Here is a 57,671-nt window from a genome sequence, read left to right on the forward strand (position 1 = left end):
ACTAAATATATAATAAATGGTTAAAAGACATATTACCTATATCGTAATAGCAATTATTTATTGGAGTTTTATAATAGAATGGGTTGAATCTTCTGCTTAAGCATTTTTGTGAAAATGATTAAATTAAAAAAATTAAAGTTTAATGGGTACGATGGTTTTAAATGGTTTCTTAAAAAAACTTACTTATTTCATTTATAAAGAGGTGAGTTTATACAAATATAATTTGCAATTATGCTATATAGAATTTATTTCTTTATAGTAGGAAGGTTTATATAATTTTGAAATCGTTTAACAATTTTTAAATTTATCCAATATAATACTTTTTTTATTGTTTTTAATCGTATACAATAATAATGTTATAGTCATTAATTTTATTTTTTTAAGGGGTTACATAAGGGGGATCATAATGAAACGAAATCCATTAATTCCTTTTGCTCTAATTGCAGCACTAGGAATCGCAGTCATGCTAATTATTTCATTAAAAGGAGCAAAACAGGCTGATGAAATTGCTAACGGTGATAAAAAACCGGCGCAAACAGCATCAACTAAGCCAGATGAAATATATGCTCAAACATGTGTTAGCTGTCATGGTGATCAATTACAAGGGGTTGTAGGACCAAACTTAACTAAAGTAGGTTCAAGATACTCAGAAGATCAAATCAAAAACATTCTTAAAAACGGTAAAGAAGGCGGAATGCCAGCTGGTTTATTACAAGGACCACAATTGGATGCTGTTGCTAAATGGTTATCTGAGAAAAAATAAGCAAGCAGATAAAATGACCTCTTCATTAGAAGGGGTCATTTCACTATTTATTCGAAGTATAAAAATACCTCTTCGTTACGAAGAGGTTATTTTGGTTTCTTGACTACTATAGTGTAAAATGATGTTATGAAAATAAAATGAAATGGTGATTTTGTTATGAATGAAGTAAATTTATCGAAGCGTTTAAAAAGAGTATTTGATTACATACCAGAGGGCACGAAATTAGCTGATATTGGATCAGATCATGCTTATTTACCTTGTTATGCAGTTTTAAATAAAAGATGTACCTCAGCAATTGTAGGAGAAATTACTGAAGGTCCATATAATTCAGCACGATCTACGATTCGTCAAAGTGGGTTAGAAGGAATTGTAGAAGCGAGAATGGGAGATGGGCTAGAGGTTTTAGTACCAAATGAAGTAGATGTTATAACAATAGCTGGAATGGGTGGTTCTTTAATTTCTAGTATATTAGAAAAAGGTAAAGAAAAACTTCAAGGTGTTGAAACATTAGTGTTGCAACCAAATATTGGTGCAAATCATATTAGAAATTGGCTTGATCAAGAAGGATATTCCCTTGTGGAAGAAGATATATTAGAAGAGGATGGAAAAATTTATGAAATTCTAGTAGCTTCTCAATCAAATCCAAATAGTGCATATAGTGAAAAGAAAGAAATGGAGCTATTTATAGGTCCTTACTTATTAAAAAACAAAAATGATGCATTTAAGAAGAAATGGGAGCATGAAAAAAAGAATTATGAAAGAATTTTAACTCAACTTGAATCCGCAAAACAAACAGAGGAATCAGTTCAGAAAATTAAAGAAGTTGAACAGAAACTTGAGTGGATAAAAGAGGTGCTTTCATGAAATCGATAAATGGTTTTCAAGTAGTACAGCAATTTGAAGAACTATTCCCTAAGCATTTAGCTGAGGAAGGTGACCCAAATGGTCTTCAAATAGGTACATTATCAAAACAAGTGACAAAGGTATTAATTGCATTAGATGTCACAAAAGAGGTAGTAGAAGAGGCTATTTCAATTGGTGCTAATCTTATTATTGCTCACCATCCTATTATTTATCGTCCTTTAAAAAAGATTGATACAGACAGTGAACCGGGTAAAATTGTCGAACTTTGTATTAAACATGATCTAGCTGTTTTTGCAGCACATACAAATGTTGATATTGCAGAAAACGGTGTGAGTGATTTTTTAGCCGAAGCTTTACAATTAGAAAATACGAGTGTTCTTGCCCCAACTTATGTAGAAAAATTAATTAAGTTAGTTGTATATGTACCGAAAACACATGCTGAAATTGTATTAAATGCAATTTGTGATGCTGGAGCAGGTCATATTGGTCAGTACAGCCATTGTAGCTTTAGTTCGGATGGAACAGGGACATTTATGCCGTTAGAGGGGACAACACCGTTTATTGGGGAACAGGGTCAATTAGAAAAAGTTGATGAGGTGAAGCTTGAAACAGTTGTTCCACAATTAAAATTAAAACAAGTGCTTAAAGTGATGCAAAAAGCTCATCCGTATGAAGAAGTAGCATATGATACATACACACTAGAAAATGAAGGCAAAACATTCGGGATTGGGAGAATCGGAAGCCTCGAAGAAGAGATATCATTAGAAGAATTTGCGCATTATGTGAAAGAGAAATTAGATTTACAAGGTGTAAGAGTGGTAGGGAACTTAAAAGATCGAGTAAAAAAAGTTGCAATTGTAGGTGGAGATGGAAATAAGTTTGCTTATCATGCAAAAAGAAATGGCGCAGATGTTTATTTAAGTGGTGATATATATTACCACGTGGCACAGGATTGGAAAATGCTTAATTTAAATATAGTTGATGCCGGTCACAATATTGAAAAAGTAATGAAATTAGGTGTTAAACGTCTTTTAGATACTAAATTAAAAGAAAAAAACATAGCTTGTGAAATTATCGCTTCAACGATCCACACTGATCCATTTACATTTATTTAAAATTTTTTTTTTCGAATTAACAAATAGGACTTCTGGGTTAAAAATCCAGAAGTCCTATTTGTTTAGTCTTTAATTCTAACTTTAGGTAGTATTTTACCTAATTCTACTCCTGATTTTGTATCCCAAGTGCTTTCATCGTTTGGATCATATTTCTCCAAAAATGCGATAACCTCACGAGTTATCGGTGTTGGAGTAGAAGCTCCAGACGTAACTGCTACAGTCTCAACGCCCTCTAACCATTTTAATTGAAGTTCAGTTATATCTGAAATACGAAATGCCTTTGTTCCTGCAATTTCATGCGAAACTTGAGCAAGTCTATTTGAGTTATTACTCATCGGATCACCAACGACAATTGTTAAATCTGCTTGACTTGCTTGATCAGCAATCGCTTCTTGACGTACTTGAGTTGCCATACAAATTTCTTTATGAACATGAGCAGTCGGATACTTTTTTATTGCGTATTGAATTAAATCTACTACATCCCATTGACTCATAGTTGTTTGATTGGTAATGATAATTTTATCAGTAGGAATTTCTAACGCATCAATATCAGATTTATTTTGAATTAGGTGAACAATCGAAGGAGCGATTCCAACTGCGCCCTCTGGTTCCGGATGTCCTTTTTTACCAATATAAATAAAGTGATAGCCTTCAGCCATTCGTTCTTTAATTAAATCATGTGTTTTCGTTACATCTGGACAAGTCGCATCAATCGTCGTAAGTCCTTTTTTAATTGCTTTTGATTTTACTTCTGGAGAAACTCCGTGAGCTGTAAAAATAACAGTACCTTTTTCAATCTTATCTAGGATATCTAATCTGCTTGGACCATCTAAAGTAATGATACCTTCTTCTTCAAATGCGTCTGTAACATGTTTATTATGAACAATCATACCAAGTATATAAATTGGTCTTGGTAATGATGGATCTTTAGCAGCATTTCTAGCAATGACCATTGCATCTACAACTCCGTAGCAATAGCCTCGTGGGGTAACTTTAATAACTTTCATGGAGTAGCCCCTCCTTTATAATATTGTTGTCATTTTTTATTATAAAGGAGGGAGATACTACTATACAAAGAAAAAGAAAATTTACATAAACAATTTTGGTTTTGGATTTATGTTTGATGCAGTTTCTTTAATATTATGAGAAGGTTCTACTACTTCTGACTTAATTGGAGCTTTTTTTCTTTTTTTTGGTTTTGTTTCTTCTGACTGCACAACATCAACTATTCCATTTGAATCATCTTTTTTACTTTTTTTTGAGTCGACGGGGTCGTCGGTATTTACTGCTTTAAATATTTTATAGATTGAAGGGAAATTTTTAATAGCAGGAGCGTATTGTTGAATCATTGGCGTGACTTGTTGAGCTGCTTGAACAGCTTTTTGCATACCACCGATGACACCTGTAATAGAAGTGTCTCCACCCATTAAACGTGAGAAAAACCCTGGATTGCCATCATCTTCTTTTTCGGGTGGTTGCCCAGTCATTGGGTATAGATTTTGTGATCCTTGTTGCTGATAATTACTACCGCCCTGAGGCTGCATTACTGGCTGGTTTTGAAAAGGAACAGGTTGTAAGATTTTATTTTGACTTATATATTGTTGATGTGTGTTTAACTGCGGCTGATATGAAATTGGTTGTTGATAATGACCTTGTTGCCCAACAATTTGTTGGACAGGTGGATAAAACTGTTGTTGATGTTGCATATAAGGTTGCTGCGGTGATTGGGGATATGGATATCGTTGATCAAAATTTGGTCTTGCACCGTATGGATTTTGTAAACTTTGATAAGGCTGTTGATAACTATTATAAAAATTTGGACCGTTCATAGGAAAAGGCTGTTTATTTTTTTTCTTAAATTTATCAAGTAATCCCAATCTAATACCTCCTTTCCAAAATACTCTTTATTACTTAGGCTATGCACATAATTTGAAATGGTTAGTATAGGACAGAATAAAATTTAAAATGCTACTTAAGAAGAAAGAAAAATTAGAATTAGCAATATTAGGCTAATCTATTGTATAATAGATAATTGTAGCTATTTTGTACGAGGAGAAAGCTTCCTCATCACATAGAAAGTTTAAATTAAGAAGGTGAGTTATATGGCAATTTCATTTAAAAATTTTCAATTAAAACCATTTATTTTGGAAGCGATAGAGAAGAAACACTTTACAGAACCAACAGAAATTCAACAAAAGATTATTCCTCAAGTTAAAACTGGACGTAGTGTAATCGGTCAATCGCAAACAGGGTCAGGAAAGACTCATGCATACCTAATTCCGACAATTAATACATTAGATCCATCTGTAGATCAAGTGCAATTAGTAATAACTGCTCCAACTCGTGAATTAGCGACTCAAATTTATAATGATGTCCAAGCAATCATTGAATGTTGTCCAGAAGATGAGCAATTAACTGCAAAAAACTTCGTTGGAGGAACCGACTACAAACGTACTGTTGAAAAACTTAAAAAACAGCCACATATCGTAATCGGTACTACTGGCCGTATTAAAGATTTAGTAAATGATAATGTATTATTAGTTCATACTACGAAGTATTTAGTAGTGGATGAAGCGGACTTAATGTTAGATATGGGATTTATCCATGATGTTGACCAAGTTGCATCAAAAATGCCGAAGAAACTACAAATGCTTGTTTTTTCAGCGACAATTCCTGAAAAGCTTAAACCGTTTTTGAAAAAGTATATGGAAAATCCTGAACATATTCATATTAATCCGCAACAACTTTCTGCTCAGAAAATTGAACATATTATTGTTCCAAGTCGCCATAAAGACAAAGTTAAAATGGCTAAAGATATTTTATTAAGTTTTCAGCCATATTTAGCAATTGTTTTTACAAATACGAAGAAAAAGGCTGAAGAAGTTGCTACTCAATTATCATCATATGGCCTAAAAGTTGGTCAAATTCACGGTGATTTAAGTCCTCGTGAACGTAAAAAAATGATGAAGCAAATTCAAGATTTAGAGTTTCAATATATTGTTGCTACAGACCTAGCTTCCCGAGGAATCGATATTGAAGGGGTAAGTCATGTAATAAATATTGAACTACCAGCAGATTTAGACTTTTATGTCCACCGTGTAGGTCGTACAGGGCGTGCTAACTTCTCTGGAACTGCTATTACAATTTATGATCAAGAAGATGAACAAGCATTAGATAAACTTCAAGATCGTGGCATTACATTTGAGCATCGCGAACTTAAAAAAGGTGAATGGGTTGATTTAGGACCTCGCTCAAAACGTAAGCTCCGTAAAAAAACTGATCGAAGTTTAGATGCAGTTGCTGGTAAAGCAATCAAAAAGCCATCTAAAGTTAAACCTGGCTATAAACGTAAACTAAATGAACAAAGAGAATCATTTAAAAATAAAGTGAAAAGAAAAACAAGTAGATAGTCTGAAAAAAGAAAGGAAGAATATTCCTTTCTTTTTCTTTTATAAGCAGGCGAACAATTTAACCATCATTCATTTTCATGTTAAAATGGTACTATGATTAATTAAGGTAGGAGCTGAAAGAATGTTACGAATAGGATCTCATGTTTCAATGAGCGGTAAGAAGATGTTTTTGGCCGCTAGTGAAGAAGCTGCAAGCTATGGTGCTAATACATTTATGGTATATACAGGTGCGCCTCAAAATACACGTCGTAAAGCAATTGAAGATTTAAATATTGAAGCGGGTTTAAAACATATGGCTGAAAATGGAATTGCTGATATAGTAGTCCATGCACCATATATTATCAATATTGGAAATACTACAAATCCAGCTACCTATGAATTAGGTGTTGAATTTTTACAAAAAGAAATAGACCGTACTGCAGCATTAGGAGCAAAACAAATTGTATTACATCCAGGTGCTCACGTAGGCGCTGGTGAAGATGCTGGTATTGACAGAATTATTCAAGGTTTAAATGAAGTATTAACAGCTGAAACTCCAGTACAAATTGCGCTTGAAACGATGGCTGGAAAAGGTTCAGAATGTGGTAAATCATTCGAAGAAATAGCGAGAATTATGGAAGGTGTACACTACAACGATAAATTATCAGTTTGTTTTGATACATGCCATATTAATGACGCTGGTTATGATATCGTAAATGACTTTGATGGTGTCTTACAGCAATTCGATCAATTAATTGGGGTCGATAAAATAAAAGTACTTCATATTAACGATAGTAAAAATCCAAAGGGAAGTCGCAAAGACCGACACGAGAACATTGGCTTTGGGTCGATTGGATTTAAAGCATTAAACTACATTGTTCATCATCCGCAACTAATGGACATCCCTAAAATTTTAGAAACTCCATATGTTGGTGAAGATAAAAACAACAAAGTACCACCTTATAAATTAGAAATTGAAATGTTACGCAATCAAGAATTCAATGAAAACTTAATTCAAGAATTATTGAAAGCTTAATTGAAAGAAACCAGCTCAATTTAAATAATGGGCTGGTTTTCTTTATTTTCTCATTCGACTGCAAATAAAATCTGAAAATCACAATTAAAATCGCTAAAACTGCAATTAAAATTAGAGAATCGCAAATAAATATAAAATAATCAAATTGAAAGCAAAATAGAGAGATCCCCTATTAACACTAGTAATAAAAAAAGGGCACCCATATGTCAGTTAGTTAATCCAACTTATGAGACAGCCCCATTCGATTTAGTTTATAATTGTATTTCTACAACCTTTTTTAACTTACTATCCAAATATGAAGCAATTATTTTTCCATCTTTAATTCTTTTCACAGTGACAACATTACTAACTAATTCGTGATCATGTTCGTCTAAGTGCATTAATTTAATATAGACCACATGTGCCTTGTCACGTTCGATTAAACTACTTGCGATATTAAGAGCTAAGTTATGGCTTAAATCATCCATATGAAACAGGTGTTTGAATTTCACTTCGTCATCTGTTTCTTTGTCTAAATAAATTATTTCATAATGTAGCTCATGCAAATCCATATTAATCCCTCTCATTTCGTTTTAGAATAGTTAGGTGATTTCTTTGTATGAGCATTATATGACTTGTGAAATGAGTCGAGTTATAAATTAAAGTTTTTTAATGAACATTTTAACCAAGCTTAAGTTAGCTTTTGAAAAATAATATCAACTTGTTGTGCAGTGGCTTTAGAGGTAACATTTGCAATTTGGGAAAGAATTTGTTTTTTATGTTCAGCGTCGTAAATATTATAATTTTTCCCGTTTAATATTGCAGCCACTTTATTGGCTTGATCTGGCGTAATATACACTTGATATTGCTGGCTTAATTTTAATAAATCCTTTGGTGTTATACTATTTACCTTTTTATTTATGAGAGTTTGGATAATATTCATTCTGAACCTCCTCTTAGGTGGAATATTTCATCAATAAATTTTATGAAAGGTTATTATAAATAATGTGCATAGGACACTAATCTCGATTGATTTTTCAAAAAATATGTAAAATAGTGGGAGAGAGAGCGTTAGAAAACTATGAGGTTTCAGCGATTTCACATGGAGATTTGAAAGCGAATAAAAACGCTTCTTATTATTGGATAACTGAGGAGTAGAGATGCGGAAGTAACTGAACAACTCAATGAAACTATTAAAATAGAAAAGCTTGAATTCATGTTAGAATTCAAGCTTAATTGTTTACTATTAATGGATTGCTTTCTTCTTAAACTTTCCACCTTTAACATCAGCTATATTACCGATTGCTACAAAAGCATTTTCATCATAGTCTTCAACAATCGATTTTAATTTTGCTTCTTCAAGTCTTGAAATGACTGTAAAGATGATTTTTTTATCTTCACCCATATAGCCACCTTCACCATGAAAATATGTAACTCCTCGACCTAATCGGGCATTTAATGCATCACCTATTTCTTTATCATTATCACTAATGATCCAAACGGATTTAGTATCCTGGAACCCTTCAATTGTTAGATCAATCGTTTTAAATGCTACATAATAGGCAATTAATGAGTACATAGCATTATCCCATCCAAATACAAATCCTGCACTTCCGAGAATAAATACATTAAATGCCATAACAACCTCACCAATTGAAAAAGGTGATGATTTTGTTAAAAGTATACCTATAATTTCAGTCCCATCAAGTGAGCCACCATTACGAATTACTAAGCCTACGCCAATTCCTAAACCTAATCCACCAAATAATGCAGCTAGTAAAGGGTCATTAGTTAAATGAGGAATGTCCTTAAAAAGAGAGGTAAATACTGAAAGAACAGTGATACCAAATAAAGTTGATATAGCGAATGTTTTACCGATTTGCTTATAACCTACTATTACAAAAGGTAAGTTTAACAAGAATAGAAAAATACCGAGATTAATCGAAGTAATATGGGAGAGGATCAGAGAGATACCTACGATTCCACCATCAATGATATCAGTTGGAATAAAGAATGCTTTTAAGCAAGCTGCCATCAATGCAGCTCCTAATGTAATAAAAAACCCCCGTCTAATAATCTTAAAGTTTGAAAGCTTACGATGTGTAATTGCGTTCAAAAAACCACCTCTTTATCTAGAATTATATGTTAATTGTAACATATTGTATTTTTTGTCACAAAGTGATAAGACTTGTTTATTAAAAAAACATTAAAGACTTTGTTTGGAAAATTAAGGGATTTAAAATTTTGATAAAGATGAAATTAATTAAAAAACTAATAAATATTTTGCCGAGTTTTCTTTGTTTACAAATAAGAAGTATTCTCTTATACTAAGAACTTGAAGTAAAACGTAATTATTCCTAAATAGATGAAGGTGTTTTAATAAATGAGTCAAGATATCATTAAAATTGAAGATTTGTCTTATAGCTATGAACGTCAAAAGGTATTAACAGACATTAATCTTCTAGTAAAAAAAGGAGACTTTTTAGGTTTAGTTGGTCCAAACGGTAGTGGCAAATCAACTTTACTAAAATGTATATTAGGTATCCAACAACCAGATGAAGGAAAAATAGAGATATTTGGTACAGATATTCGAAAAATGAAAAGTTGGGATAAGATCGGTTATGTATCTCAAAAAGCGAATAGTTTTAACTCTGGATTTCCAGCATCGGTTTTTGAAGTAGTATCATTAGGTCTTGTTTCTAAAATTGGATTGTTTAACGGTTTTAAAAATTCGGATAAACAAAAAGTCGCTGAAGCGTTAAAATCAGTTGGAATGTATGAATTTGCAAATCGTAATATCGGCGAACTTTCAGGTGGACAACAACAGCGTGTCTTTATTGCGCGAGCACTTGTAAGTAATCCCGAACTATTAATACTCGATGAACCAACCGTTGGGGTAGATGCTGAAAATGTAGAAAGCTTTTATCAATTACTTAGCGATTTAAATACTAAGCTTGGTATTACTTTATTATTAGTTTCACATGACATAGGCATTATTACTGATAAAGTATCACATGTTGCATGTTTAAATAAACGACTACACTTCCATGGTAGTCGAGATAAGTTTAAAGACGCTACTGAGAAGGATTTGTCTCTTCTATATGGTCATTCTGTGCATGTACTATCTCACAATCACGAGAATGGAGGAGATCGAATATGATGGATTTCTTTCATTATGATTTTCTGAGAAATACATTAATCACTGGTATGATAATTGGAGTGATGGCTCCATTATTAGGTGTATTTGTTGTATTTAGGAGATTATCACTTATTTCTGATGCATTGAGTCACGTGACTTTATCAGGAGTTGCAGCAAGTCTTTTACTTGAAAAGTATTTCTTTACATCAGGCTTTATTAGCCCATTATTTATGGGGATGACATTTTCAGTTGCAGGAGCATTTTTAATTGAAAAACTAAGAAGTGTTTATAAACATTATCAAGAGTTAGCAATTCCAATCATTCTTTCAGGAGGAATGGGATTAGGTGTCATTTTAATTTCATTAGCTAATGGATTTAATACGGATCTATTTAGTTATTTATTCGGTAGCGTAAGTGCCGTGTCACAAGAAGATTTAATTACTGTCATAATTATAGCTGTTTTTGTAGTAATATCTATCATAGTACTTTATAAAGAATTGTTTCTACTATCATTTGATGAAGAATATGCAGTTGCGTCAGGTATTAATGCAAAATGGATTCATTATTTGTTTATCTTATTAGTTGCTTTAGTAGTGTCCATTTCTATGAGAGTCGTAGGTGTTTTATTAGTATCTTCTCTAATGACTTTACCAGTAGCAGCGAGCATACGAATTTCGAAGGGATTTAAGCAAACAATTATTTTTTCAATTATTTTCGGAGAGTTTTCAGTTGTTGCAGGTATTTTGCTTTCTTATAATTTAAATCTCGCGCCTGGTGGTACGATTGTGATCCTGCAAATCCTTATTCTTATTTTTACTTTAGGTTTGAAGAAATTAAGAACGAGTAAAAGGTAGTGATTAAATGAAATTAGCAGATGCATCAAAACTATTAAAAGAAAGAGGCTTCAAAAATACGCCTAAACGATATGATATGCTTGAATATATTTTTAGGCAAAATAAATATGTAACTGCAAGAGATATTCAACAAGCATTAAAAGATAAATACAAAGGACTTAGCTTCGATACGATCTATCGTAACTTATCAACATTTATTGAGGTTGATGTAGTGGAAGTTACAGAACTAGAAGGTGAAAAACGTTTTCGATCGAAGTGTTCTTCTTCAGAGCATCATCATCATTTTATTTGTTTAGATTGTGGTAATACAAAAAGTATTTATAGATGCCCTATGGACAATTTATCTGTTGATTTACCAGGTTATACAGTACAAAGTCATAAATTTGAAATATACGGTCTTTGTCCAGAATGTAGTTGAATTCTATCCACTTTAGAGAGTACAGTTGTACTCTCTATTTATTTTAGGCGTAAATCCATGTTAGATAACTTTTCCATTTCCATTTTCCACCTCATAATTTTTATTAAATTACATTCTAATTATATCTAAATAGTTAGTTTCTGTTATTTGGAGGAATTTCTCTTTTTTCCATAAGAAACCAATCTGACAAACTGCTTTAACAGATCCTATTGAAAAATTATTGTCTTTTTTTCTTTTATAAGGTATAGTAAGTTTCATCATATATGTTTAAATGTTTAAACGTATAATCTTAATTGTGATTAAATGATAAAGAATATAAATGTGAAGAGTAGGAGAAATAACGATGAAGTTAAATGAGACTGTATTAATAACAGGTGCATCCGGAGGAATTGGTAAAGAATTAGCTATTTTATTTGCAAGGGATGGGTTCGATTTAGTTTTAGTAGCAAGATCAATTGATAATTTAATGGAAGTAAAAAGTGAAATTGAATTAATGTCGAAAGGAAAGATTCATCTATATTCAAAGGATTTATCTAAGGAAGAGGAAATAGTTTCTTTACAAAGGGAATTAAAAGCTGAAAAGATTCAAGTTGATTATTTAGTGAATAATGCTGGTTTTGGATTATTTGGGGAGTTTGCAACTACAAATTTAGACGAAGAGTTAAACATGATTGATTTAAATATTCGTACGGTTACACATCTTACAAAACTGTTTTTAAAAGGGATGATTGATCGAAATAAAGGTGGGGTAATGAATATTGCATCTACTGCAGCATTTCAGCCTGGACCATTAATGGCTGTTTATTATGCTACAAAGTCTTATGTTCTTTCTTTTACGGAAGCACTTTCGAATGAAATGAAAGGAACAAATGTTAAAGTAACAGCTGTTTGTCCTGGTGCAACAGAAACGAATTTTGGAAAACGTGCCAACATGCATGAATCAAATTTATTCCAAAGTGGAGTAGGGAATGTAAAAGATGTTGCTAAAGTAGCATATAGGGGATTTAGAGATGGAAAGACAATTGTGATTCCTGGTATGACGAATAAAATACTAGCACATTCTGTTCGATTTATGCCAAGAAAATTAGTTACGAACGTTGTAAGGCATATACAAAGAAGAATATAAAATATTAAAACGACTCTGACATATTTGGCCGAGTCGTTTTTTGCTTTTAAATTATGTATGAAATAATAACTAAGAATTTTTTAGAACATGGAAGTTTAGAACTATGTAACAAGCAATGTGTTTAAGAATAGGAATTAATAAATGATATTATTGCTGCCCAGCAGGGTGTGTAAATACTTGGAATAATACGCCAAATTTGTCGACTACTTTACCATAACATGGGCTAAATCCAGTATCTTGTAATGGTAATTCTACTTCGCCACCTTCTGAAAGTCCTTCAAAAAATCGTTTTGAAATTTCAATTTCATTTGTAGAAATACAAATTGTTACTTGGTTTCCACTTTGGAACGGGTAACCAGGATAAGTATCTGAAAGCATTAATACTGATTCTCCGATTTGGATCGTTGCGTGCATGATTAAATTCTTAGCATCAGACGGGATCTTTCCTTCTGAATCGTCTCCAACATCTCCATAAGTTTGACTAAATAATACCTTTGCATCCAGTGCTTTTTCATAAAAATTGATTGCTTCTTGAGCATTTCCGTCCATGATTAAATAAGGGATTAATTCTAATGACATGTTCCACTTCACTCCTTGTTTAAAAATAAATTTTGTTAATGAGAAAGAAACTTAACTATTCTAAAACGCTTGTCTATCCATTACCATATTCTATTCTATCCATATCCAAATTATAAAGTATAGAACGTACGTTTGCAATATAGGGTGTTTTAAAGTTTTTCGACATAATACGAGAACTTTTGTTCTTTTTTTATTTGTTAATTTATCAGTTAAATAGAGGGGAATTGCCTCTATTGTTGAATAGTATGCATTAGGGCAAGATGTTTAATAAACTTATAGCCTAGGAGGCTGAGTGGTTTGCAGGAGCTCAAAAAATATAGAAGAAATGTCTTCATATTATTGTTTGTTATATTTATTTCGTTTATAGGACATTTTCCGAACTCATTGCCAATTGTTAGCAGAAAAATCTTAGAAGGGATTTTTTTGCTTTCATTAATTAGTTGTTTTGGCATTATTACAAATGGAGTAATTAAGTTTAGTCAAAAAATCGGTAAGTTAGCATACTTCTTTGTTTTAGGTAGTTTAATTAGTGCGATTTTTGCATTTTCAATCGAAACTTTACATACAATAAGGGTTATAGCATTTTATATTTATTATATTTGTCTTTTTGCGAGTTTAATTACTGGTGTAGTAGCAATTATAAAAGAAGAAAAAGGGTTAGCAAAATTATCGGGATTTATATTAATGTTCTTATTTGGACTAATTTTTGTGTGTACATTTATTGTGTGGAATATAAATGGTACTCAATATTAAGCGTTAGAATTCCTTGCCAAGCACTTGTATCATCTGACAATCAAGTTTATATACTGATATTAATTTTTCCATCTAGAAATAGATGGTTTTTTATTTTTTACCGTTTTTACTATTTAAAAAAGGTATTAAGTTACATTTATAGAATAGGTGAGATATTGATCGAATTACCCATTTCCAATTAGAGATATTGAAACTTAAATTACAGAATGATTTTGGGGGACAGATATGAAAAAGATGTTATGGAATTCACCTGAAAACTTGAAAACATTACTTACAGAACTAGTAAGTTGGAAAAGTATAACACTGACAGATGGGGAACGGCAATTTCCTATTAATTTATTTAACAAGCTATCAGCTTTACAATATTTTAAAGAATTACCAAATCAACTGAGGTTACATGATTCAGATAAAGGTCGTAAATTTTTAACTGCATTGTATAAAAAGCCAGATGTAAAAGATACGATTTGTCTTATAAGTCATTTTGATACTGTAAATACAGAAGAATATGGTGAGCTTGAATTTCTGTCTACAAAAACAGAGGATTTAACAAATGCATTTCATGAAAGGCTAAATGAATTATCTAAAGAAGTTCAAAGTGATTTGAGTTCTGGTGAATATTTATTTGGTCGTGGTTCGATGGATATGAAAATGGGACTTGCGATGCATATGAGTCTTATTGAGAAAGCTAGTATTGAGGAATGGCCAATTAATCTTTTATTAGTAACTGTTCCTGATGAAGAGGTAAATTCGGCTGGAATGCGTGACGCGGTCTCAACACTTGTAAATCTTCAGGAAGAATATGATTTGAATTTTAAATTATTTTTAAATGGTGAGCCCGTATTTTCACAAGAACCTGGAGATCCAAAGTATTATATTTACTCTGGTACAATTGGTAAAATAATGCCTGCAGCTTTATTTTATGGGAAAGAAACTCATGCCGGAGAACCATTAAGTGGCATAACATCACCATATATTGCATCTTTTTTAACTAGAAAAATGGAGTGGAATGACGAGTTTCAAGAGAGTGATTTTGGTGAGAAGACTCCGTTACCTGTTACATTACAGCAGAAGGACTTGAGGTTAGATTATTCGACTCAAACACCTTTTCGTTCATGTGCGCTATACAATGTGTTTTTAATGAAAAGAAATGCTTCTGAAGTTTTTAATTTATTCGAAAAAAAAGCACAAGAAGCTGCTGAAGAATGTAATTTTGAATATGAAAATATGTGTAAAAAACATAACGTAAAAGCAGTTGGGAAAGTAAAAGTAATCCAATATACAGACTTACAGCAATATGCGATTAGGAAACTCGGCGAGGATTATGTGTTAAATCTTAAAAAAGAAATTCACTCGCACAGTGAGTGGGATGATCGTGAGAAGTCCTTTAGAATTGCAGACAATTTAATGATTGAATGTCAGGAGCTTGCACCTGCTATTATCATTTTATTTGCACCACCGTATTATCCAGCAATAAATTCTACTGGAGATGAGTTAGTGGAGAAGTGTATTCAATTTTCTTCTGAGCTTGCTAGTTACCAGTTTAATTTACCTGTAAAACGTATTCACTATTTTAATGGAATAAGTGACTTAAGTTATGTTAATTACAGTGATTCGACTGGCGGGTGGACAGCATTCGAGTTGAACACACCTGTATGGGGAGACAGTTATACTTTACCTTTTAGTTTAATGGAAAAATTAAATGCCCCAGTGTTAAATATAGGACCATTCGGAAAGGATGCTCATAAGTTAACTGAGAGGCTACATATGAGAAATGCATTTGAAGAAGTACCTTATATAGTAGAAGAAGTGATTCGTATGATTAGTAAAATGAAATGATAAAAATAAAACCTTCTAATGTAGAAGGTTTATTTTTTTAGTATTCTATTTCTTCAATATCCTTTGGCTGAGGAAGTGGTTTGTTATTTTGTTTGCTCTGATTTATATTATTTATTTCGTCTTCTCTTCTTTCTCTTATAATGCTGTTTTGCTTTTCGTTATTTTTCAATTTATTTGCTCCCTTCACTTCGATTACTGTTAATTTGTGCAAAATTAACTAAATTATTAGTAGCTCGAGGAGTAGAGGGAATAAGGGGAAAATGTTTTAGGGCATGGCAAAATCGGTTACTCTTTTATTTCTGCTTTTTGATGAAATAGAATATTAAAAATGGATTGCCACTCATCTTGACTTTTTATTTCAGTTATACAGATTCTATGATTTTTGGTTACTTTTAATTGGTGATCTGATAATGATATTCTTCCTTCTTTCGTTAATAAGTTGACGATTCTATATTGGGTGAATATTGTTTCATTACTAGTTTGGTAGTAATGAAATTGTTCTTCGAATTGTTTGAGCTGTTTTGGAATAATTGAAATGAAGAGTAAATCCTTCCAAGTTCCATTGAATTTTTGAAGTATGAAATTCGAATTGTCTTGTTCGAGCATTCGATAGGATCCATTTGGATCTGAGTATTCATAATGGTCACGAAGCAAGAGTGGTTCTAAAAAACCGCCACCAATTCCTACGTCTGCGAGATAGTTTTGATCGTCAATTTTTACTAATATAGATAAATGTGAGAATTCGGGATTCCAACATTGTTTTTCATCATTCCAAAATCTAGTTGATATAAATGATACATTGAAACCTAATTCTTGTAGAACTGAAAAAAGTAATGAATTCGTTTCATAACAAATTCCACCACGCTTACCTGTAGCTATTTTTTTCATAATTTCAGAAGGATTCATTGAGAGAGGTATTTGGTAGATAATATCGATATTTTCAAATGGTATTGAAAGTAAGTGGTGCTTATGAATTTGTTTTAATGAGGAATATGAAATTGTTTGGGTTTTATTTAAACGGATGTGTTTAAAATATGACTCGACTAGCATGAAATCCTCCATAAAATTTAATGTATATATTAAATATAATGAGTATACAATGAGGATCGAATAAAAAGTGAAAAATAAGAGAAATAATTTAAAATTTTCTAAAATCATAGTTGACACATAGGAATAGTATGTTTATTATTAAGCTTATATAAAAAATCAATATGGCTGATTGGAAGACCAAAGGCCCTTAACTATTTTCATTAGTTAAGGGTCTTTTTGCACTTTAAAAAGGATATTGGCAACTATGAAGAGTACTCGGGTAGCTGCCAATTATAGGAATAAAGTATAAGTGCAACTACGTCTCTGCTTCGCCTAAAAGGTTTGGCAATCGACGAGTTTTCTTTACATTTGTGCCTTAAAGGGGAGATTTTAATGTGTTGAAGTGTATGGATGGGTACAAATAAAAATCGGAAAATTGAAATTGAGAGGGGCAGATCATTGTGGGGGCAAAGAAATGGATTATTAGCTCGGTAGTTGTTGTATTAGCAGTTTCGGGAGTATTGTATGCGACCTTGAAGGATGATAAATCTGAGACTACTAATACTGAAGCAGCAAATAAAAAAGTGGAACTGTTAAATGTTTCTTATGATCCTACTCGTGAATTATATGAAAATTATAATAAGGCTTTTAGTAAATATTGGGAAAAAGAACATAACCAAACTGTAACAATTAAACAGTCTCATGGTGGTTCTGGAAAACAAGCTAGGGCAGTAATCGACGGTTTAGATGCTGATGTAGTTACACTAGCTCTTGGATATGATATTGACTCGATCAATGAAAAGGCACAACTATTATCCCCAAATTGGCAAAAAGAATTTAAATACAATTCAACTCCTTATACATCAACAATTGTTTTTTTAGTAAGGAAAGGAAATCCGAAAAATATTAAGGATTGGGATGATTTAACGAAAAAAGGAGTTCAAGTAATTACTCCAAATCCTAAAACTTCGGGTGGTGCAAGGTGGAATTATTTAGCTGCTTGGGGATATGCAGACAAAAAATATAATGGTGATGAGAATAAAGTAAAAGCGTTTATGAAGAAATTATATAAAAACGTTCCTGTATTAGATACTGGCGCACGTGGTTCTACAACTACATTTGTTGAAAAAGGAATTGGCGATGTATTAATTGCATGGGAAAATGAAGCATTACTTTCAGTGAAGGAATTAGGTGAGGGGAAATATAAAATTGAATATCCTTCGATTAGTATTCTAGCTGAGCCACCTGTTGCGGTTGTTGATAAAAATGTGAAGGAAAAGAAAACTGAAGAAGTGGCAAAGGCGTACTTATCTTATCTTTATAGCAAAGAAGGTCAAAAAATCATTGCCGAAAATTATTATCGTCCGAGAGATAAAGAGATACTAGCAAAATATAGTGAACAATATCCTAGCCTGCCATTATTAACAATTGATAAAGATTTCGGAGGATGGGATAAAGCTCAATCGAAGCATTTTGATGATGGCGGAGTATTCGACCAAATCTATCAATAATCACGTAATTGGAAAATAAGGAGGACATTGGACTTTATTGGGCGTTTTACTAGAGCCTAAGCCAAGTCTTCTTTATTTGATTTTTATTTTAAGGAGGATTGACAGAATTTGTTTAAGAAGCGGAAAAGAATCCTACCTGGATTTGGATTAACCTTTGGATTTTCAATATTATATATAAGTTTTTTTATTTTTCTCCCGGTATCGATGCTGTTCTTACATTCTTTCGATATAGGTTGGTCAAAATTTATTAAAATTGTTAGTGAACATAGAGTACTAATGTCTTATAAAGTAAGTTTTGGAACGGCCTTTATTGCTGCCATTATTAATGCTGTTTTTGGTTTATTAGTAGCTTGGGTGCTTGTACGGTATCGTTTTCCTGGAAAACGAATTGTAGATGCATTCATTGATTTACCTTTTGCATTACCGACTGCAGTTGCTGGAATTACTTTAACTACATTATATTCTCCTGATGGTTGGGTTGGAAAATTTTTCTCTTTCAAAATTGCTTATACACCACTCGGGATTATTATAGCTCTTACATTTATCGGGTTACCATTTGTAGTTAGAATGGTTCAACCTGTTCTTGAAAATTTTCAAAAAGATGTTGAGGAAGCAGCAGCAAGTCTAGGGGCAAACCGTTTTCAAATTTTTTGGAAGGTAATTTTTCCAAGCATTTTACCAGCATTATTGACGGGATTTTCTTTAGCATTCGCAAGATCCTTAGGTGAGTATGGCTCTGTCGTATTTATTTCTGGAAATATGCCAATGAAGACTGAAATTACACCATTGTTAATTATGACAAAATTAGAACAATATGATTACTCGGGTGCAACCGCACTTGCAGTTGTATTATTAGTAACCTCTTTCTTACTCTTATTGATCATTAGTATTTTTCAAAGATACGCAAATCGTGCTTTTGTTCAAGGGGGTAAAAGTTAAGAATGGAAAGAGAATATAAGATCGAAAGAAAAATAGAAGTGAATGCTAGTAACGAGAAAAAAGTAAAATTACAGGTCAATACGATTCCAATCATTTTGATTAGTATTGTCATACTTTTTTTAGCGCTATTTTTATTTCTACCATTAGTTTCAATTTTTATAAAGGCTTTACAAGATGGTTTTGGAGTTTATAAAGAAGCGATTGTAAATGATGAGACGTTAGCAGCAATTAAATTGACTTTTTTCGTAACGATTATTACGTTACCGCTTAATGCGATTTTTGGTGTTTCAATTGCGTGGGCTACAACGAAATTTAATTTTAAAGGAAAAAATATATTAGTAACTTTACTTGAACTTCCGTTTGCAGTATCACCTGTTGTAGCAGGATTTTTATTTGTTCTTTTATTTAGTCCGAATAATGGGATTTTTGGTGGATGGTTAAAGGAACATAATTTGAAAATCATTTTTTCAACCCCGGGAATTGTTTTAGCAACAATTTTTGTCACACTGCCTTTTGTAGCGAAAGAATTAATTGCAGTTATGCAAGCAACAGGGAGTGCTGAAGAAGAAGCTGCACTAACTTTGGGTGCGAACGGATGGCATATTTTTTGGAAGGTAACACTTCCGAAAATTAAATGGGGACTTTTGTATGGCGTTATATTATGCAATGCAAGAGCGGTTGGAGAATTTGGTGCTGTATCAGTTGTATCAGGACATATTCGCGGAGAAACAATTACAATGCCACTTCATATTGAAAATTTGTATAATGAGTACCAATTTCCACAAGCATATACAGTTGCGTCACTCATGTCCATTTTTGCGATTCTGACATTAGTTATTAAAAATATCATTGAATGGAAAGTTCTAAAGGAAGAGAAACAATAGGAGAGGATTGTATGTCAATTAAAGTTTCAAATGTAATGAAAAGTTATGAAAATGAAACTGCCTTAAAAGGAATTGATTTAAATATTAAAAAAGGGGAATTGGTTGCTTTATTAGGTCCATCCGGGTCGGGTAAAACAACATTGTTGCGAATAATTGCCGGATTAGAAAATCCAGATTTGGGTGAAATATTTTTTGAAGATCAGGATGTAGCAAATGTGCAGGTAAAAGAAAGAAATGTAGGATTTGTATTCCAGCATTATGCTTTATTTCAGCATATGACTGTTTTTGAAAATATTGCATTTGGTTTAAAAGTTAGACCAAGAGCTACCCGTCCTTTAAAAAGAAAAATTAATGAGAAAGTGATGGAATTACTCTCACTAGTAAAATTAGAAAGCTTTGCAAATCGATTTCCTTCTCAATTATCTGGTGGACAAAGACAACGCGTTGCATTAGCTAGAGCATTAGCTGTTGAACCAAGTGTATTATTATTAGATGAACCATTTGGGGCATTAGATGCAAAAGTTCGAAAGGATCTAAGAAGATGGTTACGTAAACTCCATGATGAAATTCATATTACGAGTATATTTGTAACGCATGATCAAGAGGAAGCGCTAGAAGTTGCAGATCGAGTTGTCATTATGAATGGTGGGACAATTGAACAAATCGGAACACCTGAAGAAGTTTATCATACACCAGCAAGTCCGTTTGTTTATGATTTTCTTGGCAAAGTAAATTTATTTCATGGAAGGATAAATAAGGGAAGCTTAATAAGTGGAGGATTAGAAATCCCATTACCAGAACTAGTTGAGCAAGAACATAAAGAACATAAAGAGATTACGGGGTATGTTCGTCCCCATCAAATTACAATTGAAAAATTTGAAACAAATCAAACATCGATCAGTGCAATCGTAACCCATATTCATGCTGTTGGACCGATCGTATATGTGGAAGTTCTACGGGAGGATACAAATGATTATGTTGAAATCGAACTCATGAACGAATTATTTTACGAACTAAAAATTCAACTTGGAGAAAGGGTATTTGTCCGTCCTAATGAATTGAAAGTATTTATTCCTCAAGATTATTCGATTTGAGAAAGATAGGAAAAGAATAAAAAAGGTTAAGGAGCAGTGTCCTTAACCTTTTTGTTATTATTAACCTTTTGCTGCTTCTAGTTCAGCTAGTTTTTCTTTGGCAATGATGTCGATTTCGCGTTTTAGTTCTTCAACCATTGTTGCTTCTGGTACTTTACGTACGATTTCCCCGTGACGGAATAGTAATCCTTCACCACGAGCTCCAGCAATACCAATGTCTGCTTCGCGTGCTTCACCAGGACCGTTTACTGCGCATCCAAGTACGGCAACTTTAATTGGTACTTTTAGTGTCGAAATGTATTCTTCAACATCATTTGCGATACTAATAAGGTCAATTTCGATACGACCACATGTAGGACATGAAATTAATGTTGCAGCATTTGAAGATAAACCGAAAGATTTAAGTAATTCTCTTGCAACTTTTACTTCTTCAACTGGATCTGCGCTTAATGAGATACGCATTGTATTTCCGATCCCTTTACTAATGATTGCACCTAAACCAGCAGCACTCTTAACTGTACCAGCAAACAAAGTACCAGATTCAGTAATACCTAAATGTAAAGGATAATCGAAAGCTTTTGATGCTTTTTCATATGCTTCAATTGCAAGGTTTACATCTGATGCTTTCATCGAAACGATGATGTCATGGAAATCTAAATCTTCAAGGATTTTAATATGATGTAATGCACTTTCAACCATTCCATCAGCAGTTGGGTAACCGTATTTCTCTAAGATTCGTTTTTCTAATGAACCAGCATTAACACCGATACGAATCGGAATTCCTTTAGCTTTAGCAGCATTTACTACTGCCTCAACTTTTTCTTTACGACCGATATTACCTGGATTAATTCTTATTTTATCTACTCCGCCTTCAATTGCTTTTAAGGCTAATTTATAATCAAAGTGTATATCTGCAACAAGTGGTATGTTAATTTGTTTTTTTATATCGGCAATTGCATTTGCAGCTCTTTCGTCTGGTACTGCAACTCGAACAATCTGACATCCAGCTTCTTCAAGTCGTTTAATTTCTGCAACTGTTGCTTCAACATCGTGTGTTTTTGTCGTTGTCATACTTTGGATTGAGATTTCATTTGCTCCACCAACAACTACATTACCTACTTTAACTGCACGTGTTTTACTTCTATGTGTAATTTCGTTCACGAGTAACTCGCTCCTTCAAAAATAACTTTATTTCTATTTTTTATAAATCTACATTATCATATTTTCTTCATGATTACTCATTTTATCAACTGGTTCTAAAGAAATATATCACAAATTTTATTTTTGTGAAGAGTAAATTGGGAATTTATATGATTTTCCACTTTGAATTTTAGTAGGTGAAAGTCCATTGTTTAATGCGCTAAAATCTTTTGTAATTTGGCTAATTGGCTGGTTAAAATCAGGATTAAGGTCTTCAATAATTCCTAAAACAGTGTCACCGTTTTTAACTTGAATTTTCTCATATTTTGGAAGTGAGGTTGATTTTGTTTCAGATTTTGTGGCTTTTGCCACTGTAGCAATATGTTTAGTTGGGATTGTCCCTACTTGTAGGTCAAAGAATATTATATATGCAAGCAATAAAGAACCTAGTAAAAAAGCTATTTTTTTCATTAATAATCACTCCTTTTGTAGACTATATGCTTGTCCACAACGAATATTCCTACTAGGAGCTTGGACTAATAAATATTTTAGCAAAAAAAAAGAAGTGTGAAACACACTTCATCAAACATTATTTTTTAGAAGGTAAATTTTTAATTGTTAATGTGAACATAGCAACTGTTATTAAAATAAAAATTAAAGTTTGGAATAGAATATTTATTTTCAATAATCCGAGCAATAAATAAATAACAGTAGGTAGTGTTAAGCTATACGAAACAATGGCAAAGCGTTGTCTGAAAGGCAAGTGCTTAGTCGACTTAAATAAAGCTGTTAAAAACGCTAATAATGTAGCAACTATAAATATGAAAATACTGTAACCCAAATAAAATAAGAAAAATAACGCGATTAAGACTACTGGAAGTGCTTCTTTTATATTTTCAATAAATTTTGTAACTTTGGCTTTATTTATTACACCTGATTTTAATGAAGGGTAAGGGAAATCTTGCTCACCTTTATCATTTTTCATAATTATTCTATTTTTTAATACAACAAATGCATACTGTTCATTTTTTAATTTTGTAGGTATAACTGTTTCATTTGGATAAAAAGCATATTTATATTCGCCAATATTTCGTTCAAATGGAGTATTGTCATTTATTGTTATTGATCCTTTGCTTAAAGAAATTGTCTGAACATTATCTTTAAGCAAATCAGAAAAATTGTTCACCTGAAGCTTCACATCTTTTACTAATGAAAAGAATCCAGGAAGAGTATATAAAATTGCAAGTAGGAAAAGAAAAAAGATTGTTTTACCGATTTTTTGGAGTCTAAATCTTAATATTGTTTTTGGCGAGTATAAACTAAACCAAAATTGTTTAAATATATTCATAAACTCATCCTTTCTTTTTTATGTTATTTCACTTCCCGAAATTTATTATGTAACTTTCGGGCTATTTTGTATATTATAATCTTTTTTTGGTAATTGAATATTAAACTTTAATTAGAATGATAAGAGTAAATAAGAAGAGAAGGACAATGACTTTAGAATCGAAAGTGAGTTTTGCTTTTAAATATAGATAAAACAATTTTTTCACTTAAAAATAGTTAATATAAATTAATAATCAAAAAAAATAATAAAAAGTGTTGACCTCTAGTTTAGAATATGATAAATTAAATATTGTCTTAAGGACAATACGAATTATTCCGCAGTAGCTCAGTGGTAGAGCACTCGGCTGTTAACCGAGTGGTCGTAGGTTCGAATCCTACCTGCGGAGCCATTTATATAGTTTGGCGGTGTAGCTCAGCTGGCTAGAGCGTACGGTTCATACCCGTGAGGTCGTGGGTTCGACTCCCTCCGCCGCTACCAATATTTTATTATGGAGTAATACCCAAGTCCGGCTGAAGGGATCGGTCTTGAAAACCGACAGGGGTGTAACAGCCCGCGGGGGTTCGAATCCCTCTTACTCCTTAATTAGTGAAAAAAGTCTTCAACTTTCATGTGGAAGACTTTTTTCGTTTTTTAATCTTCTATGATCCACATTGCTTAAATAATTTTCTTCCAAAAATTAATCTTTTTTACTTTCTTTCCCTTTTCTGAGCATTACTATTGAAATCTTTCAGTATATTTGATAACTTTAAATTGAAATTCACTATTATCTTTGGGAGGAAATAAAAAATGTCAAAATTTGAATTACCACAATTACCTTATGCATATGATGCATTAGAGCCACACTTTGATAAAGAAACAATGAATATTCACCACACTCGTCATCACAATACATATGTAACAAACTTAAACGCTGCTTTAGAAGGTAAAGAAGTAGCTGCTTCTTCAATTGAAGAATTAATTTCTAACTTAGATGCACTTCCAGAGGGTATCCGTACAGCTGTACGTAACAATGGTGGTGGACATGCTAACCATAGCTTATTCTGGACTTTATTAACTCCAGAAGGCACAGGCACTCCAGTTGGTGAAGTTGCTGAAGCAATTAACGCTAAATTCGGTAGCTTAGATGAGTTTAAAGCTGCTTTCACTCAAGCTGCATTAACTCGTTTCGGTTCTGGTTGGGCTTGGTTAGTAGTAAACAATGGTGAGTTAGAAGTGACTAGCACAGCTAACCAAGATTCACCTCTAATGGAAGGTAAAACTCCTATCTTAGGTTTAGATGTATGGGAGCATGCTTACTACTTAAACTACCAAAACAAACGCCCAGACTACGTAGGTGCATTCTGGAATGTAGTAAACTGGGAAAAAGTAGAAGAGTTATACCAAGCTGCTAAATAATTTATAAAAAATGAACACTACTTAATTTAATTAAGTAGTGTTTTTTTTTATGTTAAAAAAAAGGATAAATTTTCATTTACTCGGAAAACTAGTTCATGAGACAAAGGAGAGTATAGTATGAGTAAGTGGAAATTTTTAATAGGTGACGTAGATTTAAATAAAGACTTAATTCTTTTACTGAGTGTCGGTGGATTGTTTACTTTAGCGACAGCTTTATCTAGCACATTTGTAAATGTTTATTTGTGGAAGCAATCAAATAATTATTTACCAATTGCTTCTTACCAATTTTCGATCGCATTTTTTCAAGCTCTTACATTTGTAATAGCAGGCAGATTAGCTAAAACAATTGATCGAGTTTTTATTTTAAGAGCTGGTATTTCTTTTTTGGCAATATTCTACATAGTCGTTTTACTATTTGAAACGAAGACATTATTAGCAACAATTTTAATTGGAGCGATTTTAGGGGTAGGTAATGGCTGTTACTATTTAGCGTTTAACTTATTAACGTTTGAAGTTACAGAACCTGAAACTAGACAATTTTTTAATGGTTTCTTAGGGCTAATTAATTCGTTCACGGGAATGCTCGGTCCATTTATAGCTGGAGCGATTATTTCTTCAATGATTGGAAATAAAGGTTACCATTTTGTGTTTCTTGCTGCCGTTATTTTATTTATATGTGCAGTGGCCTTAAGTTGTTTCTTAGTTAGACGGGAACTTGATAGTGAGTTCAATATTAAGCGCGTCATTCAAGAAAGAAAATTAAATGAAAATTGGCGGAAAGTAACATATGCTAATTTCTTTCAGGGGATTCGTGAAGGGATTTTTGTGTTTGTTATTTCAATTTATATTTTCTTATCCACAGGAAGTGAATTTGCATTAGGGAAATACGGATTAATTACATCGTTAATTAGCTTTATTACCTATTATATTGTTACTAGAATTATAAAGGAAAATTTTAGAATGAAAGCTATATTTATTGGTGGTTTTTTACTATTTTGCGCTGTTTTTGTAATCGCTTTTAAAGTTTCATTTCCTTTATTAATCATTTACGGTGCAATAATTTCTTTAGCATATCCAATCATTTTAGTACCTTACTTATCTTTAACATATGATATAATAGGAAAATCGTATAAGGCCAGGGAATATAGAGTTGAATATATCGTTATACGTGAAGTGTATTTAAATAGCGGTAGAATGCTTTCTATTGCCGTGTTCATTGTTTGTACATCACTATTCCAACCAGAACAAGTTATTCCATTATTAATGTGTTTGTTTGGTGCAGGACACCTTTTGGTCTATTTCGTAATGAGGAAATTAGAATATAAGCATGCTTAAGTATTTTCACTAAATTGTCAAAAACTTAGCAGTGATTCCTTTTTCAAATCATTAAAATATTAATATGTAGAATAAGTAATTGTAGAAAAAAGAGGAGAAAAAATGAATAAGCCTAAGAAATATAAAATCACATTACCAACACGACTGAATACACTATTTTTTCTTGTGTTTGTCTTATTTTCATTTTTAATTCTAAGATTAGGTGTCGTACAAATTGTTAAAGGTGAAGACTATAAATTAGAATTAGAGCGTACAGAAAATATGACCGTCGATCAAGCTGTACCAAGGGGAAAAATTTTAGATCGTAATGGAAAGGTTGTCGTAGATAATACGCCTTTACGTACAATTACGTATACAAGAAAAAAAGGGACAACTTCAGGTGAGTTATTAACAATGGCTACAAAGTTAAAAAGTTATCTTAAGATGCCAACTAATAAAATAACTGAACGAGATAAAAAAGATTATTGGTTATTAACAAATCCTAAAGATGCAAAAAATCTAATCTCAAAAGAAGAGAATAAAACACTAAAAGCCCAAAATAAAGATGATGACCCTGCTTACAATAAAGCTTACTATAATTTACAGCTTGATAAAATTTCAGCAGATGATATCAATTCACTTAGTGCAAATGACTTACAAATCCTTGCAATTTACAAGCAAATGAGTGCTGGTTATGCACTAACTCCACAAACAATTAAAAGTGAGGGAGTTACTGAAAAAGAATATGCAACAGTTAGTGAACATTTGGATGAGCTCCCAGGTGTAGATGTAACGACAAATTGGGAAAGAAAATACGTTTATGGTGATACGTTCCGAACAATTTTAGGAAATATTACTTCCGAAAAAGAAGGATTACCTGCTCAAAATGTCGATTATTATTTAGCACGTGGTTATGACCGTAATGATCGTGTAGGAAAAAGTTATATTGAAAAGCAGTATGAAGATGTTTTACGTGGTACAAAAGGTAAGGCACAAAATGTTATTGATTCAAATGGAAATGTTGTTGATACGAAAGTGATTACAGAAGGGGAGCCTGGAAGTGATTTAGTACTATCAATTGATATTGAACTTCAAGGTAAGGTTGATGAAATAGTTAAAAGAGAGCTTTTAAAAGCTAAAGCAACGTCAAATGGTCGATATTTGGATCGTGCATTTGTTACGATGATTAACCCAAAAACGGGTGAAATTTTAGCAATGTCTGGTAAGCAAATTGTTAAAGACAAAAAGACAGGAAAAAATAAAATTGTAGATTACGCAACGGGAAACCTTACTTCCTCTTATGAGATGGGTTCAACTGTAAAGGGTGCAACCCTTTTAACTGGTTATCAAACAGGAGCCATTACTCCAGGGCAAAGGCAATTCGATACACCGATTAAAATTGCGGGTACACCAGTAAAAGCGTCATATAAAAACTTCGGCTGGATTAATGATTTAGATGCCTTAAAGTATTCATCAAACGTTTATATGTTCAGAACAGCTATGGCTATCGGACATGCACATTACGTAGAGAATAGGCCTTTAGATATCGACGTAAAAGCGTTTGATACATTCCGAAATAGTTTCAGTCAATTCGGACTTGGCGTTAAAACTGGAATTGATTTACCAAATGAAGCAATTGGATTTAAAGGTGTAGACAAAAGCCCAGGTTTCCTACTAGATATGGCGATTGGGCAGTATGATACTTATACTCCACTTCAATTAGCTCAATATGTATCTACAATCGCAAATGGAGGGTATAGAATTCAACCACATGTTGCGAAAGAATTAAGACAACCTTCAATCGGTGAAGATAGTGGAGTCATTAGACAAGAAATTAAACCTAAAGTATTAAACCGTATTGATATGAAACAATCATACATCGATCATGTTAAACAAGGTTTAATCAAAGTATATAATGAAACTGGTGGTACTGCTCACAAATATTTCACAGGCGTAGACTATAAAATAGCCGGTAAAACAGGTACAGCCCAATCTGTATACGACGGTCCAGATCGAAAAAAATACAATGGACCACAAAAAACTTATAATGAAACATTGATGGGATATGCTCCATATGACAATCCTGAAATTGCCTTTGTAGTAGTAGTTCCTTGGTTACAAACTGACCAAGCGCCAGTAAATAAATACATTGGCAGAGATATTATGGATGAATACTTTAAATTGAAAAAAGAGAGACAATCAATTTATAATGACGAACCAAAAGACATTTTAAATAATCAAGACAATCAAGATAGTCAAGATAACCAAGAGACTCAAAATAAAAATCAATAAGAAGAGAAGGGATTAAACCCTTCTCTTTTTTATGTGGAAAACTCCTTTTCTTAACCCTTCCTTCAACTTCTGAACTTATTTACATAATCTTTACATTCGGTTAAAACAGGTTTAATAGTTTGAGAATATGATTATTCATGTAAGAACTAGTGAATTTTAACGATTATAAAATTTATCTATTGTTTAGTTAATATTTTATAGATTAAAATAGAAAGCTTCCTTTAGGATGAGAGGGGATCGAAAGTTATGACAATGACATTAAATAGAGAGAATATTATTAAAAACGATGATCTTGAAGAGACAAATAAAAACATGAAAAAATCAATTGTATATGATACTCAAGATTTAAATTTATGGTATGGACAAGATAAAGCATTAAAAAATATAAATTTAAGTATTTATGAGAATGAAGTTACTGCGATTATTGGACCTAGTGGATGTGGTAAATCGACCTATTTAAAAACGTTAAATCGTATGGTTGAGTTAGTTCCTTCAGTTCGAACAGAAGGGAAGATTCTTTACCGCGAACAAGATATTTTCGATAAAAACTATCCTGTTGAAGAATTAAGAACACACGTAGGAATGGTATTCCAAAAGCCAAATGTATTCCCTAAATCAATTTGGGAAAACGTTGCATATGGACCGAAAATACATGGTATTAAAGATAAAGCTACATTAAATCAGATTGTTGAACAAAGTTTAAAAGGTGCAGCTATTTGGGATGAGGTTAAAGATCGTTTGCATGAGAATGCTTTTGGTCTTTCAGGAGGGCAACAACAACGTTTATGTATCGCACGCTGTTTAGCAATTGAGCCAGATGTTATTTTGATGGATGAACCAACGTCAGCGCTAGATCCTATTTCAACTTTAAAAGTTGAAGAGTTAATTCACGATTTAAAGAAAGATTTTAGTATTATTATTGTTACGCATAACATGCAACAAGCAGCTCGTGTTTCTGATAAAACTGCATTCTTTTTAAGCGGTGAAGTAGTTGAGTTCTCGGATACAAATAAACTGTTCTCAACACCTAAAGATAAACGTACTGAAGATTATATTACTGGACGATTCGGATAATAGAAGGGAACAGGTGAAAAGCGATGAGAAATCAATTTGAAGCAGACTTAAGATCATTACAAGAAATGATTATCGAATTGGCTGAGAAAACAAAAAAAGCAGTCATTAAAAGTATGGAAGCATTTCGTACGGAAAATATTGAATTAGCTTTAGAAGTAATTGACGAAGATGATCGCATTAATAAGTTAGAAAAAGAAGTAAATGAATTAATTTTAGTGATTATTACAAGACAACAACCAGTTGCTGTCGACTTAAGAAGAAATTTAACTGCTATTAAGATTGCTCATGATCTTGAACGAGTTGCAGATTATGCAGTAAATATTGCAAAATCTACAATTCGTATTCGTAGTCGTCAAGAAAACTTACCATTAGAGAATATTGAAAAGATGCATGAACTTGGCTTAGATATGTTAACAAAAGCTTCAGAAGCATACCGAACAGAAGATTTACAAGCTGCCAAGGAGATTGGTGAAATTGACGATTTAGTTGATGAACTATATGGAACAACTGTTAGAACTCTAATGACAAGTATTGCAAATTCACCTGAGCATGTATCAAATATCATGCAAATGGCATTTATTTGCAGATATCTTGAAAGAATTGCAGATTATGCAACAAATATTGCAGAGAATATTTATTATTTAGTTAAAGGGAAACATTATTTATTAAATCAATAATATAAGACTATAGTTTAAAATAATTAAATGAATTAAATGGGGTGTTCAGACAAAATTTACCTGAATGCCCTTTTGTCATATTTATGTAATATTAAGCATACTTCTTTAACTAGTATAAGATATTGAGGTGGTAATAAATGAAGGTTGTTATTTTAGCTGGAGGATACGGTCAAAGGCTTTTACCAATTACTAACAACATTCCTAAGCCACTATTACCAATCGCAAATAGAGCGGCAATTGAGCATTTAATATTACATTTAACTAGACTTGGGTTTAAAGAATTTATCATTCAGCTTCATTATATGTCCCAAGCAATTATCGAGACAATCAATGCAATGAAATTAAAAAATGTTTCAATTGATTATATTATAGAAGAAAAAAGTTTAGGGTCTGCTGGCTGTTTAAGACTTTCTAAGCATTTTCTTCATGAACCCTTTCTAGTAGTGAATGGTGATATTTTATTTGACGGCGATATTAGAGATGCATTAAAAACTCATTTAGAAAGTAAAAGTAGATTTTCTATGTTTGTAAAACAAGTTGATAAGTGTGGGTCATACGGGAATGTAAAAGTGAAAAATGGACAAATAATCGATTTTATAGAAAAGCCGAATGAAGGTAGTGAGATTAGTAAATTAGTTAATACTGGAATTTATATTATGAATCCTGAATTATTATATCAAATTCCAGAAAATCGTTATTTTGACATTAGTAATGATCTGATTCCTTTAATGTTAAAAAAAAATATCTGTTTAAATGCTTTTCATTTAAAAGGTTACTGGATTGATTATGGGACGCCTAGAAGATTTGCAAAGCTAAACGTAGATTGGATTGAAGAGAAATTAAACTTACCTATTCCTGCTGTTCAAATATTACCAAGAATCTTTTTAGGTGAGCATGTAACGATAAATAATAATGTGAAGATTGTTTCTCCAGTTATTATTGGGAATGATGTTACGATTGAAGAGAACTGTATAATCGGCCCATATGTATCAATTAGTTCTAATATTCGAATCAGTCAAGGCAGTGTATTACATCATCAAGCTGTCTTTCAAAAATATACTCTGAATTATGAGAATAAGTTTGTACATAATTCAATAAAAAAAATATCAAAAGAAATACATTGAATCACTAAAAAGTATGGAAATTATCGCGAAAGAATGTTATTATATACAAGTCTGATTATGTCACTATGTCAGGAGGGAAAATAAAATGCGCGTAAATATTACATTAGCATGTACAGAATGCGGAGATCGTAACTACATCACTACTAAAAATAAACGTAATAACCCAGACCGTCTTGAGCTTAAAAAATATTGCCCAAGACTTAAAAAAGTTACAGTTCATCGCGAAACAAAGTAAACAGTAGGAATTTTCCTACTGTTTTTTTTATGTTTAAATAATTATAATTTTAATTAGAAACTCGATCCTTACCTAAGGAGGCCATTATTATGGAAAAAAAAGAAATTAGAAATTCGATGATGAAAAACTTGAAAAATATTTCAGCATCAGAAAGAGATGAAAAGTCAAAACAAATTATAGAAAAATTATTAAATACAGAACAAATGAAGAGTGCAGATATTATAGCAACAACAATGCCAATGGAGCATGAAATAAATACTAAGTATTTAATCACTGCTTGTTGGAAAAAGAATAAATCAGTTGTTGTCCCTAAATGCAACCATGAGACTAGAAAAATGCATTTTTACAAAATCAATTCATTTGATGATTTAAAGAAAGGTTATTTTGGAATACAAGAGCCGATAGAAGAAAAATGCGTGGAAATAAGAAAAGAACTTATTGATTTAATAATTGTGCCTGGAGTAGCATATACAAAAAATGGTGAGCGACTAGGATATGGTGGTGGTTATTATGATCGCTATTTAGAAGATTATAATAAACAACTTTTAGCCTTAGCTTATGACATTCAAATTATTGATGAATTACCAATAGAAAAACATGACATTAAGATGCCGTTGGTTTTAACAGAATCAAGAATAATAGAAGTGATTTAATAAGTGCATAATGTGACACGATTTGTTCGAAAATAGATAAGACTGAATTGGAGTCTTATTGAAAAAATTAAATTTGTGCAGACTAATATTGTAACAAGTTTGTAAAAAGTATCACAAACTTAGAGTGGAAATACATATATAATAAAGAAGTCCCAATTACTTACACTTTTAAAACACAAATGAGGTGGATATTATGTTACACAAAGAAATAAATCGTGTCGCACTTATCGGAACAGGTGCAGTTGGAGCTAGCTATGCTTTTGGTATGTTAAATAAAGGTGTTGCCGAAGAATTAGTTATGATTGATTTAAATAAAGATAAAGCGGAAGGGGACGCAATGGATTTAAATCATTGCCTGCCTTTTGTAGATTCTAGAACAAAAATTTGGGCTGGAGATTATAGTGATTGTAAAGATGCGAGTTTAGTCGTCATTACTGCTGGAGCAGCTCAAAAACCTGGAGAAACTCGCTTAGATTTAGTTGCAAAAAATTGTGCTATCTTTAAAGGAATCATTGGAGATATTATGGCTTCAGGATTTGACGGTATCTTTTTAATTGCTACAAATCCAGTAGATATTTTAACTTATGCGACTTGGAAATTTTCAGGATTACCAAAAGAAAGAGTAATCGGATCTGGTACTAGTTTAGATACTGCACGTTTTAGATATATGCTCGGTGATTATTTTAATGTTGACGCAAGAAATATCCATGCTTATATTATCGGCGAACATGGTGATAGTGAACTACCAGTTTGGTCTAAAACAAATGTTGGTACCTCACCAGTTCACCATGTATTAAAGAAAAATCCAAAATACAGCCAAAGAGAGCTTGATGAAATCTTTTTAAATACACGTGATGCCGCATATCACATTATAAAGAAAAAAGGTGCAACATACTATGGAATTGGAATGGGCTTAGTTAGATTAACAAAAGCGATTCTAAAAAATGAAAATAGTATTATTACGGTTTCTGCATATTTAGATGGACAATATGGAGAACACGATATATATATTGGCGTTCCAGCAGTAATTAATCGTGGTGGAATTCGAGAAGTTGTTGAACTAGATTTAAATGAATTAGAGCAACGTCAGTTTAAAAACTCTGTAGACACTTTAAGAAAAACAATGGAACCTGTTTTACGAAACGAAAATTAAGTGAGTGATGATAATTTTTAGCAAACACTAGTAAAGTTTTTCAGAAAAATATTATGAGTTCATCTTTAGAAAAGACCTCTTTCTATTTGAAAGAGGTCTTATTGTATAGATTATTTGAAAAATATGCCAACTTTTAATATTGTAAAAGTAACAATAAGATTTAAGGAGGTAATTTTGAAAAAAATCAATAGTAAGATCTCATGGTTATTAATAGTAATATTCATTATTGGACTAGCTCTATTTTTTGGAAACCAAAATTTTTTTAATAATCATCTAAAAAAGACTAAAGAGACTTCTTTGAGTTTTCCTAACTACGATGATACAGCAATCGAAGCTGAAAATGGATTATTAGCTGTAACAAATCCTACATCTAATTTAGTATTAGTTAATAAAGAAAGAAAGCTACCAGATGGGTATGAACCGCCTGATCTAGTATATCCAGTCGTTCCTTTACATGGAGTAAACAAAGATAAGACATTAATGAGAAAAGAGGCGGCACATGCTTTAGAAAAATTATTTGAAAGAGCAGAAGCAGATGGCATAAAGCTTACTCCAGTTTCCGCATATCGCTCTTTTGATCGACAAAAAAGCTTGTATAATTATTATGTGCAAATTCATGGTGAAGATTGGACTCAATCTTTTAGTGCTGTTCCTGGTACAAGCGAACATCAAACTGGTTTATCAATAGATGTATCCTCTCCAAACTTCGGTAACAAGCTTGAACAAGGATTTGGAGAAACGAAAGAAGGAACTTGGCTTGCAGACCATGCGCATGAATTTGGATTTATCATTCGTTATCCAGAAGACAAAGTAGATATTACTGAATACAATTATGAACCATGGCATATAAGATATCTCGGGATAAAATACGCTACATATTTATATAAAAATGATTTAGCTTTAGAAGAAGTAATAAAGCCTAAAAAATAATTGTAAATTCCTACAAAATAAATGGTTTGTTTGGTATTTCACATTGACGAGTAATCGTTTCCAACTTATACTTATTACATGTTTAGAAAGATAAAATAATAGGAGTTAAGTATGAAATCCGTATATGATATTCAACAATTTCTAAAGAGTTATGGCACCATTATTTATACAGGTGATCGATTAGCTGACTTGATGTTAATGCAAGATGAGCTAAAAGAATTATTTTTAGCGAATATACTTGAAAGTAAAGATTTACAAATTGCTACCATGATCTTAAAAAAAGAAATGGATGAAATAAAAAATAAAACGGTTTAATGAAATCGTTTTTTTTAGAATCTATTGCAAACGATTTCACTGCGAAGGGAGAAGACTTTATGGCTAAAATGATTGTAGGTGTAGATTTAGGTGGTACAAGCATTAAATTGGCATTATTAACAAATAACGGGGAATTCATCGATAAATGGGAAGTACCAACGGATAAATCTGATAGTGGTAAGCATATTCCTAAAACAATTACAATTGCAATTGAAGAAAAGCTTAAACAGATGGATAAAACAAAGGAAGATATCGCTGGAATCGGTATTGGAGCTCCAGGATCGGTTCGATTAGAAGATGGACTTATATTTGCAGCAGTAAATTTAGGTTGGGTTAATTTTCCTTTAAAAGAAATTCTAGAAAAGGAATCAGGTATTCCTGTAATCGTTGATAATGATGCAAATATAGCAGCTGTTGGCGAAATGTGGAAAGGTGCTGGAAATGGAGCAAAAGATGTAGTAATGGTTACCCTTGGAACAGGAGTCGGCGGAGGCGTAATTGTAAATGGTGACGTTGCACATGGAATTAGTGGATCTGCTGGTGAAATTGGCCATATCACAGTACAACTTGAAAATGGAGTATTATGTAACTGTGGAAAAAGAGGATGCTTAGAAACTATTTCTTCAGCAACAGGTATTGCAAGAATAGCAAACGAGAAGTTACAAAATACGACAAAAGAGACGGTTTTAAAAGAAGTGTCGAATGATTCACCAATTACAGCAAAGGATGTTTTTGAAGCTTATGCCACTGGTGATGAAGTTGCAGAAGAAATCGTAAATCATGTAATGAGATATCTAGCTTTAGTTTTAGCCGGAGTTGGAAATACTTTAAATCCTGAAAATATTATAATTGGTGGCGGTGTATCAAATGCAGGTGAACTGTTATTGAAACCTCTAAAGAAATATTTTGACGAATTTGCTTTCACAACAGTGCGAGATTCGACAAAACTTTCAATTGCAAAATTAGGGAACGATGCAGGAGCAATTGGTGCAGCATATTTAGTAAAAAAATTTATTACTAATGAAATTTAACTTAAATTTAAGGTACTTCTAATTGAAGTACCTTATTATGTTTATTGTATTGAATTGAAAAAAAAATTAGTTATTTGACGACGGAACTAGTTTATGATAAATTGAATGACGTTAGAAAAAACCTAAGGTACGTCAAATAATTTATTTAGATCCATACATTTAGTAGCTAATAATTGTATGAATCATTCCAAAAATTCTTGGTATAAAAATGCCAATAAAATAGATATGTGAATTGACAAACATTGTTTTATAATAGATAAAATAGATTAATAGTCTAAACAAGAGGAGGAACAGAATATGTGGAAAAAGTTTATTAAAAACTTTGGATTCCCGTTACTTGCTGTATTCCTTTTATGGATTAAAGCAACGATTCTTAGCCAATTTTATTTTGATTTAGAAATTGAAAATTCAATGCAAGAATTTATTTTGATAATTGCTCCTATATCTTCATTATTAATATTTATAGGTATAGCTCTTTTTGCAAAAGGACCAAAACGAAATAGAGCAGTTATTTGGATTACTATAATCATGTCCTTTATTTTAGTAGCTGATACAGCTTATTATTCATTCTTTGACGATTTTGTAACAATTCCAGTTTTATTTATGACTCGAAACTTTGGGGATTTAGGTTCAAGTGTTAAAGCAATGATTAGCTATAAAACAATCTTAGCTTTTTCTGATATTTTCATCTTAATTGCAGTTAATTATTTCTGGGGTAAAAAATTCTTTACTACTGGTAACATTAAAGGCAAAGCTAGAACAGCTTATTTCTTAGCAGCGGTTGCTATTTTCTTAGTTAACCTTGGTTTAGCAGAAACTGAACGCCCACAATTATTAACACGTTCTTTTGATAGAGAATACATTGTTAAATTTTTAGGATTATACAATTACCACATATATGATATGGTTATTCAATCAAAAACATCTGCTCAAAAAGCGATGGCTGATGATAGTGAATTAGCTGGAATCGAAAACTTTATTCGTGCTAACGATACAGGTGTGAATGCACAATTACATGGTAAATATAAAGGTAAAAACGTAGTAGTAGTTTCATTAGAATCATTACAAAATTTCGTAATTGGACGAAAAATTAATGGACAAGAAATTACTCCTTTCTTAAATAAATTTACGAAAGAAAGTTATTATTTTGATAATTTTTACCACCAAACTGGACAAGGTAAAACATCTGATGCTGAATTCTTAATTGATAATAGTTTATTCCCATTAGATCGTGGTGCTGTTTACTTTACAAACAGTGGTAATACGTTTACTGCAACACCAGCAATCCTTAAACAGGATCAAAATTATTACACTTCTGTAATGCATTCAAATAATAAATCGTTCTGGAACCGTGACATGATGTATCCAAGTCTTGGTTACGATCGTTATTATAATGAAGTTGACTTTAAAGTATCTGCAGCTACATCAATTGGCTGGGGACTAAAAGATAAATATTTCGTTGAACAAGCAGTAGACAAAATGGTAGCAGAGCCTAAACCGTTTTATAACCGTATGATTACACTAACTAACCATTATCCATTCGAATTAAATGATGAGGATTTAATGATTCCACGTTTAACAACTGGAGACCAAACTGTTGATAATTATGTTACAACAGTACGTTATTTAGATGAATCAATTAAACATTTCATCGAAGAAATGAAAGCAAAAGGTTTATATAATAATACAATCATTGTTATGTATGGTGACCACTATGGTATTTCTGAAAACCATAACCGTGCAATGAGTGAAGTATTAGGACAAGACATTACACCTGCAGAACATGTTAAATTACAAAAAGTACCTTTCTTTATCCACTTACCTGGACAAACTAAGGGTGAAACAGTTCATAAAGTTGCAGGTCAAATTGATGTTAAACCGACAATTTTAAACTTATTAGGTGAAAATCCAAATAAAACATCTATCAACTTTGGTAATGATATTTTCTCTCCTAAACACAAAAACTTTGTAGTTTTCCGTGATGGAACAATTGTTACTGATAAATATATTTATACTGGTGAGAAGATGTATGATCCAAATACTGGAGAAGAATTAAAAGGACAAAAACCACCTAAAGAAGACTTAGCAAAAGCAAATAAATCACTTGAGTATTCAAACTCAATTATTTATAAAGATTTACTTCGTTTCTATGAAGTTAAATATAAAAAAGCTGATACGAAGTTTGAATAAACATGAAAAGCACTTCCTTAATGGGAGTGCTTTTTTACGTTATTGAAAAACAACCTTGTCAATTAAATTACCAAATTTTCGTAAAAGGAGTAGAGTGATGTTGATTTCCACTACAGGATGCTTACCTTTAAGTGTAGCGAGGTTTTGTAGCTACCTATCACCATTGTCCCGCAAGTCTTTTAGCCCCATTTCTCAGCCATTCTGTTAATCCTCAAGAGCCCAAAACTCAACGAAGCTAAAAAGGCATTAATAATTTAATATGACTTGATAAAACGCTAAAATAATGCATTTCCTAAACGAAAGTGCTTTTCTTTATTTTAAATACATACAATTAACTAAAAAATAACTGATGAGGTGAAAATTTTGTATAAAAACAATGGGCCTTTATCATTTCATACAAGAAGATACGATTTTAATGAACTTTCAAAAGATATTAGTTTATTAATTCAAGAATTTCCTTTTCTTCGTTTAAATACGATTGGACACAGTGTTTTATATCAGCCTATTTATGAGATTCAAATTGGGAATGGACATAGAAAAGTACATTGGAATGGTTCGTTTCATGCAAATGAATGGATTACAACTTGTGTAATCATGAAAATGCTTTTTTGGATATGTAACACTTTAACAACTGAGAAGTTGCCATTTCATAAAGAATTAGTAGCTTTATTTAATGAAAATACTTTGTCGATTGTCCCTATGGTTAATCCTGATGGGGTAAATTTAGTTATAAATGGAGCTGTGGAACAAAGTGATTATATGGAATTTGTTCATAAAATTAATGAAGGATATGATGGTTTTACTGGCTGGAAAGCAAATATAAGAGGCGTTGATTTAAATAATCAATTTCCTGCACACTGGGAGTTTGAAAAAGAGAGAAAGAAACAAAAAACATTCTCTCCAAGAGATTATCCAGGAGATGCTCCTTTAACTGAACCAGAAACAATCGCTATGAGTAATTTAGCAATTGAAAGGAAGTTTGATCTTATCTTGGCCTTGCATACTCAAGGTAAAGAATTTTATTGGGGTTATGACAATCTTGAACCTCCTATCTCGGAAGTCTATGCTAATTATTTTTCTAGTATCAGTCCGTATAAGGCAGTAAAAACAATAGATAGCCATGCAGGTTATAAGGATTGGTATATACAAGATTTTCGGAAACCAGGATTTACACTTGAATTAGGTAAAGGAATAAACCCATTGCCATTATCTATGTTTGAATCCATTTTTTCAGAGACGTTTCCAATTCTGTTAGCGTCATTATTTAATTTAGAAAATATCCAATCATCTTTAAAATAAAAAAGCTGACAAAATTGTCAGCTTTTTTATTTTAGAACATGTTTTCTATATGTAGAAATTTGTTCGTTCCATAATAAAATAAATGTTATAAGTGCGCTGGTGGATAACCGTTATGTAAAATTGTCATAATGGCAAACCAAGCAAATAAAACTAATGTCACACCAGACCAAAAAACAGCTAAAAAGTTCTTATTCTTTAATGATCCTATTAATGCAGGAACACATAGAATAGCTACTAGTATAAAAATAATAACTGTACCCATTGTAAACCCCCTATAAATTTCTTCAAGCAACCCCTGTTTGCTATCACATCATTATTATTGTAAAACTTTTGTGAACAATTGTCTATTTGAAATTAAGTGCTAAAACAAAATTATGATATAGTATTATATAGATTAAAAAAGAAAGCAGGGTATGAATATGAATGTTTTACAATTACCATTAGGTCCATTACAAACTAATTGTTACATCTTAAGTAATGATATGAATGAAGCGGTTATTTTTGATCCGGGCGAGGAAGCACATGTAATCTTTAATGTTATTGAAGAAAATAAATTAAAGCCATTAGCAATCCTTTTAACCCACGCTCATTTTGATCATATTGGGGCTGTTGATGATGTGCGTGATGAATATAATATACCCGTTTATATTCATAAATATGAAGCAGATTGGCTAACAGATGGACAAAAAAATGGTTCTGAATTATTTATGAGAAATCAGTCAATTTTTGCAAGAGAAGCAGATCACTTGATTGAAAAAGAAGGTAAAATGGAAATTGGTCGATTCTTATTTTCAATTTTTGAAACTCCAGGCCATTCACCAGGAAGTGTTTCATTTTATTGTAAAGAAATAAAGACGGTATTTTCTGGTGATGCATTATTTGAAGGAAGCATTGGACGAACTGATTTACCTGGTGGGGATCACGACCAGTTGATTAGAAGTATAAAAGGGAAGCTCCTATCTTTACCGGATGATGTTGTTGTTTGCAGTGGTCATGGAGAAACTACAACGATTGGTGATGAGAAAAGATATAATCCATTTTTATAATAGGTAATATGATGAAAAACATAATTATTAATGCGATAAATAACAGCGAAAAAGGTTTTATTACATACGAACAATTTATTTCGTTAGTGCTTTATGATCATGAAAAAGGTTATTATCAAATGGCAAATGAAAAAATTGGACGAAAAGGTGATTTCTATACTACAAGCTCAGTAGGTTCAGTTTATGGAGAAGTAATTGCAGCATCATTTTGTCGGTTTGTTAAGAATAACCTAATCGAACCTTTTTTTGTTGAAGTTGGTGGTGGAAATGGCAGATTCGCATCATCCTTTCTTTCGTACTGTGAAAAAAAAGAGCCTGAAATATATCATAATTTAAATTACTATATTATTGATGCAAGCCAATATCATCGTAAATTACAAAAAGAATTATTGGCGAACCATTTGAATTGTAAATATTTCTCAGATCTATTAGAAATCGAGCAAATCAATAATGGAATGGTATTTTCAAATGAATTGTTTGATGCATTACCTGTTCGAGTAGTAGAATTTAATCAAAACGAATGGCAAGAGGTAGTAATTATAATTGATGAATTAAATAATCTGAAAGAAAATCTCGTTAAAATACAAGATGGTGATATAAGTGATTTTCTAAGAAGATACAATTTTGTTGGCAAAAACGGGCAAAGAGTTGAAATTCCTGTTGGTATGGAAAAAGTTTATGACCTTTTACAATCGAAAATTAGTAAAGGAATCATTTTAACTGTTGATTATGGTTTTACGAGGGAAGAATGGGATGCACCCCATCGAATTAAGGGAAGTTTGCGCGGTTATTATAAGCATGAAATGAAATCAAATATTCTAGAGAATTTAGGGTATATGGACATTACAACTCATATTCACTGGGATGAACTAAAAAAGTTCGGATTACTGAATAATATCGAAAATCTATACTTTTCTAATCAAAGAGATGCAATATTAGATTTTGGTATATTAAATTGGCTTATCCCACATGCTCAGTCAAATCCATTTTCAAGGGAATATAAACAAAATAGAGCAGTACAATCTTTAATCATGCCTGGAGGAATTAGCGATTCCTTCCAATGGTTATTTCAAACAAAAGGTATGTCAACAAAAGACCTTGCTAAGTTGAATGAATTGATATCATTAAATGAATACAAATAAAAAAACCAGTCATATGACTGGTTTTTCTATTATTCACTAAAGCCTGGTACTAATAAGAAAGTACTATAATATGTAAATCCAATAAAGAACACAGTTAAGTATGCGCCAAAGATATAGATGTACATACGCTCAGAAAGCTTTAGATAGCCTAATACTACGAAAAATGCTGTTTGACATGCGAAAATAAGTGCAGCTGCTGACATATGTCCAACAAAGAACATTACCGTAAATATAGCTGTCCAGAATCCTAGAACGCGGAACATTCGATCCATCCTAAATCCCCCCATAAAAAATTTCTACCCATTCATTATTATAAAATAAGAAAGTTACAATTGTAAACAATGTATTAATACAATTCTAAATTGATTCTCGAGATAATGAAAATTAACCATATCTGATATTATTTTTCTTATTTAATCATTTTCTATACATGATTTGAAAACATACTTTTTGTTTTATGTTATATATTTGATTTTCTTTTACGTTATTTCGGTAAATTAACTTTAGTTTGTAAATAAATCTTAGCAAAATTTAATATTTTCGTTTAGTTTCCTAATTATGACGATTTGATAACTGAGAGAAACAAAAATATAATTGCTCATATAAAAAGGGGGACTAAAAATGGAATCAGTAGAAACAATGGTCGAAGAACTTCTAAGAAAAGCTTGCCATTTTGGAGCATCGGATATTCATTTATTACCAAAAAAGGATGATGTACAAATTTTTTTTCGTGTTGATGGTGAGTTGAAACTTATTCAAAGAATAACTAAAGAGAAGTATAAGAGGATCATCATGCATTTGAAGTTTTTAGGAAGTATGGATATTGGAGAAATTAGACGGCCACAGACTGGAATTTTAGTTGTTAACATTAATGAAATTTTATTATCCCTTCGCTTGGCCACTTTACCAACCATTATTGATGAGTCTATGGTTATTCGTATTCATCCCCAACAAAGAATTGCTCCAATAGAAAGTCTTTCTTTATTCCCATCTACAACTCGTAAACTTTTGTCTTTATTACATCATTCACATGGCCTAATGATGTTTACTGGTCCAACAGGCTGTGGGAAAACGACAACACTCTATTCTTTATTACAGTCAGCTAAAAAAGACATTGCAAGAAATATTATCACTTTAGAGGATCCGATTGAAAGGAAATCTGATGAATATTTTCAAGTCCAAGTTAATGAAAAAGCAGGCTTAACATATGCAACTGGATTAAAGGCTATTCTTCGATCCGATCCAGATATTGTGATGGTAGGAGAGATTAGGGATGAAGAGACTGCGAAAATTGCCGTTCGGGCAGCATTGACCGGTCATTTAGTGTTAACGACAATTCATTCTAATAACACAAAAGGTGCATTATATCGAATGTTAGAGCTTGGAATTCCAAAGGAGGAATTATTTCAGGCAATGGTTGCTATCGTTTCTCAAAGATTAGTTCCAATAAAATGCCGTTTTTGTGAAGGGGAATGTGAACCAAATTGTTTTGTAAATCGAAATCACAGAAGATTAGGAGTATATGAATTGCTTTACGGTAATGCTCTAAATTCGGTTATTAATGAATTTAGAGGGATACAAGAGGAAGTTCAATTTTCTACCTTAAATGATCAACTCATTAAAGGTTATGCATTAGGTTTTATTGATAACAAACATTTGGACCGAAGTATAATCTATGGGTAAATTTTTTAATAAAAGAAAATTAACTTATATTGAACAGGCTAAGCTATTAAAAATATTAGGAGAACTTTTACAAAAGGGTTATCCTCTAATTCAAGCAATCGAATTCTTAACGATTCAATTCCCAGATGACCTAAAAGAATTGATTTATATAGCTAAAATAGCTCTGGTGGAAGGAGGATCATTCATTGATTTTGCTAAAATGCTTAGTCTTCATCAAGATGTACTCGTTTACTTGTATTATGCAGAAAAGCATGGTGATTTGTCCTTAGCGCTAGGTGAAGGCAGTTATATGCTTACAAAAAAGATTCAACATAGAGCTTACATAAGAAAAATCATGGGATATCCTATTTTTTTAATGACAATATTGTTGCTAATTTTGTTTTTGTTTAGAAATATAATCATTCCTCAATATGAAATGCTATTTTCAACATTCCATTCTAATCAGAACTCGTTTATTTTCATCTATCTACAAGTTATAAAAAGACTACCTTCAATTATGTTTTCTTCTCTATTCCTAATTGGATTGACCACCTATGGATACTTATTTGCAATTAATAAATTAAATTCAATCGAAAGGATGGATAAATTAATTCAAATACCGTTAGTTAGGAAGTATTTAATTACAATGAATACTTATGAATTTTCAATGCAGTTAAGTATATTATTACATGCTGGTTTTCCCATAGTTGATGCACTAAAAACAATGCAGAATAATGATAGTAGAACATTTATTAAAGAAAAAGCAGTAGATTTCTACAATCAATTATTAAACGGAATTTCTATGCAAGAAATATTTAAAAATGAACGTGCATTCCATAGAGATATACTATTTGTGATTGAACATGGCATGAACAATAGTACTCTTAGTAAAGAACTTGCTGATTATGCTGATTATTTAAAGGAGAGTATAGAATCTTATTTTCACCAATCGATAAAGATTATTCAGCCGATTATTTTAATCTTAATTTCTTCAAGTATTTTATCACTATATATAGCCATCTTGTTTCCTATGTTTCAATTGATGAACAATATCTAGGAGGAGTTAGTTTGAATGAAAAAGGATTTACTTTAATTGAAATGTTAATTGTTTTATTTATCATTTCACTTCTTTTATTACTAGTGATACCAAATTTAGGAAAACAGCAACAGTCGATTCAAACGAAAGGATGCTCTGCACTTCAAAAAATGGTTCAGTCAAGTGTTGAATCCTATCGTTTAGAAAATGAACAATTACCTGAGAGTTTATCAGTCTTAAAAGAACAGGGCTACATAACATCATATAAATGCAATAATAAAGTTGAATTATCGTATGACAAAGCAACTGGCTCTGTATCAATACCTTAAAAAAAGGTTGGATAATTCGTTTGGTTTTACATTTGTTGAGATGTTATTAGTCCTTTCAATAATGATATTGCTATTAATTTTACCGATTAATCAAGTTAGGAAGATTGAAGATGAACAAAAGTTAACATTATTTATTCAAATGCTTCAAAATGATATTTTTCTTGCACAAAGGAATGCAATAATAAAACAAATTCCTACTAGGATCATCTTTTATCAAAATAAATATGAAATGGAAGATAATTTACTAAATCCCCCTGTAGTCATTCGGAATTATGACAAATCAATTAGTATAACAAACCTTACTTTAAAACCTCCGTTAAGATTTAACTCCGACGGTAATATCTCAAGCTCTGGAACGATTTCAATTAAATATAAAGAAGCTGAATATATCGTTACATTTTATTTAGGAAGTGGTCGATTTAAATATGATCGGAAATGAAAAAGGATTTACATTTATTGAGGCAGTTATTTCTTTAAACTTACTAATTATTTTTTGTATTACGATCGTTCCTTCAATGTCATTATTTTTACAAAAAAAAGATAAGATAACGATTAGTAATATGGCAGATGACTTATTAACAGATATGGTTCATCTTTATTTTATGAACAGAGAAGATTTTAAAGAGGGTTTCTATACAAAGAATGGCAGAGAATTTTTAGTGAAAATAAAAGCTAGAAATAATTTAAATTCGATTTGTATTACTTGGACTGATCGAAAAAAGGAAAGTGAAATATGTGAAGAAATTACTGAATGAAAAAGGATTCACTTTACTAGAAACACTTTTTTCACTTGTTTTATTTTTAATGATTATTTCTATATCGACTTCAAGTATAAAAAGTTTTGTTAAGCGAAATTACAGTTATGAATCGGTAAATAGGTTAGAATTAGATAATTTTATAAAAGAAGTTCAAAAAGAGGCAAACAAAAGTATAAGTTTTACAGTTCATTCTGACCTTCTTCTTTTTGAAGAGTTTAATCAAGTTACGATTAGTTATCGAAAATATGCAACAATAATTCGACGTCAAAGGCTTGGATTAGGACATGAAATTGTACTTCAGAATATAAGGGATATAAAGTTTAAACTAATAAGCGAAAGGCAAATCCTAGTAAAAGTAATCGATTTAAATGGTGTGATTTATGAAAAAACTATTCGGATGTTTATCAATTAAATTTAAACTACTTGGTGAAAATGGAATGTATTTACCTTACACGATCTTTATGATAAATATTTTACTAATTTTTTTTCTTATACAAATAGATATTTTTCATTCGTTCAATACTTTTTATTCTTATACGAGAAATCAAAACAAACTAGACCGTTTACATTCACAAGTAATTTACGATTTAAAGCATGGCAATTTACCACTACAAGGAAATACAGTAAAGTATTATAATAATACAAAAATTATATTGAATACTTATTTAGTTACAAATGATGAATATCATGTAACTTTAACTAGTAATAATTCAAAAATAAAAAAATATGTAGTTCAATTTAAATATAAAAAAAGTACAAATCAAGTATCGGATTGGATTGATTAAGTTGGAGGATAAAATGGAATCAATTTATTTAGTAGGATTTATGGGGTGTGGTAAGACGACTGTTGGAAAGGAATTGGCTAAAAGAGCAAACAAAAAATTTATTGATTTAGACGAGGAAATTGTTTTTCAAACAGGCAAAAGCATACCGGAATTGTTTAATGAGTTTGGTGAAAGCGGTTTTCGCGATATAGAAACAAAAGTATTAAAAAATTTACCATCAAAAAAAATGATCGCTTCAACAGGTGGTGGAATCATTCTTCGTGATGAAAACATTGAATATATGAAAGAAACTGGCAAAATAATTTATCTTGAAACTCCAATTGAAATAATATACGAAAGAATCCATTTGGATTCTAACCGACCAAATGCTGTAAATCGAACGATTGAAGAACTAACTGAACTGTTTAAAAAGAGAGAATCACAATATAAAAAAGCAGATTATGAAGTTTCAACGACTAATTTAACACCAATTGAAATTGCGTTGGGAATCATTGACTGTTTAAATTATTCAAAAGGAGGAGATAGTAGAAATAGGTAATAAGAAAGTAAGGTGATTTCTATTGAAAACAAATGATTATGTAAAATATATGACAGAACAATTTATTAATTACATCGATCAACCAAAAGAGAAACGTGATTCAATAAAACAAGAAAAAGAAGAGCTGAAGGCCCCATTTTCAACTAACATGTTTGGAATGTTACCATTAAGTCTAGCTTTATTAATGAAAAAAGTTCAAAATCGTAAAGACAAAGAAAAGAAAAGTATTTAGTTAATAAGACTGATTTCAATTAAAGAAGTCAGTCTTTATTTTTTTTGCAATAGGAAGAAAAAAGGAAAGAGGAACAATCATAATTAGATTTCCCTCTATAACTAATCTCCACTTAAAACCCTTTAACTCAATTTATTCATTGTGTTTGGTGATAAATAAAAAAGTCCACCATTAGTTGCATCAACATGAATAATTGGTTCATAAAGTTCTTTCAGTGCATTGAATTCTACATGATAATTTTCAGGTTTTTCTTCATCGGCTTCATAAAATTGATTTAATAAATCTAAATCATGTTGCCATCTATTCCTTGCTTCTTCAGCCCATATAGTATCTTCTTTTTCAATTTTGTTTCGAAGTAATTGTTCCATTCGATTTAAACCACTTTTTGGTTTAATCAAAGGTGACATGGAATAGCAAAAATCAGGTATTTTAGAGTTGAATTGAATTTTTTCAAGTTTTGTATGAAAATCTTCAATAATTCTTCCGGAAATTAAATGAATTCCAAAAGAATATAAATAATCTTTTTTATGATCACAAATAAAAGAAACCTGGTAATTAACAGCTAACCAAGGGTGTAATGCAATTTGTTGGCCCATAGGTGCTTTTGTGTCTTCATAAAGTCTAATTGACTGTCCAAGTTCATTAACGATTGAGAAAATTTGGTGAAGGCGGGGCGACCCAAAATGAATTTGTTCACCTTTTAGATCTTCAGGTGCATTATCACTATCTGTAATCAGTGTTAACTTCATTGGATTTGGGATACCGCCTGTTTTTTCTAAATAATGCCAATAGAAAGGACGATTCATTAATTTTTTATCCATCTCAATTGTTAATTGTATTTCTAAATATGTTGGTGTTTTCTGTAGAATTTCACAATCATTATGTCTGAAAAAGTATTCGATATAATCATGGATTTCATGTTGCTGCATAACTATCACCTGCTTGTTTATGTTGCTGTAATTGAATGATGGACGTTAAATTTTCCATTTTAATTTTCATTTCTCCTTCAGTTTTGGAGTGAATAAATATTTCATTCATATGAGCCTCAAAATCTTTATAAGGAATTCGGGTTAGAATATCATCCAGTTCACCAATCACACGCTCAAATAAATTGATTTTTTCATAAAGTAGTCTTAGTATGTGTTCTTCAATTGAGCCAACAGTCGCAAAGTTAAAAATACTTACATCTTCTGTTTGTCCAAGTCGATGTATACGTCCTATTCTTTGTTCTAGCCTCATAGGATTCCAAGGAAGGTCATAATTAATCATATTTGAACAAAATTGTAAGTTAATACCTTCACCACCAGCTTCGGTTGCTATTAACACCTGTACACGATTCTTAAATAATTCTTTCATCCAATCTTTCTTACCACGTTTAAAACCACCCCGAAATGGTACAGATGTAATACCGTTTTGCTTTAATAACCATTGTAAATACAACTGTGTTGCACGATATTCAGTAAAAATAATTACTTTGTCATTTATTTTTTTTATTAGTTCAACTACTTTATTTGCTTTTGAATTAGACGTTATTTGATTTATTTGATGAAAAATTTTCTCAATGTAAGGATCGTTAATATCAATATTTTCTTTTTCAAATCTTTGAAGCATTTTTTTCATTGATACATAAACAGCTTCACGACTACTACATGCTTCTCGTTTAAATGTTAAAAAGGAGAATGCTGAGGTTACCCCAGTATATTGTGATTTCTGCCATTCATCGATTAAATCATAAAGCTTTTGTTCTTCTTCATTAAAATTAATTAATACTGTTTCGACCTTTCGCTTTGTCCACTCGATGCCTGTATCTTGTCTACGATTTCGAACCATTACTTTTCCAATTAATTCTCGTAATAAGTCTTCATGCTCTAATGAGCGGTTCTTAGCAGAAAAATATTCTTCAAAACTAGATTTATTACCTAAATGGCCAGGTTTTAATAAAGAAACTAAATGGAAAATTTCTTCTATGTTATTTTGAACGGGTGTAGCAGTCAGCAGTAAACAATATTTCTTTTTAAGATGTTGCACAAACTCATAGTTTTTTGTTTTATTATTTTTAAGTTTATGAGCTTCATCGATAATGACGAGATCATAATTGATATTTAATATTTTTTCTCGATGAGGATCTCTTTTTGCAGTATCGATTGATGATACAACAACATCACAGCTATCCCAAACATAATTCTTTTTTTGTTGTGCGATTGCTGGAATATGAAATTTTGTGTTTAATTCAAAGGTCCACTGTGATACAAGTGATGCTGGAACTAGTATAAGTACCTTATTAACCAAACCACGAATCATGTATTCTTTTAAAATTAAACCTGCCTCAACTGTTTTACCTAATCCTACTTCGTCAGCTAAAATTGCTTTTCCATTCATTTTTTCAATTACAGTCGTAGCTACATCTAGTTGATGAGGCAATGGAGTTAAATTTGGTAAATGAGTAGGAGCAATCATACCTGTAAAAGATGGAATAGCTAATTTTGTAGAAGTATGATAGGCAAGCTTATAATTCTCCCAATTTGACCATGGTCCATCATTCTCAAGCTTCTCTAAGAACTCTTCTTGCCATTCTGTATGGAATTTAATCTCAATTGACATGTAAACCTCACCTATTTCATTTTTATATTGGATAATCATGAACAATATAGTGGAATAATGGTTATAATGTTCGTTATTATATTTTTAAAAAAATTCACTTTGATATTGCTGAAACTTGTCGTTTAATGTTAGGATAATAGTGTAGAAAAAAGTAAAAATTTATTATACTTTTATTAAACAAAAAACTCTTATTGTTAAGAAAAAACAGTTAACTAATATAGTTTGATAATATTTTCTTGTTTTCTACTAGTTTTTCCGAAAATATACAAAATATGTAAATTATTTAATGGTTAGCTGGACGAACTATTAATTTAGTTTTCCATCATGCTAGCATGTAGATAAGGGGGAAATGGCTACATGACGACTTTATTACGCACACCATTGTTTGAAGATTACAAAGTATTAGGTGGTAAAACAATTGATTTTGGTGGCTGGGAGCTGCCTGTGCAATTTTCGAGCATTAAAGAAGAACACGAAGCTGTTCGTACAGCAGCTGGTTTATTTGATGTTTCTCACATGGGAGAAATTGAAGTAACTGGTAAAGATAGTCTTAAATATTTACAAAAAATGATGACAAATGATATTTCAAAATTAAATGAAGAAGGCGCATTATATACAGCAATGTGCTATGAAAATGCTGGAACGGTAGACGACTTACTAGTTTATAAGTATAACGATGAACACTATTTATTAGTTGTAAATGCGTCTAATATTGAAAAAGATTTCGCATGGTTAATTTCACATGTTGAAGGTGATGTAAAAGTAGTTAATAAAAGTAATGAAGTTGCACAGTTAGCTCTTCAAGGGCCAAAATCTGTTGCAATTTTACAACGTTTAACGAATGAGAACGTTACTGATATTAAGTATTTTACATTCAAAGATAATGTATTAATTGGTGATCTAAATGTTTTAGTTTCACGCACAGGTTACACAGGTGAAGATGGATATGAATTATACTTAGCTGCAGAAGATGCGTCTAAGCTTTGGTCTTTACTTTTAGAAGCAGGTAAGGAAGATGGTTTAAAACCATGTGGCTTAGGTGCTCGTGATACACTTCGTTTCGAAGCAGCACTAGCATTATATGGTCAAGAATTAACTAAAGACATTACTCCATTAGAAGCTGGAATCGGTTTTGCTGTGAAATTAAATAAAGAAGAAGATTTCTTCGGTAAAGAAGTTCTGAAAAATCAAAAAGAGCAAGGTGTACCTCGTAAACTTGTTGGAATTGAAATGATTGACAAAGGTATTCCAAGAACTCACTATCCTGTATATGTAAACGGGGAATTAATTGGTGAAGTAACAAGTGGTACGCAATCTCCAACATTAAAGAAAAATATTGGACTTGCATTAATCAAATCTGAATTTTCTGCTTTAGGTACTGAACTTGAAGTTGAAATTCGAAATAAAAAATTAAAAGCAGTAGTAGTTTCAAAACCATTTTACAAAAGAGAGAAGAAGTAACTAGGGGGAGAAAGGGGATTACCTTAATGCATCGTTATTTACCAACGACAGAGCAAGATCGTCAAGAGATGTTAAAAGTAGTAGGTGTTTCATCAGTTGATGAATTATTTAGTGATATTCCTGAAAAAGTTCGTTTTAATGGCTTATTAAACATTAAAAAAGCAAAATCTGAATCTGATTTAATTCAGGAGTTAAGCGAATTAGCGAATAAAAACGCTAACTTAAGAGAGTATGTTTCTTTCTTAGGTGCTGGTGTTTATGATCATTACTTACCAACAGTTGTAGATCATGTTATATCTCGTTCAGAGTTTTATACTGCCTATACGCCATATCAACCTGAGATTTCACAAGGTGAACTTCAAGCAATTTTTGAATTCCAAACGATGATTTGTGAATTAACAGGAATGGATGTAGCAAACTCTTCAATGTATGACGGAGGTACTTCTCTTGCTGAAGCGACTACTTTAGCAGCTGGTCATACTGGTAAAAAGCGCATTTTAGTTTCAAAAGCTGTTCACCCACAATCACGTGAAGTTATTTTATCTTATGCTAAAGGTCAACACTTAGAGGTTGTTGAAATTGGACTTAAAGATGGAAAAACTGATCTAGAAGAGCTTAAAAATGAAATGAATGATAATGTTGCTTGTGTTGTTGTTCAATACCCTAACTTCTATGGACAAATTGAAGAATTAGATCAAATTGAGCCAATTGCTCATACAGGTAAAAGCTTATTCGTAGTTTCAAGTAATCCATTAGCATTAGCAGCTTTAACTCCTCCAGGAGAATTTGGAGCAGATATCGTTGCTGGTGACGCGCAAACATTTGGTATTCCAACTCAATTTGGTGGGCCTCACTGTGGATACTTTGCAACTACAACTAAATTAATGCGTAAAATGCCAGGTCGCCTAGTTGGTCAAACTGTTGATGGTGAAGGCCGTCGCGGTTTCGTATTAACATTACAAGCGCGTGAGCAACATATTCGTCGTGACAAAGCGACTTCGAATATTTGTTCAAACCAAGCATTAAATGCATTAGCAGCTTCTGTTGCAATGACAGCTCTTGGTAAAAATGGTGCAGTTGAAATGGCAACTCAAAATATTCAACGTACTCAATATATGAAAAAGAAATTAACTGAAAATGGAATTTCAGTAGTATTCGATGGCGCAGCATTTAACGAACTTGTTATCGATGTAAAACAAAATGTTTCTGAAATTAATAAACAGTTATTTACAAAGAAAATTATCGGTGGTTATGACTTAGCAAAAGTTGAACCTACTATGGAAAATCATATGTTAATCGCAGTAACAGAATTACGTTCTAAACAACATATTGATACTTTTGTAGAAGAACTAGCATTATTAGTAGACGGAAAGGGGATGCAACATGCTGAAGGATCAACCGTTAGTTTTTGAGATGAGTAAAGAAGGTCGTATCGCATATAGTCTTCCAACGATGGACGTTGAGGAGTTCGATATTGAGGAAGTAATTCCAGCGGCTTATGTTCGTAAAGAAAAAGCAAATTTACCTGAAGTATCTGAATTAGATTTAATGCGTCATTATACAGCGCTTTCAAAAAGAAATCATGGTGTAGATTCTGGATTCTATCCACTTGGATCTTGTACAATGAAATACAATCCAAAAATTAACGAAGCTGTTGCACGTATGGCCGGTTTTGCACATGTTCATCCACTACAAGATGAGTATTCTGTTCAAGGTGCATTAGAATTAATGCATGAGCTTCAACAAGAATTAAAAGAAATTACTGGAATGGATGAAGTAACTTTACAACCAGCTGCTGGTGCACATGGTGAGTGGACTGGATTAATGATTATCCGTGCATATCACGAAAGCCGCGGTGACTTCAACCGTACTAAAGTAATCGTACCTGACTCTGCTCACGGTACTAACCCAGCATCTGCAACTGTTGCAGGTTTCGAAACAATCACAGTTAAATCAAATGAAAAAGGCTTAGTTGACTTAGATGATTTACGTCGTGTAGTTGATGAAAACGTTGCAGCATTAATGCTTACGAATCCAAATACATTAGGCCTATTTGAAGAAGATATTTATGAAATTGCTGAGATCATACATGCTGCAGGCGGAAAAGTATATTATGATGGAGCTAACTTAAATGCTGTATTAAGTAAAGCACGCCCTGGAGATATGGGATTTGATGTAGTACATTTAAATCTTCACAAAACATTCACTGGTCCACACGGTGGCGGTGGCCCTGGTTCAGGACCTGTAGGGGTTAAAGCAGATTTAATTCCATACTTACCAGCACCAATCGTTGAAAAAGTTGGAGAAGAATATGTTTTAAATTTCGATCGTCCAGAGTCAATCGGTCGTGTAAAACCTTTCTTTGGAAACTTTGGAATTAATGTTCGTGCATATACTTACATTCGTTCAATGGGTCCAGAAGGATTAAAACAAGTAACAGAAGATGCAGTTTTAAATGCTAACTATATGATGCGTCGTTTAGAACCATATTTTGACCTACCATTCGATCGTCATTGTAAGCATGAGTTCGTATTAAGTGGAAAACGTCAAAAGAAATTAGGTGTTCGTACTTTAGATATCGCAAAACGCCTATTAGATTTTGGTTACCACCCACCAACAATTTACTTCCCATTAAACGTGGAAGAATGTATTATGATTGAACCAACTGAAACTGAATCAAAAGAAACATTAGATTCATTTATCGATACAATGATTACAATTGCTAAAGAAGCTGAAGAAAACCCAGAAATCGTACAAGAGGCTCCACATACAACTGTTGTAAGTCGTCTTGACGAAACTTTAGCAGCTCGTAAACCTGTATTACGTTATATTAAAGCATAAATCAAAAAGTTCCCTCATCGAAGGGAACTTTTTTTATGGTCGTATTTCTAAATAGGAATATAGAATATTATTAAAATGAAACGCGTGTTTTTAGACCTTCTTAAAATCTATTTAATCCGATTAATCCGACCATCAAATGCCTGGACCAATGATTGCTTTTGTTTCTTCACATAAACTTCAAATGCATCTAAATCTGTTGGACCTTCTACTTTCTTTTTACCTAATAGCAATACCGAGAAATTGTCACCGCCATTTGCAAGATAGCTATTTGTAGTGACAGTATAACTAGCTTGTGGGTTAATTGGCGTACCATCTGTTCGCATGATATTAATCACTTTTTGACCAGAATCTTTCGTATTATCCCATGTGTATTTTAAACCTGATATTTGTAGCATCCGAACACTACCATTTTCCTGCCATTGCTGATTGAGAAGTTCCCGGATTTGTTCACCAGACAATGTCATTTTAACGAGTTTAATTTTAAATGGTTGGATTGTGAACAATTCATCCAAAGTTATATCCCCTTTTGGGAGATCAGCACGTATTCCACTAAAGTTCATAAATGCGAAATCAGACTTCATTGCAAGACGTTGTGAATCTGCAATCATATTTCCTAAACTAGATTCTCCATTGTGATTCTTCTTACTTAAAATATCGTTTGCAGCTTTTCCAACGATTTTATTTACAATAGGTTCAATTTTAGATTCATAATTTTGTATCATTTTCTTTATTTCAAGATCTGGTCTAATACCATCTCGGTAGACCATCTTTATACTTGCCTTTTTGTCTACAATATCTTTCGTATGAGGATCAATTGTTAAAAGAATGTCAGAGAAAGATATACCATAAGAGTAGGATTGAACAATCAGCTTTCCGTCTACTTCTTTGTTAAGATAAGTATGTGTATGTCCAGAAATTATTACGTCAACTTCATCATCCATTTTTTTTGCCATTCTAACGATTTCACCTGTCGCATTTCCATTTGCTTTGGACTGATTTCCACCATTATGTGCCAATACCACAATTGTTTTTACACCATGTTTTTTAAGTGTTTTTACTGAATTATTGATTGCTTTTACTTCATCAATAAACTTAACGCCATCTGTTTTATGTGGTGGTGCAATCTTTGGAGTATCTTTTATTACGACGCCGATAAATCCAATCGGTACGCCATTAATATTTTTTATACTGTATGGGGGCAGAATGGTCTTGCCTGTATGATCGTCGATTACGTTTGCGCATATATACGGGAAATTTGCCCCAGTAAAATAACCAGTATTTTGATTGTTTCCTCCTCGGATCAACCTCAACATTTCATTCACACCACGATCGAATTCATGGTTTCCTAGAGTCCCATAGTCAAAACCCATCTTGTTTAATACTTCAATTGTAGGTTCATCCTGAAGAAAAGAAGAGATTGGAGGACTTCCACCAACCATGTCACCAGCATGCACTAAAATAGTATGTTTATTTTCTTTTTTCTTCTGATTTAAATATGCGGATAGATATTCTACTCCGCCAACATTCCTGCCGTTAAATTTTCGGGTCGTATCTAATTGTCCATGAAAATCATTAATGCTAAGTAATTGTACATGAATGAAACGGTTCTTAACTTTCTTGGGGTTAATAGGAATGTTTCTAGCAGCCGGTTTACTAGAAACCATAAATACTCCTGCAGATAATGTGGTCGTAAGAACAAAAGCAAGAACTGCTTTTTTCAATGCGTTCCAATTCAATAGATTTCCCTCCTAATTTGCTAGTAGGTTACTTCCTAAGCATAGGGAAGGATTGTTAAAGCTTCTTTACCCTAGTGTGAATTTTCAGTTAAACTTTAATACTAGCTATTAATACGCTCTTAAGAAATATTAACGATTTTTAAAATTATTTTTTAATTGCATTTTTATACAATACATAAAATGCTCCAACAGTAATACAAGGCATAAAAGAAGAACAGGGGGAGAAGGGACTAAAGAGTAATAGAGTATTTAAAAACTACGATTATACCTATACTCGTGATTGCTCCATTACCTACGTTTAATTAGTGGATTTTATAAAACTAAACCCTTCCCAAAAGAATCTACAATTTCTAATTGCCATTCTTTTCACTAAAATTGAATAAATACACACAACAACATTAAATTCTTTTTGTAACATACTAAAGATTCCCAAAAAACTTATTAAATGGTGTTGATTTTTTCTCACATAAGGAGGATAATTGTAACATTATTTTTAACTGAAAATTAACTAAATTAGGGGTAATAAAAATGAAAATCGTAAAGTTTGGTGGATCTTCATTAGCCACTTCGGAACAAATTGAAAAAGTATTTCAAATTGTTACATCAGATGTTGAACGTAAAATTATCGTTGTATCTGCACCAGGTAAAAGATTTCCAGATGATATCAAAGTTACCGATTTACTAATTAGTTGCGCACAACTTGCTCTACAGGGAAAGGATTATTCGAAAGAATTCATTCAAATTATTCAAAGGTATTCTGAAATTGCAAATGGATTAGGTTTATCTGAGAATATTATGAATGAAATTTTACTAGGTATCGAACTTTCTTTAAGTAGTAAAAAGGATCATCCTGCAAGATATATGGATGCTGTTATGGCATGTGGGGAAGATAATTGTGCTAGATTAGTAGCGTCATATTTTCAGTTAAAAGAACTTGAGGCAAGTTATATTAATCCAAAAGAAGCAGGTTTATTTGTTACAAATGAACCAGGACATGCCCAAGTTTTAGCAAAAAGCTATGAGAACTTATTCGAATTGAGAAAAAAATCTGGAATTCTTATTTTCCCAGGATTCTTTGGCTATTCAGAAGATGGACATATCGTTACATTTTCTCGCAGTGGCTCAGATATTACTGGTTCTGTTGTTGCCAACGGAGTTAAAGCTTCTTTATATGAAAACTTTACTGATGTTGATGCAGTTTTTTCTGTAAATCCTGCGATTATTCATAATCCTAAGGAAATAAAAGAATTAACTTATCGAGAAATGAGGGAGTTATCTTATGCAGGCTTTAACGTATTTCATGACGAAGCATTGATACCTGCCTTTCAAGCTGGAATTCCAGTTAACATTAAAAATACGAATAATCCAACTGCTCCTGGTTCACGAATTGTTAAGGAACGTACGTTATCAAACGGTCCATTAATTGGGATCGCGAGTGATAATGGATTTTGTAGTATTTATATAAGCAAGTATTTAATGAACAGAGAAATAGGATTTGGGCGTAAATTATTGCAAATACTTGAGGATTATCAGATTTCATATGAGCATCAACCAAGTGGAATCGACGATATTTCGATTATTATTCGTCAAAATCAATTACCAGTTGAATTAGAGTTTCAAATTATTAAACGGATCCAAGATGAATTAGATGCAGACCATGTTGTCGTTGAAAGAGACCTTGCCTTGATCATGTTAGTAGGTGAGGGGATGCGTCATAATGTTGGTACTACTGCACGAGCGAGTAAGGCATTAGCAAATGCGGGAATAAATATTGAAATGATAAACCAAGGTTCTTCAGAAGTAAGTATGATGTTTGGCGTTAAAACATGCGATGAGAAAAAAGCAGTACAAGTTATTTATGAAGAATTCTTCTCAAAAAATGTCATCTAACTAAATTAGTAAAATATAGATGAATAGAATAAACATCTAAAGTAATTCCAGAAAATGGAATACATAAGGAGTAAATGAATATGACAGAAAAAGAAATACAATTACTTCAGTGTATTGAACAAAATGGACGCTTAAG

General features: G+C 32.0%; 61 protein-coding genes and 3 tRNA genes (1 of these 64 cut by a window edge). 48 read left to right on the plus strand and 16 right to left on the minus strand.

Annotated features, from left to right (window positions below; genetic code table 11):
• The first annotated feature begins 406 nt into the window (after positions 1–406).
• The 3 genes from cccA to MY490_RS07350 all read left to right on the plus strand — a co-directional run bounded on the left by cccA (position 407) and on the right by MY490_RS07350 (position 2,742).
• Entirely contained in the window at positions 407–763 is a 357-nt protein-coding gene (cccA, locus tag MY490_RS07340) for a cytochrome c550 (RefSeq protein WP_025671599.1), read from the plus strand.
• Positions 764–919: 156 nt separating this feature from the next.
• A complete protein-coding gene (locus MY490_RS07345; protein ID WP_248268637.1) occupies positions 920–1,627 on the plus strand; it encodes a tRNA (adenine(22)-N(1))-methyltransferase in 708 nt (235 codons plus the stop codon).
• Positions 1,624–2,742, plus strand: a complete 1,119-nt coding sequence (locus MY490_RS07350) for a Nif3-like dinuclear metal center hexameric protein (RefSeq protein WP_248268638.1) — start codon at positions 1,624–1,626, stop codon at positions 2,740–2,742. Before MY490_RS07345 ends, MY490_RS07350 begins: the two co-directional genes overlap by 4 nt.
• Before the next feature lie 62 nt (positions 2,743–2,804).
• Here the strand turns inward: MY490_RS07350 and MY490_RS07355 are convergent, their stop codons facing one another.
• Entirely contained in the window at positions 2,805–3,749 is a 945-nt protein-coding gene (locus MY490_RS07355; RefSeq protein ID WP_248268639.1) for a 4-hydroxy-3-methylbut-2-enyl diphosphate reductase, read from the minus strand.
• Between the two features lie 81 nt (positions 3,750–3,830).
• A complete protein-coding gene (gene vrrA / locus MY490_RS07360; protein ID WP_248268640.1) occupies positions 3,831–4,619 on the minus strand; it encodes a VrrA/YqfQ family protein in 789 nt (262 codons plus the stop codon).
• A gap of 225 nt (positions 4,620–4,844) precedes the next feature.
• On the opposite strand from vrrA, the gene MY490_RS07365 reads away from it, so the two are divergent.
• Together MY490_RS07365 and MY490_RS07370 are read left to right on the plus strand one after the other, a co-directional pair.
• Complete coding sequence (locus tag MY490_RS07365; RefSeq protein ID WP_248268641.1) at positions 4,845–6,152, plus strand: DEAD/DEAH box helicase; 1,308 nt, start codon at positions 4,845–4,847, stop codon at positions 6,150–6,152.
• A 121-nt stretch (positions 6,153–6,273) separates the two neighbouring features.
• Positions 6,274–7,167, plus strand: coding sequence for a deoxyribonuclease IV (locus MY490_RS07370; RefSeq protein ID WP_248268642.1), 894 nt, complete (start codon positions 6,274–6,276; stop codon positions 7,165–7,167).
• A gap of 251 nt (positions 7,168–7,418) precedes the next feature.
• Here MY490_RS07370 and MY490_RS07375 read toward each other — a convergent pair whose 3' ends face one another.
• From MY490_RS07375 to MY490_RS07385, 3 genes are all read right to left on the minus strand, one after another.
• Entirely contained in the window at positions 7,419–7,718 is a 300-nt protein-coding gene (locus MY490_RS07375) for a hypothetical protein (RefSeq protein WP_248268643.1), read from the minus strand.
• Positions 7,719–7,837: 119 nt separating this feature from the next.
• The gene (locus tag MY490_RS07380) at positions 7,838–8,089 is read right to left on the minus strand and encodes a DUF2624 family protein (protein WP_097974270.1); all 252 of its coding nucleotides are present in this window, start codon (positions 8,087–8,089) and stop codon (positions 7,838–7,840) included.
• 303 nt (positions 8,090–8,392) lie between these two features.
• Positions 8,393–9,262: a YitT family protein gene (locus MY490_RS07385; RefSeq protein ID WP_248268644.1), complete on the minus strand. Its 870-nt coding sequence runs from the start codon at positions 9,260–9,262 to the stop codon at positions 8,393–8,395.
• Positions 9,263–9,529: 267 nt separating this feature from the next.
• Between MY490_RS07385 and MY490_RS07390 the strand changes: the two genes are divergently transcribed.
• The 4 genes from MY490_RS07390 to MY490_RS07405 all read left to right on the plus strand — a co-directional run bounded on the left by MY490_RS07390 (position 9,530) and on the right by MY490_RS07405 (position 12,683).
• Positions 9,530–10,306, plus strand: a complete 777-nt coding sequence (locus tag MY490_RS07390; RefSeq protein ID WP_097974272.1) for a metal ABC transporter ATP-binding protein — start codon at positions 9,530–9,532, stop codon at positions 10,304–10,306.
• Positions 10,303–11,139, plus strand: coding sequence for a metal ABC transporter permease (locus MY490_RS07395; RefSeq protein WP_248268645.1), 837 nt, complete (start codon positions 10,303–10,305; stop codon positions 11,137–11,139). The genes MY490_RS07390 and MY490_RS07395 overlap by 4 nt, the downstream gene beginning before the upstream one ends.
• Positions 11,140–11,146: 7 nt before the next feature.
• A complete protein-coding gene (locus tag MY490_RS07400; RefSeq protein ID WP_248268646.1) occupies positions 11,147–11,557 on the plus strand; it encodes a Fur family transcriptional regulator in 411 nt (136 codons plus the stop codon).
• 343 nt (positions 11,558–11,900) lie between these two features.
• Positions 11,901–12,683, plus strand: a complete 783-nt coding sequence (locus MY490_RS07405; protein ID WP_248268647.1) for an SDR family NAD(P)-dependent oxidoreductase — start codon at positions 11,901–11,903, stop codon at positions 12,681–12,683.
• Between the two features lie 147 nt (positions 12,684–12,830).
• On the opposite strand, the gene MY490_RS07410 is transcribed toward MY490_RS07405, so the two are convergent.
• Positions 12,831–13,262 carry a VOC family protein gene (locus MY490_RS07410; protein ID WP_248268648.1) on the minus strand — a complete coding sequence of 144 codons (432 nt, stop codon included), beginning with the start codon at positions 13,260–13,262 and terminating at the stop codon, positions 12,831–12,833.
• A gap of 423 nt (positions 13,263–13,685) precedes the next feature.
• On the opposite strand from MY490_RS07410, the gene MY490_RS07415 reads away from it, so the two are divergent.
• Together MY490_RS07415 and MY490_RS07420 are read left to right on the plus strand one after the other, a co-directional pair.
• Positions 13,686–14,015: a hypothetical protein gene (locus tag MY490_RS07415; protein WP_248268649.1), complete on the plus strand. Its 330-nt coding sequence runs from the start codon at positions 13,686–13,688 to the stop codon at positions 14,013–14,015.
• 225 nt (positions 14,016–14,240) lie between these two features.
• Positions 14,241–15,851 (plus strand): M20/M25/M40 family metallo-hydrolase, encoded by a 1,611-nt coding sequence (locus MY490_RS07420; RefSeq protein ID WP_248268650.1) that lies wholly within the window; start codon positions 14,241–14,243, stop codon positions 15,849–15,851.
• Positions 15,852–15,888: 37 nt separating this feature from the next.
• Here the strand turns inward: MY490_RS07420 and MY490_RS22110 are convergent, their stop codons facing one another.
• Both MY490_RS22110 and MY490_RS07425 read right to left on the minus strand, forming a co-directional pair.
• Positions 15,889–16,020 (minus strand): hypothetical protein, encoded by a 132-nt coding sequence (locus MY490_RS22110; protein ID WP_282439849.1) that lies wholly within the window; start codon positions 16,018–16,020, stop codon positions 15,889–15,891.
• Positions 16,021–16,136: 116 nt separating this feature from the next.
• Positions 16,137–16,901 carry an arylamine N-acetyltransferase family protein gene (locus MY490_RS07425; RefSeq protein ID WP_248268651.1) on the minus strand — a complete coding sequence of 255 codons (765 nt, stop codon included), beginning with the start codon at positions 16,899–16,901 and terminating at the stop codon, positions 16,137–16,139.
• Positions 16,902–17,401: 500 nt separating this feature from the next.
• Here MY490_RS07425 and MY490_RS07430 point away from each other — a divergent pair, with 500 nt between their 5' ends.
• The 4 genes from MY490_RS07430 to MY490_RS07445 all read left to right on the plus strand — a co-directional run bounded on the left by MY490_RS07430 (position 17,402) and on the right by MY490_RS07445 (position 21,308).
• A complete protein-coding gene (locus MY490_RS07430) occupies positions 17,402–18,391 on the plus strand; it encodes a sulfate ABC transporter substrate-binding protein (RefSeq protein ID WP_248269335.1) in 990 nt (329 codons plus the stop codon).
• 108 nt (positions 18,392–18,499) lie between these two features.
• Positions 18,500–19,330: a sulfate ABC transporter permease subunit CysT gene (gene cysT / locus MY490_RS07435; protein WP_248268652.1), complete on the plus strand. Its 831-nt coding sequence runs from the start codon at positions 18,500–18,502 to the stop codon at positions 19,328–19,330.
• A gap of 2 nt (positions 19,331–19,332) precedes the next feature.
• Positions 19,333–20,214 carry a sulfate ABC transporter permease subunit CysW gene (cysW, locus tag MY490_RS07440; RefSeq protein WP_248268653.1) on the plus strand — a complete coding sequence of 294 codons (882 nt, stop codon included), beginning with the start codon at positions 19,333–19,335 and terminating at the stop codon, positions 20,212–20,214.
• A gap of 11 nt (positions 20,215–20,225) precedes the next feature.
• Positions 20,226–21,308: a sulfate/molybdate ABC transporter ATP-binding protein gene (locus tag MY490_RS07445; RefSeq protein ID WP_248268654.1), complete on the plus strand. Its 1,083-nt coding sequence runs from the start codon at positions 20,226–20,228 to the stop codon at positions 21,306–21,308.
• Between the two features lie 60 nt (positions 21,309–21,368).
• Here the strand turns inward: MY490_RS07445 and ispG are convergent, their stop codons facing one another.
• The 3 genes from ispG to MY490_RS07460 all read right to left on the minus strand — a co-directional run bounded on the left by ispG (position 21,369) and on the right by MY490_RS07460 (position 23,796).
• The gene (gene ispG / locus MY490_RS07450) at positions 21,369–22,469 is read right to left on the minus strand and encodes a flavodoxin-dependent (E)-4-hydroxy-3-methylbut-2-enyl-diphosphate synthase (protein ID WP_056475001.1); all 1,101 of its coding nucleotides are present in this window, start codon (positions 22,467–22,469) and stop codon (positions 21,369–21,371) included.
• Between the two features lie 117 nt (positions 22,470–22,586).
• Entirely contained in the window at positions 22,587–22,919 is a 333-nt protein-coding gene (locus tag MY490_RS07455) for a hypothetical protein (protein WP_248268655.1), read from the minus strand.
• Between the two features lie 118 nt (positions 22,920–23,037).
• Positions 23,038–23,796 (minus strand): DUF1189 domain-containing protein, encoded by a 759-nt coding sequence (locus MY490_RS07460; RefSeq protein ID WP_248268656.1) that lies wholly within the window; start codon positions 23,794–23,796, stop codon positions 23,038–23,040.
• A 313-nt stretch (positions 23,797–24,109) separates the two neighbouring features.
• Between MY490_RS07460 and MY490_RS07465 the strand changes: the two genes are divergently transcribed.
• The 17 genes from MY490_RS07465 to MY490_RS07545 all read left to right on the plus strand — a co-directional run bounded on the left by MY490_RS07465 (position 24,110) and on the right by MY490_RS07545 (position 39,478).
• A tRNA-Asn gene (locus tag MY490_RS07465) sits at positions 24,110–24,184 on the plus strand.
• A gap of 12 nt (positions 24,185–24,196) precedes the next feature.
• Positions 24,197–24,273 (plus strand) — tRNA-Met (locus MY490_RS07470).
• Positions 24,274–24,285: 12 nt separating this feature from the next.
• Positions 24,286–24,375 (plus strand) — tRNA-Ser (locus MY490_RS07475).
• A gap of 207 nt (positions 24,376–24,582) precedes the next feature.
• The gene (locus tag MY490_RS07480; protein WP_098844920.1) at positions 24,583–25,191 is read left to right on the plus strand and encodes a superoxide dismutase; all 609 of its coding nucleotides are present in this window, start codon (positions 24,583–24,585) and stop codon (positions 25,189–25,191) included.
• A gap of 117 nt (positions 25,192–25,308) precedes the next feature.
• Complete coding sequence (locus MY490_RS07485) at positions 25,309–26,526, plus strand: MFS transporter (RefSeq protein WP_248268657.1); 1,218 nt, start codon at positions 25,309–25,311, stop codon at positions 26,524–26,526.
• 102 nt (positions 26,527–26,628) lie between these two features.
• Positions 26,629–28,797, plus strand: coding sequence for a peptidoglycan D,D-transpeptidase FtsI family protein (locus MY490_RS07490; protein ID WP_248268658.1), 2,169 nt, complete (start codon positions 26,629–26,631; stop codon positions 28,795–28,797).
• Positions 28,798–29,109: 312 nt separating this feature from the next.
• Complete coding sequence (gene pstB / locus MY490_RS07495) at positions 29,110–29,871, plus strand: phosphate ABC transporter ATP-binding protein PstB (protein WP_248269336.1); 762 nt, start codon at positions 29,110–29,112, stop codon at positions 29,869–29,871.
• 23 nt (positions 29,872–29,894) lie between these two features.
• The gene (gene phoU / locus MY490_RS07500; protein ID WP_248268659.1) at positions 29,895–30,548 is read left to right on the plus strand and encodes a phosphate signaling complex protein PhoU; all 654 of its coding nucleotides are present in this window, start codon (positions 29,895–29,897) and stop codon (positions 30,546–30,548) included.
• A gap of 137 nt (positions 30,549–30,685) precedes the next feature.
• Positions 30,686–31,672, plus strand: a complete 987-nt coding sequence (locus tag MY490_RS07505) for a nucleotidyltransferase family protein (RefSeq protein ID WP_248268660.1) — start codon at positions 30,686–30,688, stop codon at positions 31,670–31,672.
• An 85-nt stretch (positions 31,673–31,757) separates the two neighbouring features.
• Complete coding sequence (rpmG, locus tag MY490_RS07510) at positions 31,758–31,907, plus strand: 50S ribosomal protein L33 (RefSeq protein ID WP_056475024.1); 150 nt, start codon at positions 31,758–31,760, stop codon at positions 31,905–31,907.
• Positions 31,908–31,996: 89 nt separating this feature from the next.
• The gene (locus MY490_RS07515; protein WP_248268661.1) at positions 31,997–32,560 is read left to right on the plus strand and encodes a 5-formyltetrahydrofolate cyclo-ligase; all 564 of its coding nucleotides are present in this window, start codon (positions 31,997–31,999) and stop codon (positions 32,558–32,560) included.
• 193 nt (positions 32,561–32,753) lie between these two features.
• Positions 32,754–33,713, plus strand: a complete 960-nt coding sequence (locus MY490_RS07520; protein WP_248268662.1) for an L-lactate dehydrogenase — start codon at positions 32,754–32,756, stop codon at positions 33,711–33,713.
• Between the two features lie 174 nt (positions 33,714–33,887).
• Positions 33,888–34,643, plus strand: coding sequence for a M15 family metallopeptidase (locus tag MY490_RS07525; protein WP_248268663.1), 756 nt, complete (start codon positions 33,888–33,890; stop codon positions 34,641–34,643).
• A 111-nt stretch (positions 34,644–34,754) separates the two neighbouring features.
• Positions 34,755–34,958: a YqgQ family protein gene (locus tag MY490_RS07530; RefSeq protein WP_248268664.1), complete on the plus strand. Its 204-nt coding sequence runs from the start codon at positions 34,755–34,757 to the stop codon at positions 34,956–34,958.
• 59 nt (positions 34,959–35,017) lie between these two features.
• Positions 35,018–35,989, plus strand: coding sequence for an ROK family glucokinase (locus MY490_RS07535; protein WP_248268665.1), 972 nt, complete (start codon positions 35,018–35,020; stop codon positions 35,987–35,989).
• 297 nt (positions 35,990–36,286) lie between these two features.
• Positions 36,287–38,179 carry an LTA synthase family protein gene (locus tag MY490_RS07540; protein WP_248268666.1) on the plus strand — a complete coding sequence of 631 codons (1,893 nt, stop codon included), beginning with the start codon at positions 36,287–36,289 and terminating at the stop codon, positions 38,177–38,179.
• Positions 38,180–38,542: 363 nt separating this feature from the next.
• Positions 38,543–39,478, plus strand: a complete 936-nt coding sequence (locus tag MY490_RS07545) for a M14 family metallopeptidase (RefSeq protein ID WP_248268667.1) — start codon at positions 38,543–38,545, stop codon at positions 39,476–39,478.
• Between the two features lie 85 nt (positions 39,479–39,563).
• Here the strand turns inward: MY490_RS07545 and MY490_RS07550 are convergent, their stop codons facing one another.
• A complete protein-coding gene (locus MY490_RS07550; RefSeq protein ID WP_097978526.1) occupies positions 39,564–39,740 on the minus strand; it encodes a DUF2759 domain-containing protein in 177 nt (58 codons plus the stop codon).
• A gap of 157 nt (positions 39,741–39,897) precedes the next feature.
• Here MY490_RS07550 and MY490_RS07555 point away from each other — a divergent pair, with 157 nt between their 5' ends.
• Both MY490_RS07555 and MY490_RS07560 read left to right on the plus strand, forming a co-directional pair.
• Positions 39,898–40,524 carry an MBL fold metallo-hydrolase gene (locus MY490_RS07555; RefSeq protein WP_248268668.1) on the plus strand — a complete coding sequence of 209 codons (627 nt, stop codon included), beginning with the start codon at positions 39,898–39,900 and terminating at the stop codon, positions 40,522–40,524.
• 11 nt (positions 40,525–40,535) lie between these two features.
• Positions 40,536–41,666, plus strand: coding sequence for an SAM-dependent methyltransferase (locus MY490_RS07560; protein ID WP_248268669.1), 1,131 nt, complete (start codon positions 40,536–40,538; stop codon positions 41,664–41,666).
• A gap of 29 nt (positions 41,667–41,695) precedes the next feature.
• On the opposite strand, the gene MY490_RS07565 is transcribed toward MY490_RS07560, so the two are convergent.
• On the minus strand, positions 41,696–41,938 hold the full coding sequence (locus MY490_RS07565; RefSeq protein ID WP_056475051.1) for a DUF2626 domain-containing protein: 243 nt from the start codon (positions 41,936–41,938) through the stop codon (positions 41,696–41,698).
• Between the two features lie 349 nt (positions 41,939–42,287).
• On the opposite strand from MY490_RS07565, the gene comGA reads away from it, so the two are divergent.
• The 9 genes from comGA to MY490_RS07610 are packed head-to-tail and all read left to right on the plus strand — an operon-like array spanning position 42,288 to position 47,006.
• On the plus strand, positions 42,288–43,349 hold the full coding sequence (comGA, locus tag MY490_RS07570) for a competence type IV pilus ATPase ComGA (RefSeq protein ID WP_248268670.1): 1,062 nt from the start codon (positions 42,288–42,290) through the stop codon (positions 43,347–43,349).
• Entirely contained in the window at positions 43,342–44,385 is a 1,044-nt protein-coding gene (gene comGB, locus MY490_RS07575) for a competence type IV pilus assembly protein ComGB (RefSeq protein ID WP_248268671.1), read from the plus strand. Before comGA ends, comGB begins: the two co-directional genes overlap by 8 nt.
• A gap of 11 nt (positions 44,386–44,396) precedes the next feature.
• On the plus strand, positions 44,397–44,693 hold the full coding sequence (comGC, locus tag MY490_RS07580) for a competence type IV pilus major pilin ComGC (RefSeq protein WP_098233287.1): 297 nt from the start codon (positions 44,397–44,399) through the stop codon (positions 44,691–44,693).
• The gene (gene comGD / locus MY490_RS07585; protein WP_248268672.1) at positions 44,659–45,132 is read left to right on the plus strand and encodes a competence type IV pilus minor pilin ComGD; all 474 of its coding nucleotides are present in this window, start codon (positions 44,659–44,661) and stop codon (positions 45,130–45,132) included. Before comGC ends, comGD begins: the two co-directional genes overlap by 35 nt.
• On the plus strand, positions 45,119–45,448 hold the full coding sequence (locus tag MY490_RS07590; protein WP_248268673.1) for a hypothetical protein: 330 nt from the start codon (positions 45,119–45,121) through the stop codon (positions 45,446–45,448). Before comGD ends, MY490_RS07590 begins: the two co-directional genes overlap by 14 nt.
• Positions 45,429–45,863, plus strand: a complete 435-nt coding sequence (comGF, locus tag MY490_RS07595; protein ID WP_248268674.1) for a competence type IV pilus minor pilin ComGF — start codon at positions 45,429–45,431, stop codon at positions 45,861–45,863. The genes MY490_RS07590 and comGF overlap by 20 nt, the downstream gene beginning before the upstream one ends.
• Positions 45,832–46,236: a hypothetical protein gene (locus tag MY490_RS07600; protein WP_248268675.1), complete on the plus strand. Its 405-nt coding sequence runs from the start codon at positions 45,832–45,834 to the stop codon at positions 46,234–46,236. Before comGF ends, MY490_RS07600 begins: the two co-directional genes overlap by 32 nt.
• 13 nt (positions 46,237–46,249) lie before the next feature.
• Positions 46,250–46,774, plus strand: coding sequence for a shikimate kinase (locus tag MY490_RS07605; protein WP_248268676.1), 525 nt, complete (start codon positions 46,250–46,252; stop codon positions 46,772–46,774).
• Between the two features lie 22 nt (positions 46,775–46,796).
• Positions 46,797–47,006 carry a YqzE family protein gene (locus MY490_RS07610; RefSeq protein WP_069034113.1) on the plus strand — a complete coding sequence of 70 codons (210 nt, stop codon included), beginning with the start codon at positions 46,797–46,799 and terminating at the stop codon, positions 47,004–47,006.
• Positions 47,007–47,128: 122 nt separating this feature from the next.
• Here the strand turns inward: MY490_RS07610 and MY490_RS07615 are convergent, their stop codons facing one another.
• Positions 47,129–47,935: a YqhG family protein gene (locus MY490_RS07615; RefSeq protein WP_248268677.1), complete on the minus strand. Its 807-nt coding sequence runs from the start codon at positions 47,933–47,935 to the stop codon at positions 47,129–47,131.
• On the minus strand, positions 47,922–49,607 hold the full coding sequence (locus MY490_RS07620; protein WP_248268678.1) for a DEAD/DEAH box helicase: 1,686 nt from the start codon (positions 49,605–49,607) through the stop codon (positions 47,922–47,924). Before MY490_RS07620 ends, MY490_RS07615 begins: the two co-directional genes overlap by 14 nt.
• A gap of 357 nt (positions 49,608–49,964) precedes the next feature.
• Between MY490_RS07620 and gcvT the strand changes: the two genes are divergently transcribed.
• From gcvT to gcvPB, 3 genes are read left to right on the plus strand one after another with little or no spacing between them, the layout of a single operon-like run.
• Positions 49,965–51,068 carry a glycine cleavage system aminomethyltransferase GcvT gene (gene gcvT / locus MY490_RS07625; protein WP_248268679.1) on the plus strand — a complete coding sequence of 368 codons (1,104 nt, stop codon included), beginning with the start codon at positions 49,965–49,967 and terminating at the stop codon, positions 51,066–51,068.
• A 26-nt stretch (positions 51,069–51,094) separates the two neighbouring features.
• A complete protein-coding gene (gene gcvPA, locus MY490_RS07630; RefSeq protein WP_248268680.1) occupies positions 51,095–52,480 on the plus strand; it encodes an aminomethyl-transferring glycine dehydrogenase subunit GcvPA in 1,386 nt (461 codons plus the stop codon).
• On the plus strand, positions 52,452–53,909 hold the full coding sequence (gcvPB, locus tag MY490_RS07635; protein WP_248268681.1) for an aminomethyl-transferring glycine dehydrogenase subunit GcvPB: 1,458 nt from the start codon (positions 52,452–52,454) through the stop codon (positions 53,907–53,909). The genes gcvPA and gcvPB overlap by 29 nt, the downstream gene beginning before the upstream one ends.
• Before the next feature lie 107 nt (positions 53,910–54,016).
• Here the strand turns inward: gcvPB and MY490_RS07640 are convergent, their stop codons facing one another.
• A complete protein-coding gene (locus MY490_RS07640) occupies positions 54,017–55,573 on the minus strand; it encodes a bifunctional metallophosphatase/5'-nucleotidase (protein ID WP_248269337.1) in 1,557 nt (518 codons plus the stop codon).
• A gap of 600 nt (positions 55,574–56,173) precedes the next feature.
• Here MY490_RS07640 and MY490_RS07645 point away from each other — a divergent pair.
• Positions 56,174–57,535 (plus strand): aspartate kinase, encoded by a 1,362-nt coding sequence (locus tag MY490_RS07645; protein WP_248268682.1) that lies wholly within the window; start codon positions 56,174–56,176, stop codon positions 57,533–57,535.
• Between the two features lie 74 nt (positions 57,536–57,609).
• Positions 57,610–57,671 carry the start of an Lrp/AsnC family transcriptional regulator gene (locus tag MY490_RS07650; RefSeq protein ID WP_248268683.1) on the plus strand. 439 nt of this gene lie beyond the right edge of the window, so 62 of the gene's 501 nt are visible here — the first part of the coding sequence; the start codon lies at positions 57,610–57,612; its stop codon lies off the right edge, out of view.

This window comes from Gottfriedia acidiceleris, from assembly GCF_023115465.1.
Classification (GTDB): Bacteria; Bacillota; Bacilli; order Bacillales; family Bacillaceae_G; genus Gottfriedia; species Gottfriedia acidiceleris_B.

Coding starts and splice junctions, on each gene's coding strand:
- cccA (WP_025671599.1), top strand. CDS start 407: ATGAAACGAAATCCATTAATTCCTTTTGCTCTAATTGCAGCACTAGGA.
- MY490_RS07345 (WP_248268637.1), top strand. CDS start 920: ATGAATGAAGTAAATTTATCGAAGCGTTTAAAAAGAGTATTTGATTAC.
- MY490_RS07350 (WP_248268638.1), top strand. CDS start 1,624: ATGAAATCGATAAATGGTTTTCAAGTAGTACAGCAATTTGAAGAACTA.
- MY490_RS07355 (WP_248268639.1), bottom strand. CDS start 3,749: ATGAAAGTTATTAAAGTTACCCCACGAGGCTATTGCTACGGAGTTGTA.
- MY490_RS07365 (WP_248268641.1), top strand. CDS start 4,845: ATGGCAATTTCATTTAAAAATTTTCAATTAAAACCATTTATTTTGGAA.
- MY490_RS07370 (WP_248268642.1), top strand. CDS start 6,274: ATGTTACGAATAGGATCTCATGTTTCAATGAGCGGTAAGAAGATGTTT.
- MY490_RS07375 (WP_248268643.1), bottom strand. CDS start 7,718: ATGGATTTGCATGAGCTACATTATGAAATAATTTATTTAGACAAAGAA.
- MY490_RS07380 (WP_097974270.1), bottom strand. CDS start 8,089: ATGAATATTATCCAAACTCTCATAAATAAAAAGGTAAATAGTATAACA.
- MY490_RS07390 (WP_097974272.1), top strand. CDS start 9,530: ATGAGTCAAGATATCATTAAAATTGAAGATTTGTCTTATAGCTATGAA.
- MY490_RS07395 (WP_248268645.1), top strand. CDS start 10,303: ATGATGGATTTCTTTCATTATGATTTTCTGAGAAATACATTAATCACT.
- MY490_RS07400 (WP_248268646.1), top strand. CDS start 11,147: ATGAAATTAGCAGATGCATCAAAACTATTAAAAGAAAGAGGCTTCAAA.
- MY490_RS07405 (WP_248268647.1), top strand. CDS start 11,901: ATGAAGTTAAATGAGACTGTATTAATAACAGGTGCATCCGGAGGAATT.
- MY490_RS07410 (WP_248268648.1), bottom strand. CDS start 13,262: ATGTCATTAGAATTAATCCCTTATTTAATCATGGACGGAAATGCTCAA.
- MY490_RS07420 (WP_248268650.1), top strand. CDS start 14,241: ATGAAAAAGATGTTATGGAATTCACCTGAAAACTTGAAAACATTACTT.
- MY490_RS07425 (WP_248268651.1), bottom strand. CDS start 16,901: ATGCTAGTCGAGTCATATTTTAAACACATCCGTTTAAATAAAACCCAA.
- cysW (WP_248268653.1), top strand. CDS start 19,333: ATGGAAAGAGAATATAAGATCGAAAGAAAAATAGAAGTGAATGCTAGT.
- MY490_RS07445 (WP_248268654.1), top strand. CDS start 20,226: ATGTCAATTAAAGTTTCAAATGTAATGAAAAGTTATGAAAATGAAACT.
- MY490_RS07455 (WP_248268655.1), bottom strand. CDS start 22,919: ATGAAAAAAATAGCTTTTTTACTAGGTTCTTTATTGCTTGCATATATA.
- MY490_RS07460 (WP_248268656.1), bottom strand. CDS start 23,796: ATGAATATATTTAAACAATTTTGGTTTAGTTTATACTCGCCAAAAACA.
- MY490_RS07480 (WP_098844920.1), top strand. CDS start 24,583: ATGTCAAAATTTGAATTACCACAATTACCTTATGCATATGATGCATTA.
- MY490_RS07485 (WP_248268657.1), top strand. CDS start 25,309: ATGAGTAAGTGGAAATTTTTAATAGGTGACGTAGATTTAAATAAAGAC.
- MY490_RS07490 (WP_248268658.1), top strand. CDS start 26,629: ATGAATAAGCCTAAGAAATATAAAATCACATTACCAACACGACTGAAT.
- pstB (WP_248269336.1), top strand. CDS start 29,110: ATGAAAAAATCAATTGTATATGATACTCAAGATTTAAATTTATGGTAT.
- phoU (WP_248268659.1), top strand. CDS start 29,895: ATGAGAAATCAATTTGAAGCAGACTTAAGATCATTACAAGAAATGATT.
- MY490_RS07505 (WP_248268660.1), top strand. CDS start 30,686: ATGAAGGTTGTTATTTTAGCTGGAGGATACGGTCAAAGGCTTTTACCA.
- rpmG (WP_056475024.1), top strand. CDS start 31,758: ATGCGCGTAAATATTACATTAGCATGTACAGAATGCGGAGATCGTAAC.
- MY490_RS07515 (WP_248268661.1), top strand. CDS start 31,997: ATGGAAAAAAAAGAAATTAGAAATTCGATGATGAAAAACTTGAAAAAT.
- MY490_RS07520 (WP_248268662.1), top strand. CDS start 32,754: ATGTTACACAAAGAAATAAATCGTGTCGCACTTATCGGAACAGGTGCA.
- MY490_RS07530 (WP_248268664.1), top strand. CDS start 34,755: ATGAAATCCGTATATGATATTCAACAATTTCTAAAGAGTTATGGCACC.
- MY490_RS07535 (WP_248268665.1), top strand. CDS start 35,018: ATGGCTAAAATGATTGTAGGTGTAGATTTAGGTGGTACAAGCATTAAA.
- MY490_RS07540 (WP_248268666.1), top strand. CDS start 36,287: ATGTGGAAAAAGTTTATTAAAAACTTTGGATTCCCGTTACTTGCTGTA.
- MY490_RS07550 (WP_097978526.1), bottom strand. CDS start 39,740: ATGGGTACAGTTATTATTTTTATACTAGTAGCTATTCTATGTGTTCCT.
- MY490_RS07555 (WP_248268668.1), top strand. CDS start 39,898: ATGAATGTTTTACAATTACCATTAGGTCCATTACAAACTAATTGTTAC.
- MY490_RS07560 (WP_248268669.1), top strand. CDS start 40,536: ATGAAAAACATAATTATTAATGCGATAAATAACAGCGAAAAAGGTTTT.
- MY490_RS07565 (WP_056475051.1), bottom strand. CDS start 41,938: ATGGATCGAATGTTCCGCGTTCTAGGATTCTGGACAGCTATATTTACG.
- comGA (WP_248268670.1), top strand. CDS start 42,288: ATGGAATCAGTAGAAACAATGGTCGAAGAACTTCTAAGAAAAGCTTGC.
- comGB (WP_248268671.1), top strand. CDS start 43,342: ATGGGTAAATTTTTTAATAAAAGAAAATTAACTTATATTGAACAGGCT.
- comGD (WP_248268672.1), top strand. CDS start 44,659: ATGACAAAGCAACTGGCTCTGTATCAATACCTTAAAAAAAGGTTGGAT.
- MY490_RS07590 (WP_248268673.1), top strand. CDS start 45,119: ATGATCGGAAATGAAAAAGGATTTACATTTATTGAGGCAGTTATTTCT.
- MY490_RS07600 (WP_248268675.1), top strand. CDS start 45,832: ATGAAAAAACTATTCGGATGTTTATCAATTAAATTTAAACTACTTGGT.
- MY490_RS07605 (WP_248268676.1), top strand. CDS start 46,250: ATGGAATCAATTTATTTAGTAGGATTTATGGGGTGTGGTAAGACGACT.
- MY490_RS07615 (WP_248268677.1), bottom strand. CDS start 47,935: ATGCAGCAACATGAAATCCATGATTATATCGAATACTTTTTCAGACAT.
- MY490_RS07620 (WP_248268678.1), bottom strand. CDS start 49,607: ATGTCAATTGAGATTAAATTCCATACAGAATGGCAAGAAGAGTTCTTA.
- gcvT (WP_248268679.1), top strand. CDS start 49,965: ATGACGACTTTATTACGCACACCATTGTTTGAAGATTACAAAGTATTA.
- gcvPA (WP_248268680.1), top strand. CDS start 51,095: ATGCATCGTTATTTACCAACGACAGAGCAAGATCGTCAAGAGATGTTA.
- gcvPB (WP_248268681.1), top strand. CDS start 52,452: ATGCTGAAGGATCAACCGTTAGTTTTTGAGATGAGTAAAGAAGGTCGT.
- MY490_RS07640 (WP_248269337.1), bottom strand. CDS start 55,573: ATGGTTTCTAGTAAACCGGCTGCTAGAAACATTCCTATTAACCCCAAG.
- MY490_RS07645 (WP_248268682.1), top strand. CDS start 56,174: ATGAAAATCGTAAAGTTTGGTGGATCTTCATTAGCCACTTCGGAACAA.